The sequence below is a fragment of the Mycobacterium sp. 1274761.0 genome (assembly GCF_001668615.1).
Taxonomy (GTDB): domain Bacteria; phylum Actinomycetota; class Actinomycetes; order Mycobacteriales; family Mycobacteriaceae; genus Mycobacterium.
Genome location: NZ_LZMC01000019.1, coordinates 1 through 57671, shown reverse-complemented (window position 1 = coordinate 57671; position 57671 = coordinate 1). Strand labels below are relative to the sequence as shown.

General features: G+C 65.5%; 50 protein-coding genes and 1 pseudogene (1 of these 51 running past the window's edge). 27 read left to right on the top strand and 24 right to left on the bottom strand.

Going from position 1 to position 57671, the window contains the following annotated elements; translation table 11 throughout:
- The 5 genes in view from A5651_RS02475 to A5651_RS26355 are tightly spaced (at most 59 nt apart) and all read right to left on the bottom strand, a layout consistent with a single transcriptional unit that may run on beyond the window.
- On the bottom strand, window positions 1–1706 hold the 5' portion of the coding sequence (locus A5651_RS02475) for an FUSC family protein (protein WP_066975211.1). It extends 262 nt beyond the left edge of the window; the window shows 1706 of its 1968 coding nt (coding positions 1–1706); it begins with the start codon at window positions 1704–1706; its stop codon lies beyond the left edge, outside the window.
- Between the two features lie 59 nt (window positions 1707–1765).
- Window positions 1766–2095 carry a ScnB gene (locus A5651_RS02470; RefSeq protein ID WP_066975209.1) on the bottom strand — a complete coding sequence of 110 codons (330 nt, stop codon included), beginning with the start codon at window positions 2093–2095 and terminating at the stop codon, window positions 1766–1768.
- Window positions 2092–2787, bottom strand: a complete 696-nt coding sequence (gene scnC / locus A5651_RS02465) for a thiocyanate hydrolase subunit gamma (RefSeq protein ID WP_066975207.1) — start codon at window positions 2785–2787, stop codon at window positions 2092–2094. Before scnC ends, A5651_RS02470 begins: the two co-directional genes overlap by 4 nt.
- Window positions 2784–3098, bottom strand: coding sequence for an SH3-like domain-containing protein (locus A5651_RS26360; RefSeq protein ID WP_066975205.1), 315 nt, complete (start codon window positions 3096–3098; stop codon window positions 2784–2786). The genes scnC and A5651_RS26360 overlap by 4 nt, the downstream gene beginning before the upstream one ends.
- Complete coding sequence (locus A5651_RS26355; RefSeq protein WP_066975203.1) at window positions 3095–3520, bottom strand: SH3-like domain-containing protein; 426 nt, start codon at window positions 3518–3520, stop codon at window positions 3095–3097. Before A5651_RS26355 ends, A5651_RS26360 begins: the two co-directional genes overlap by 4 nt.
- Window positions 3521–3684: 164 nt before the next feature.
- On the opposite strand from A5651_RS26355, the gene A5651_RS02450 reads away from it, so the two are divergent.
- Genes A5651_RS02450 through A5651_RS02440 form a run of 3 tightly spaced genes read left to right on the top strand, consistent with a single transcriptional unit; the run spans window position 3685 to window position 5631 of the window.
- Complete coding sequence (locus A5651_RS02450) at window positions 3685–4407, top strand: EthD domain-containing protein (RefSeq protein ID WP_066975201.1); 723 nt, start codon at window positions 3685–3687, stop codon at window positions 4405–4407.
- Window positions 4404–4847, top strand: coding sequence for a TIGR03618 family F420-dependent PPOX class oxidoreductase (locus A5651_RS02445; RefSeq protein WP_066975199.1), 444 nt, complete (start codon window positions 4404–4406; stop codon window positions 4845–4847). The genes A5651_RS02450 and A5651_RS02445 overlap by 4 nt, the downstream gene beginning before the upstream one ends.
- Before the next feature lie 16 nt (window positions 4848–4863).
- Window positions 4864–5631: an enoyl-CoA hydratase/isomerase family protein gene (locus A5651_RS02440; protein WP_066975196.1), complete on the top strand. Its 768-nt coding sequence runs from the start codon at window positions 4864–4866 to the stop codon at window positions 5629–5631.
- A gap of 82 nt (window positions 5632–5713) precedes the next feature.
- Here A5651_RS02440 and A5651_RS02435 read toward each other — a convergent pair whose 3' ends face one another.
- Both A5651_RS02435 and A5651_RS02430 read right to left on the bottom strand, forming a co-directional pair.
- Window positions 5714–5908, bottom strand: a complete 195-nt coding sequence (locus tag A5651_RS02435; RefSeq protein WP_066975195.1) for a bacterioferritin-associated ferredoxin — start codon at window positions 5906–5908, stop codon at window positions 5714–5716.
- An 11-nt stretch (window positions 5909–5919) separates the two neighbouring features.
- A complete protein-coding gene (locus A5651_RS02430; RefSeq protein ID WP_066975193.1) occupies window positions 5920–6552 on the bottom strand; it encodes a fatty-acid--CoA ligase in 633 nt (210 codons plus the stop codon).
- A gap of 239 nt (window positions 6553–6791) precedes the next feature.
- Here A5651_RS02430 and bfr point away from each other — a divergent pair, with 239 nt between their 5' ends.
- From bfr to A5651_RS02415, 3 genes are read left to right on the top strand one after another with little or no spacing between them, the layout of a single operon-like run.
- Complete coding sequence (gene bfr / locus A5651_RS02425) at window positions 6792–7283, top strand: bacterioferritin (RefSeq protein WP_066975191.1); 492 nt, start codon at window positions 6792–6794, stop codon at window positions 7281–7283.
- Window positions 7284–7307: 24 nt separating this feature from the next.
- Entirely contained in the window at window positions 7308–7790 is a 483-nt protein-coding gene (locus A5651_RS02420) for a carboxymuconolactone decarboxylase family protein (RefSeq protein WP_066975190.1), read from the top strand.
- Between the two features lie 21 nt (window positions 7791–7811).
- Window positions 7812–9173, top strand: a complete 1362-nt coding sequence (locus A5651_RS02415; protein ID WP_066975187.1) for a glutamine synthetase family protein — start codon at window positions 7812–7814, stop codon at window positions 9171–9173.
- A gap of 40 nt (window positions 9174–9213) precedes the next feature.
- Here A5651_RS02415 and A5651_RS02410 read toward each other — a convergent pair whose 3' ends face one another.
- Together A5651_RS02410 and A5651_RS02405 are read right to left on the bottom strand one after the other, a co-directional pair.
- Window positions 9214–9657, bottom strand: a complete 444-nt coding sequence (locus A5651_RS02410) for a nuclear transport factor 2 family protein (protein WP_066975452.1) — start codon at window positions 9655–9657, stop codon at window positions 9214–9216.
- A gap of 76 nt (window positions 9658–9733) precedes the next feature.
- A complete protein-coding gene (locus tag A5651_RS02405) occupies window positions 9734–10669 on the bottom strand; it encodes an SDR family oxidoreductase (protein ID WP_066975185.1) in 936 nt (311 codons plus the stop codon).
- A gap of 67 nt (window positions 10670–10736) precedes the next feature.
- Here A5651_RS02405 and A5651_RS02400 point away from each other — a divergent pair, with 67 nt between their 5' ends.
- Window positions 10737–11669 (top strand): dienelactone hydrolase family protein, encoded by a 933-nt coding sequence (locus A5651_RS02400; RefSeq protein ID WP_066975449.1) that lies wholly within the window; start codon window positions 10737–10739, stop codon window positions 11667–11669.
- Window positions 11670–11676: 7 nt separating this feature from the next.
- On the opposite strand, the gene A5651_RS02395 is transcribed toward A5651_RS02400, so the two are convergent.
- The 3 genes from A5651_RS02395 to A5651_RS02385 form a co-directional block, all read right to left on the bottom strand.
- Window positions 11677–12051 (bottom strand): hypothetical protein, encoded by a 375-nt coding sequence (locus A5651_RS02395; protein ID WP_156662531.1) that lies wholly within the window; start codon window positions 12049–12051, stop codon window positions 11677–11679.
- 224 nt (window positions 12052–12275) lie between these two features.
- Window positions 12276–12713 carry a hypothetical protein gene (locus A5651_RS02390; protein ID WP_156662529.1) on the bottom strand — a complete coding sequence of 146 codons (438 nt, stop codon included), beginning with the start codon at window positions 12711–12713 and terminating at the stop codon, window positions 12276–12278.
- A 473-nt stretch (window positions 12714–13186) separates the two neighbouring features.
- Window positions 13187–13810 carry a hypothetical protein gene (locus tag A5651_RS02385; protein ID WP_082943546.1) on the bottom strand — a complete coding sequence of 208 codons (624 nt, stop codon included), beginning with the start codon at window positions 13808–13810 and terminating at the stop codon, window positions 13187–13189.
- Between the two features lie 420 nt (window positions 13811–14230).
- On the opposite strand from A5651_RS02385, the gene A5651_RS02380 reads away from it, so the two are divergent.
- The 5 genes from A5651_RS02380 to A5651_RS02360 all read left to right on the top strand — a co-directional run bounded on the left by A5651_RS02380 (window position 14231) and on the right by A5651_RS02360 (window position 18566).
- On the top strand, window positions 14231–14944 hold the full coding sequence (locus A5651_RS02380) for an MspA family porin (RefSeq protein ID WP_066975179.1): 714 nt from the start codon (window positions 14231–14233) through the stop codon (window positions 14942–14944).
- A gap of 340 nt (window positions 14945–15284) precedes the next feature.
- Window positions 15285–15965, top strand: a complete 681-nt coding sequence (locus tag A5651_RS02375) for an MspA family porin (protein WP_066975177.1) — start codon at window positions 15285–15287, stop codon at window positions 15963–15965.
- A gap of 6 nt (window positions 15966–15971) precedes the next feature.
- Window positions 15972–16619, top strand: coding sequence for a hypothetical protein (locus A5651_RS02370; protein WP_066975175.1), 648 nt, complete (start codon window positions 15972–15974; stop codon window positions 16617–16619).
- Between the two features lie 117 nt (window positions 16620–16736).
- Entirely contained in the window at window positions 16737–17843 is a 1107-nt protein-coding gene (locus A5651_RS02365; RefSeq protein ID WP_066975173.1) for a glycosyltransferase, read from the top strand.
- A gap of 69 nt (window positions 17844–17912) precedes the next feature.
- Entirely contained in the window at window positions 17913–18566 is a 654-nt protein-coding gene (locus tag A5651_RS02360) for an HAD family hydrolase (RefSeq protein ID WP_066975171.1), read from the top strand.
- Here A5651_RS02360 and A5651_RS02355 read toward each other — a convergent pair.
- On the bottom strand, window positions 18563–19843 hold the full coding sequence (locus A5651_RS02355) for a cytochrome P450 (protein ID WP_066975169.1): 1281 nt from the start codon (window positions 19841–19843) through the stop codon (window positions 18563–18565). The genes A5651_RS02360 and A5651_RS02355 overlap by 4 nt on opposite strands.
- A gap of 75 nt (window positions 19844–19918) precedes the next feature.
- On the opposite strand from A5651_RS02355, the gene A5651_RS02350 reads away from it, so the two are divergent.
- Window positions 19919–21844 carry an NAD(P)/FAD-dependent oxidoreductase gene (locus tag A5651_RS02350; protein WP_066975167.1) on the top strand — a complete coding sequence of 642 codons (1926 nt, stop codon included), beginning with the start codon at window positions 19919–19921 and terminating at the stop codon, window positions 21842–21844.
- A gap of 15 nt (window positions 21845–21859) precedes the next feature.
- Here A5651_RS02350 and A5651_RS02345 read toward each other — a convergent pair whose 3' ends face one another.
- Entirely contained in the window at window positions 21860–22363 is a 504-nt protein-coding gene (locus tag A5651_RS02345; RefSeq protein ID WP_066975165.1) for a nuclear transport factor 2 family protein, read from the bottom strand.
- Between the two features lie 106 nt (window positions 22364–22469).
- Here A5651_RS02345 and A5651_RS02340 point away from each other — a divergent pair, with 106 nt between their 5' ends.
- Window positions 22470–23432, top strand: a complete 963-nt coding sequence (locus A5651_RS02340) for an alpha/beta hydrolase (RefSeq protein ID WP_066975163.1) — start codon at window positions 22470–22472, stop codon at window positions 23430–23432.
- A 164-nt stretch (window positions 23433–23596) separates the two neighbouring features.
- Window positions 23597–24007, top strand: coding sequence for a hypothetical protein (locus tag A5651_RS02335; protein ID WP_066975161.1), 411 nt, complete (start codon window positions 23597–23599; stop codon window positions 24005–24007).
- Window positions 24008–24066: 59 nt separating this feature from the next.
- Here the strand turns inward: A5651_RS02335 and A5651_RS02330 are convergent, their stop codons facing one another.
- On the bottom strand, window positions 24067–24525 hold the full coding sequence (locus A5651_RS02330; protein ID WP_066975159.1) for an SRPBCC family protein: 459 nt from the start codon (window positions 24523–24525) through the stop codon (window positions 24067–24069).
- Window positions 24526–24634: 109 nt separating this feature from the next.
- Between A5651_RS02330 and A5651_RS02325 the strand changes: the two genes are divergently transcribed.
- Complete coding sequence (locus A5651_RS02325) at window positions 24635–25141, top strand: redoxin domain-containing protein (RefSeq protein WP_066975157.1); 507 nt, start codon at window positions 24635–24637, stop codon at window positions 25139–25141.
- Window positions 25142–25153: 12 nt separating this feature from the next.
- Window positions 25154–26068: a cytochrome c biogenesis CcdA family protein gene (locus tag A5651_RS02320; RefSeq protein ID WP_066975155.1), complete on the top strand. Its 915-nt coding sequence runs from the start codon at window positions 25154–25156 to the stop codon at window positions 26066–26068.
- Here the strand turns inward: A5651_RS02320 and A5651_RS02315 are convergent.
- Window positions 26016–26351, bottom strand: a complete 336-nt coding sequence (locus A5651_RS02315; protein WP_066975444.1) for a hypothetical protein — start codon at window positions 26349–26351, stop codon at window positions 26016–26018. The two genes, A5651_RS02320 and A5651_RS02315, sit on opposite strands and share 53 nt — an antisense overlap.
- Window positions 26352–26417: 66 nt before the next feature.
- Here A5651_RS02315 and A5651_RS26350 point away from each other — a divergent pair, with 66 nt between their 5' ends.
- The 3 genes from A5651_RS26350 (at window position 26418) to A5651_RS02305 (ending at window position 28161) form a co-directional block, all read left to right on the top strand.
- Window positions 26418–26861: an antibiotic biosynthesis monooxygenase family protein gene (locus A5651_RS26350; RefSeq protein ID WP_082943545.1), complete on the top strand. Its 444-nt coding sequence runs from the start codon at window positions 26418–26420 to the stop codon at window positions 26859–26861.
- Window positions 26858–27106, top strand: a complete 249-nt coding sequence (locus A5651_RS02310) for a hypothetical protein (protein ID WP_066975153.1) — start codon at window positions 26858–26860, stop codon at window positions 27104–27106. The genes A5651_RS26350 and A5651_RS02310 overlap by 4 nt, the downstream gene beginning before the upstream one ends.
- Before the next feature lie 104 nt (window positions 27107–27210).
- Window positions 27211–28161, top strand: coding sequence for an esterase family protein (locus A5651_RS02305; RefSeq protein ID WP_066975151.1), 951 nt, complete (start codon window positions 27211–27213; stop codon window positions 28159–28161).
- A 1-nt stretch (window position 28162) separates the two neighbouring features.
- Here the strand turns inward: A5651_RS02305 and A5651_RS02300 are convergent, their stop codons facing one another.
- On the bottom strand, window positions 28163–29080 hold the full coding sequence (locus tag A5651_RS02300) for a helix-turn-helix domain-containing GNAT family N-acetyltransferase (RefSeq protein ID WP_066975149.1): 918 nt from the start codon (window positions 29078–29080) through the stop codon (window positions 28163–28165).
- Window positions 29081–29232: 152 nt separating this feature from the next.
- Between A5651_RS02300 and A5651_RS02295 the strand changes: the two genes are divergently transcribed.
- Window positions 29233–30117, top strand: a complete 885-nt coding sequence (locus A5651_RS02295) for a cyclopropane mycolic acid synthase family methyltransferase (RefSeq protein WP_066975442.1) — start codon at window positions 29233–29235, stop codon at window positions 30115–30117.
- Between the two features lie 27 nt (window positions 30118–30144).
- Here the strand turns inward: A5651_RS02295 and A5651_RS02290 are convergent, their stop codons facing one another.
- Both A5651_RS02290 and A5651_RS02285 read right to left on the bottom strand, forming a co-directional pair.
- Window positions 30145–30381, bottom strand: coding sequence for a hypothetical protein (locus A5651_RS02290; RefSeq protein ID WP_066975147.1), 237 nt, complete (start codon window positions 30379–30381; stop codon window positions 30145–30147).
- Window positions 30378–31862, bottom strand: a complete 1485-nt coding sequence (locus tag A5651_RS02285; protein WP_066975440.1) for an MFS transporter — start codon at window positions 31860–31862, stop codon at window positions 30378–30380. Before A5651_RS02285 ends, A5651_RS02290 begins: the two co-directional genes overlap by 4 nt.
- An 83-nt stretch (window positions 31863–31945) precedes the next feature.
- On the opposite strand from A5651_RS02285, the gene A5651_RS02280 reads away from it, so the two are divergent.
- Window positions 31946–32503, top strand: coding sequence for a hypothetical protein (locus A5651_RS02280; protein ID WP_066975145.1), 558 nt, complete (start codon window positions 31946–31948; stop codon window positions 32501–32503).
- Between the two features lie 37 nt (window positions 32504–32540).
- Here A5651_RS02280 and A5651_RS02275 read toward each other — a convergent pair whose 3' ends face one another.
- From A5651_RS02275 to A5651_RS02255, 5 genes are all read right to left on the bottom strand, one after another.
- Window positions 32541–32918: a thiol-disulfide oxidoreductase DCC family protein gene (locus A5651_RS02275; protein WP_066975143.1), complete on the bottom strand. Its 378-nt coding sequence runs from the start codon at window positions 32916–32918 to the stop codon at window positions 32541–32543.
- A complete protein-coding gene (gene speB / locus A5651_RS02270) occupies window positions 32915–33973 on the bottom strand; it encodes an agmatinase (protein WP_066975141.1) in 1059 nt (352 codons plus the stop codon). The genes A5651_RS02275 and speB overlap by 4 nt, the downstream gene beginning before the upstream one ends.
- 45 nt (window positions 33974–34018) lie before the next feature.
- Complete coding sequence (locus A5651_RS02265) at window positions 34019–34486, bottom strand: SRPBCC family protein (RefSeq protein ID WP_066975139.1); 468 nt, start codon at window positions 34484–34486, stop codon at window positions 34019–34021.
- A complete protein-coding gene (locus A5651_RS02260; RefSeq protein WP_231988508.1) occupies window positions 34483–34821 on the bottom strand; it encodes a helix-turn-helix transcriptional regulator in 339 nt (112 codons plus the stop codon). Before A5651_RS02260 ends, A5651_RS02265 begins: the two co-directional genes overlap by 4 nt.
- 86 nt (window positions 34822–34907) lie before the next feature.
- On the bottom strand, window positions 34908–35486 hold the full coding sequence (locus A5651_RS02255; protein WP_066975135.1) for a DUF2867 domain-containing protein: 579 nt from the start codon (window positions 35484–35486) through the stop codon (window positions 34908–34910).
- A gap of 37 nt (window positions 35487–35523) precedes the next feature.
- Here A5651_RS02255 and A5651_RS02250 point away from each other — a divergent pair, with 37 nt between their 5' ends.
- The 5 genes and pseudogenes from A5651_RS02250 to A5651_RS02230 form a co-directional block, all read left to right on the top strand.
- Window positions 35524–36150 carry a TetR/AcrR family transcriptional regulator gene (locus A5651_RS02250; RefSeq protein WP_197496511.1) on the top strand — a complete coding sequence of 209 codons (627 nt, stop codon included), beginning with the start codon at window positions 35524–35526 and terminating at the stop codon, window positions 36148–36150.
- A 25-nt stretch (window positions 36151–36175) separates the two neighbouring features.
- Window positions 36176–37114 (top strand): threonine/serine dehydratase, encoded by a 939-nt coding sequence (locus A5651_RS02245; RefSeq protein WP_369803904.1) that lies wholly within the window; start codon window positions 36176–36178, stop codon window positions 37112–37114.
- Between the two features lie 201 nt (window positions 37115–37315).
- The gene (locus A5651_RS02240) at window positions 37316–38656 is read left to right on the top strand and encodes a hypothetical protein (RefSeq protein WP_066975129.1); all 1341 of its coding nucleotides are present in this window, start codon (window positions 37316–37318) and stop codon (window positions 38654–38656) included.
- Window positions 38657–39261: 605 nt separating this feature from the next.
- On the top strand, window positions 39262–39492 hold the full coding sequence (locus A5651_RS02235) for an MbtH family protein (protein ID WP_066975127.1): 231 nt from the start codon (window positions 39262–39264) through the stop codon (window positions 39490–39492).
- Between the two features lie 29 nt (window positions 39493–39521).
- A pseudogene (locus A5651_RS02230) lies at window positions 39522–57632 on the top strand (amino acid adenylation domain-containing protein); the annotation flags it as partial.
- Between the last annotated feature and the right edge of the window lie 39 nt (window positions 57633–57671).

The following is a 57671-nucleotide window of genomic DNA, read 5'->3' as shown; positions in this document are numbered from 1 at the left end:
TGCGGGGGAAGGCTCTGTTCCAGCGCCGAACACGAACTCGTGACGGCGTTCAGCGCGGCGCGGAACGACCGCAGCCACCGCCGCAGCTCCCGCGACTCCACCCTGGTCGCGCCGGCGGCGGCTTCGAAGGCGGCACGAGCCCGGAATGCGCGTTGCCACGCCGCGGCCAGCGCATCCGAGGGGTGGTCCAGGTCATGCACGAACGCTTTGATAACCGTTGCGGCGTAATCAATCTCGGTCTTCAGCAGTTCACCGGCGCGTTGCCGCAGCCGGATCAACGCGTCGTCGGGCACCAGCACGTGAAGCAGCACGGCTAAGGCGCCGCCGATGATAACCGCGAGCAACAGGTCGCTGAGCGACGGAGACGGCTCGGTGATGTCCAGCAGCAACACGATGGTCGCACCGAACGCCGCGGTGACCGCGATGTAGCCGAAGGCCGACACCGTGTAAGTGATGCCGAGGAAAACCACGGCGAGGATCGCCGCGACGAGGCCGCCGGGGTGCCACAACATCGTCAATGCAGAAGCGATCACGACGCCGCCGCAGATTCCCGCGATCCGGCCGACACAGCGGGTGTAGGTGTGCGCGGTCTCGGGCCGCATCACCAGCAGCACCGTCAACGGGATCCAGTAACCCGCAGGGACACCGGCGAAGCGGGCGATCGCCGTGCCGGACGCCGCGGCCCCGGCAAGGCGGACGGCGTGGCGGAATATCGGCGACGTCAGGTTGAGGTGTCCGACGGCGACGTCGAACCCCGCCTTGGCCGCAGCCGCCCAGTCGGAGACGTGACGACGACCGAAACGCAGGGCGTCGGCGCGGTGCAGCTGCCGCGACAGCCGCTGTGCCACAGGCGTATCCGCTGACTCTACCGTGGCGGCGGCAGCATCGACGCCTTTGAGCGCGTACTGCGCGTCTCTGCGCGCGGTCCGGCTCTGCGCGGCGATCGCCGCAAGCGTGTCCGCCGCCGCGATCAACAGGTCGCGAATCGACTCCTGACCGTCCGCCTTACCGCGCGACACCGTCAAGGTCTTGGCGATTTGTTCGGGCAGCGCGTGCCAGTCCCGGTAAGCGGGGGTGCGCCGGCCGGACTGTGCCTCGTTGCTGCTGAACGCTTCCTTGCAGTCCAGCAGTTGCGACGAGTCGACTTCGGCCGTCGGCTCGGCGGCCAGCCGCCGCGCGTCTGTACTCAGCGAGCGGTACACCTTGGTCAGCGCTTCGCGCTCGAGCCGCCAACGCTGCGGCGGCCACAGCGCGATGAGCGCGGCCTGGATCAGCCCGGCCGAGAAGGCGAACATCGCCGAGCCGACGGCGCCGAGGGCAGGCTGCGGCTGCTGGATCACCAACAGCAGGCCCGACGCGCCGGCCAGCAGCCCGGCGGGTGCACCGACCGCCCATTGCATTCCGGCGAAGAAACACCAGACCGCGATGACAATGACGAACACGACGCTGACGCCGGAGGACACCCCGCCCACCAGCACGGCGATGCCCAGCTCGACCGAGACGGCCAGCACGATCGGGATGCGTCCGAGCGGATTGTCCTGCAGCGCGATGGCCCCCGCGAGCGCTCCGGCGGCGGCTGCAGAGATCGCCGACCCGTGCGGCCCCCAGAACAGGGCCGCCGCTGTCACGACGAACACCCCGAGCAGGCTGCGGGCCACCGCGCCGTTGTCCGGCAGGTGCAGTCGTAACGCGTGGCCCTTGCTCACCTGAACATTCTCACCCCGGCGGGCTCGGATCGGGGCGAAGCCGGCTCGGCGATCTGTCGTTAAACCCGGTTGAACCGCTCCCGCACGGCTTTCATCCGTTCCCGCAGCTCTTCGGGCGTGAACGCGCCCCGCTGCATCAACTCGTGCGCGGTCACCACGGCCGACCGGGCGTGCACCGGGACGTGCCGATAGGTCGTCTCACCCAACTCGTCTTCGGCGTGCCGGCGCTCGAGGTTGTCCAAAGTGCCCCGCCACGACAGGCATTCGCATGTCGCCTGCATCGCCGACTCCCACGGGTCCGGCTTGCGCTCCAGCTCAGGAAGCGAGCCCTCGCGACGAACATCGGGGCCCAGGGTATCGAGCAGCACGTCATACGGCTCGCGGCTCATGCGCTGGCCCGTCCCGATGGCGGCCCGGAAGCCGTCCAGTCGACCTGCGGCAGCGCCACTCCGATCATGGTGTCGCGGGTGACGATCGCCGCCAGCTGCTCCTCCGTCCACCCCTCGGTGCCTTCGGGCCGCATCGGCATGACCATGAACCGCGACTTCTGGTTCGAGTCGTGCACCCGAACCTCGACATCCGGACCGAAGTGCAACCCGAACTCCGCCAACACTTCTCGCGGCCAGCGCACCAGCCGGCGACGGTAGTTCGGGGTGCGGTACCAGTCGGGTGACATGCCGAGCACCGGCCGGGGATAGCAGGAGCACAACGTGCACACGATCACGTTGTGCACGTTCGGCGTGTTCTCCAACACGTAGAAATAGGTGTAGTCACTCGGCGTTCCCACACCGGTGGGGTCGAGCCAATCGATGCCCACCTCTTTGCAGGCTTCGGTGCCGTCGGCGAGCAGTCGCGCCTTGAAGTCGGGATCGGTCCACGCCTTGGCCACCAGCTTCGAGCCGCCGCTGGGGCCGATCGACTCCGCCCATTCAGAGAAGCGCCGGTGATCCTCCTCGGAGAACAGCCCCTTCTCGATGGCAAGTTCGCGTACCGCCCGCTCAAGAATCTCGAACTCGCTCACCTGATCCGATGCCTGAATCGGATCATGGCCGCCGTGATCGTGATCGTGGTCGTGGCTCACTGCTCTTCCTCTCCGGCCGGTTCGAGCCAGTGTTCGGAGACCTCGGTCTCCAACGTGTCGATTTCGAAGCCGGTGTAGTTCGGCCACAGATCCTTCTGACGGAAGCGCACGACATAGAAGGGCTCGAGCCGCCCACCACGGTCCACGTCGTCGCGACCCCATGCTTCGTCTTCGGGGATGATCCACTCCGGCCGGTACTCGACGACGACGCCCGTCTTGCCGCGGGTGAAAGCCTGCGTGCGGGTGTGGAACAACGTGGTGCCGTCCTTCACCGTGACGCGGTCGCCGATCGCGTATTTGTATTCGGTCACGCCTTCTTCTCCAACCGCGCACGCACCTCGTCGATTTTGGCCGTCAATTCGTCTGGCCTGATGAGCCCCTTGTTGATGAGCACCTTGGCTGCGACCGTCGCCCATCGGGCGTAATAAGGCAAACCGAAATACAGTGTCGCGCCGAGGTCGTTCTCCGCACGTCGGCGTTCCTCCGAGTTCCATGCCCCGCGCCACCCGAGGCACTCGCACGTCACATAGGTGTTCATCTCCCATTCCTCTTCGACCTTCTCTTTGAAGGGCAATGGCAGGTCGATCTGGCCGCCGACGTCGTGCAGCACGTGACGAAGCGCGGCGTACAGCTCGTTGGAGATTTCGTAGGGAGAGTCCAGGGGTTCACGGAAAACCGGTGCTAGATCAGCAACCCGTCCCGACAGTTCGTCAAAGCCGCGTGGTGGGGACATCAATACCTCCAGAAATTGACGCGTGAAAACGCAACTGCCTGACCGAGTCTGATGCTGCGAGCGTGTAATGAATCTATCCGACGATCCGGCAATTACGGGTCAAGAACGCGGAATAGGTGGACGCGACAAGATGGGCTCCGCATGTTTTCGCTAGGTTCTCCATCGTGGAGAAAGTCATCCTCACGCTGAGGGGCGCCGACGCGGACGACGCCTGGTGCGCCAGGCTGCGCGCACACGTCGCCGCCGACCTTCTCGACATCGGTCTGCCGGGCCTGGCGATCAATGTCCGCGATGCCGAGGTACGTGATTCGTTGATGACGCTGACCACACTGGATCCGCCTGTGGTGGCCGTGGTCAGCGTGTGGACCCAGCAGTCATACGGCAAGCAGGTGCAGGCCGTCACCGAGCGGCTGACCAAGGAGTGCAAGACGGTCGCTGCATACCTCGTCACGGAATCGGTGCCGCTGCCGCCGCCGTCGACCGTGCCCGGTCAGCGCACCTCCGGGCTGGCCAATGTGGCCCTGTTGCGGCGTCCCGCGGACCTCGACGAAGCGACATGGCTGTCGCGCTGGCACATCGACCACACGCCGGTGGCGATCGAAACTCAAGCAACGTTCGGCTACACCCAGAACACAGTGGTGCGCGCGCTCAGCGACGGCGCGCCGGCCGTCGCGGCGATCGTCGAAGAGCTGTTTCCGGCCGAAGCCGTATCCGACCTACACGCGTTCTTCGGCGCCGCCGACGACGAGGATCTGCGGCACCGGATGGAGCGCATGCTCGCCAGCACCGCCGCGTTCGGCGCCAACGAGAACATCGACACGGTGCCGACCAGCCGCTACGTCTACCGCAGCCCGTTCTCCGATGGACGACAGAAGGTGAGCCGATGACCACACTCCACGAGGCGGTGGCGCTGGCCGCCGGCGAGAACGGCCTGACGGTGGTCTCGACGCTGCGGGCCGACCACACCATTCAAGCGTCGCTCGTCAACGCCGGCGTGCTGCCCCACCCCGAAAGCCGCAGTGCCGTACTGGCTTTTGTCACCTACGGCCGGGTGAAGCTCGGGAACCTGCGTGCCCGGCCGCAACTGGCGGCAACGTTCCGCAACGGGTGGCAGTGGGCGACCGTCGAAGGCGTCGCCGAACTCGCCGGACCCGACGACCCGCAGCCCTGGCTCACCGATCCCGATCGGCTTCGGCTGCTGCTGCGCGAGATTTTCACGGCCGCAGGCGGCACCCATGACGACTGGGATGCCTATGACCGCACGATGGCCGAGCAGCGTCGCACGGCGGTCCTCGTTGCACCCACTCGCGTATACAGCAACGCCTGAGCCGTACGCTTCTGCGGTGACACTCAAGATCGACGACGCCAACCGGGTACGGACGCTCACACTCGACCGGCCCGATGCGCTCAACGCCTTCAACGAGGCGCTCTACGAGGCGACGGCGATCGCGCTCCGCGAGGCGGCCGACGACGGTGACGTCGCCGTCGTCCTGTTGACAGCCACCGGGCGGGCGTTCAGCGCGGGCAATGATCTCAAGGAGATGCAGGCGCGCATCACCGATCCGTCGATGGCAAAACAGGGCAGCCATTTCAGCACGATGATCGACGCGTTGACCGAGTTCCCGAAGCCGCTGATCTGCGCCGTCAACGGGCTCGGAGTCGGCATCGGGGCAACGATCCTCGGCTATGCCGATCTGGTGTTCATGTCGTCGCAGGCGCGGTTGAAGTGCCCGTTCACCAGCCTCGGCGTGGCGCCGGAGGCGGGGTCGTCCTATCTGCTGCCGCAGTTGGTCGGACGGCAGAACGCGGCGTGGTTGTTGATGTCGTCGGAGTGGGTCGGCGCCGACGAGGCGCTTCGAATGGGCTTGGTTTGGAAGGTATGTGCCCCGGAGGACCTACTGCCCGAAGCGCGTCGGCACGCCGAAATCCTGGCTGCGCGACCGATTCCCAGCCTGATCGCGGTCAAGAAAACCATCGCCGAGCCCTATCGGCCGGGAATCGCCGCCGCCACCGAGCGGGAGAACGCCCACTTCGTCGAGTTGATGGGCGCCGCGGCCAACGCTGACGCCCTCGCCGCGTTCACCGGAAAGCGGGGAAGCGCACGTAGTTAGGTTGTGACTTTCGTTTGTGAATCCACCGACGCGTTTCGCGATTTTGCGTCGTCACATTCACAAACGGGGCGGCTCTGGCGGGCTAGCTCCGCGCTGCCGACGTCCTGCCGTTGTTGGCGAAGTGCGCTTCGATGATCGCCCGTACTGTGCGCCTACACCGTCCGCAGTCGGATCCGGCCCCGCACGCAGCCGCGACTTCCTTGGAGGTCGAGGCGCCCTTCTCGACGGCCTCGCTGACCACGTGGCTGGTGACTCCTTCGCACAGACAGACGAACATTTACCGGCCCATCAGTTCTTACTGCCGATGCTCATCAGGTGAGCGAACTTGCCCACGAAATGGGTCGGGTAGGCGCCGAGACCCGCGTGCGACATCCACTCAGCGGCAGTGTCGGGGTTGTCGATCCACTGCCGCGCGTTGATCTCGTTGTCGATCTCCTGCAGGATCATCACTTCCTGCCCGTCGTCGAGTGCCCGGTAAACCCAGATCTTGCGGACCCCGCCGCGCTTGAACCGGTCGAGGCCCTGGTGCACCTTCTCCATCAGCGCCGACACGTCATCGACGGTCGACATGACCCCGACGACGATCCGGCCGACGTGGTCTTCCGGCGACGGCTCGTACAGATCGATCTTCTCGACGACCTCGCCGCCGAAGATCGGCGGAATGTCGTCGGCGCCGGAGATGTCGAACCACTCGAATATCGCGGGGGAGCGCAAAACCTCTCGCAGCGATACCACGTGCCGGATGCCGATTGTCACCAATACCCGCTGGGGTTCCCATATCGACGTATAGAGAACAACATGATGCGCACCGACCGACGCCAAACCGTCCCGATGCTTTTTGAGCCACGTCCACATTCGGTCGATATCGTCGACGCGAAAATCGCACGCGAGAATCAGTGAGTGCAAGTTGTACTCACTCATCGTTTTCCTTCGTCGCGCTGCGCTGGTAAGCATGTTAGCGCAGTCTATCCTTAGTTAGGACAGGCAGTCCACCGGTCCCGCCTGATGATTATCCGCCGCGCCGAAGATCGTTGCCGGAAACCGAGAAACACGCGTGGCACGGTTGCTGTAGTTGTTACAGCCGCGCGCGGCGTGCACTAGATTGGTAGCCCTCACCACAGCCCACCGACCTGATGACGCGACCGGCGCTAGGAGCCAGCATGCAAGGGGACCCCGACGTTTTGAAATTGCTCAACGAGCAATTGACGAGCGAATTGACGGCAATCAATCAGTATTTCCTGCACGCTAAAATGCAGGAAAATTGGGGATTCACCGAATTGGCCTCGCACACCCGCGCTGAATCGTTCGATGAAATGCGGCACGCGGAGGCAATTACCGATCGGATATTGCTCCTCGACGGCCTGCCGAATTACCAACGCCTTTTCTCGTTGCGGGTGGGGCAGACGGTGCGTGAGCAGTTCGAGGCCGACCTCGCCATCGAGTACGAGGTGATGGAGAGGCTGAAGCCCGGCATCATCCTGTGCCGCGAGAAGCAGGACGCGACGACGGCCAACCTGTTCGAGAAGATCCTCGCCGACGAGGAGAACCACATCGACTACCTCGAGACCCAGCTGGAGCTGATGAGCAAGCTCGGCGAGGAGCTCTACCTCGCGCAGTGTGTCTCGAGGCCGCCGGGCAGCACCGCAGAATAGCGGCCACCGCGTACGATTCCGGCTATGAGCCGGATCGGAGACTTCCCTGACGACGACGCCGCGGCATGGGCGGTGAAATCGCCCGGCATCGGTGCCGGGTTGGTCGCGTTCACCAATGCGGTTTACAAGAAGAACCGGCTGCCGATGCGGGTGCGCGAGTTGGCCCGCATGGTCATCGCGCTCAACAACGAATGCGTGGTGTGTCAGAACACCCGCGACGGCGAGGGCGTTGCTGCCGGAGTCGACGAGGATCTGTACGACCACGCCGCGCAATGGCGCACGTGGCCCGGGTACAGCGAGCAGGAGAGGATCGCCGCCGAGTTCGCGGAGCGTTTCGCCAGCGACCACACCGCCCTTCGCGACGACGAGGACTTCTGGGCGCGGGCCGGCGAGCAGTTCAGCGACGAGCTGATGGCCGACCTGGCGCTGTCCTGTGCGATGTGGTTGGGCATGGGCCGGATGCTGCGCACGCTGGACATCGGCCAAAGCTGCAAGATCACGCTGTAGCCTCAACCGCCACAGCGCAGAATGGCTGTCATGGCAGCCAAACCCCTCGCCGCAGCGGCCATCGCCCAACTGGAGTCCGACGGCGTCGCGACGCTCATCGGCACGATCGTCAACCCGGCGGGTCTGACCCACGCCAAAACAATTCCGCTACGCAAGATGGGCGCGTTCGCCGATCCCGGACTGGGTGCGAGCCCGGTGTGGCACGTCTTCACCATCGACCAGATCGGTATCGCGTTCAGGGATGCCCTCGGTGTGGTCGGTGATCAGCGCATCAGGATCGACCTGGGCGCGTTGCGCATTCTCGGCGACGGATTGGCTTGGGCGCCAGGGGCTTTCTTCGATCAAGACGGCGAACCGGACCCGTATTGCTGCCGGGGTGCGCTGTCGCGCGTCGAGAACAGGCTCGCCGAGGCGGGCATCGACGCGCTCGTCGGCCACGAGCTGGAATTCCTTCTCGTCGGGCCGGACGGCGGTCGCCTGCCCGCGCACATGTGGGCGCAGTACGGACTTGCGGGGGTGCTCGAGTACGAGGGTTTCGTCCGTGACGTGACCAATGCTGCAACGGGCTCGGGTGTCTCCATCGAGCAGTTCCATCCGGAGTACGGGCAGAACCAGTTCGAGATATCGCTGACACCTCAGCCACCCACCGCGGCCGCAGATCAGCTGTTGTTGATGCGGATGATCATCGGCAGGGTCGCCAGGCGGTACGACCTGCGGGTCACCCTGTCGCCGGTGCCGTTCGCCGGGAGCGTGGGAACAGGTGCACACCAACACTTCTCACTGAAGAAGGGTGACACCCCGTTGTTCTCGGGCGGTACCGGTGCGCAGGGGATGACGCCGGAGGGGGAGTCCGCGGTGGCCGGCGTCGTGGCGGGCCTGCCCGAAGCGGAGGGCATCTTGTGCGGATCCATCGTCTCGGGTCTGCGGATGCAGCCAGGACACTGGGCCGGCGCCTTCGTGTGCTGGGGCACCGAAAACCGCGAAGCCGCAGTGCGTTTCCTCATCGGCGGCAACAGCAACCCGCTCGGCGCGAACGTCGAGGTGAAGGTCGTCGACCCGTCAGCGAACCCGTACCTCGCGACGGCGACCATCCTTGGGCTTGCGCGTGACGGCATCGAGCGGAACTTGACGCTGCCACCGGAAACAGCGGTCGACCCCGCGACGCTGACCGACGAGCAGCGCGGAAACATCGGCGTGACGCTGCTGCCGACCAGCCAGGCCGAGGCCCTTGACCTGCTCGACGGTTCGGCATTGGTTCGGGGCATCCTGGGCGATGCGGTTGTCGACGCGACGCTCGCGGTGCGCCGCTATGAGCAGGAGACCTACGGGCACCTCGGCGAGGAGGAGCTCGCCATCAAGTTCCGCCTGGCCTGGAGTGTTTGAGAGTCTGTGAGCGTTTCTGAGAGCGTCTGGTTCAGGCGACTCACACCAGACCGGTAGCGTCGTACACCCACGACATATCCGCATTCGCGAAGTCCTCAAGCCATGTGGGCGGGGCGTGGTTGGCCAGTGCGCCCATGTCCCAGTAGTCCTTCCAGAGCGTGATCTTGCCGTTCTCGACGCGATGCACGGTGACGAACTTCAGCGTCGCTGATTCGCCTGTGGGCCAATGCCATTGCTCGTGATGCTCATACATCACGTCGGCGCCGTTGTCGATCATCAGGCCGGTGAAGTTCTCGTAGGACGCCAACGGCTCGAGCCCGATCTTGAGCCGTTTGACGATGTCGTCGGGCCCGCGCGCCGCCGCAGTTGGACCGACGGGCATATCCAGGTAGATGCAGTCGTCGGCAAGAAACGTCTTCACCGCATCCCAGTCACGATCAGACAGTGCCTTCCACATGCCGAGCACGATTTTCTCGACGGACACTTCCCGTCTCCAGTCCTTCGTCACGAGGCCATGAAACAGACCAGAGGCTGGCAAGTCAACACATTGCGAAATGTGTCTACTGCACGGCAGAAGCCCAGCCATCGGGCTGCCTGCCGTCGATGTCGGTGACGCCATACTCGCGGGCCAACTCGGCGGACGTCACCGATTGCTGGTTCCACCGAGCGCGGTTCTCGTCGGCGGCGACGGCGGCGATACCCCTTCCGACAAACCGTGGCGACTCCGATTCGGCGAAGCCTGGTGGGGCCGACGGCAGTGCACCGCTGCGGGGACCGAGGGCGGTGCGCCAATTCGCCTCGGTCACACCCCAGTTGTCGAGCATCATCTCTGAGCGCAGCCACCCAGGGGTCACGGCCACCGCCGTCGCGCCGTACGGAGCCAACTCGTGACCATGTGCGAAGGCAAGCCGGTTTACCGCCGTCTTGGCGAGGTCGTAGAAGACTGACAGCCGAAAGTTCTCGTCGTTGTATCGGCGGGTCCCGTCGGTGACCTCGATCAGCAGTCCGCCGGGCCGCTCGATGAGCAGCGGGTGCAGACTGTGCGACGTGATCAGGTGCGTCTCGACACCGAGACGCAGGATGCGCAGCCCATCCGCAAGATCGTGCTCCCAGATCGGCCGGTTCCACGTGGGTGGCGAACCCTTGAGGATCTCCGCCCCCCAGATGTCGTTGACCAAGATGTCGATCCGCCCGTAGTCGCCGCGGAGCCGGTGGGCCAGCGCCCGCACCTCGTCGACTGCGAGATGATCGACCTGTATGGCAACCCCTGTGCCGCCGAGTTCGTCGACGAGCGCGGCGGTTTCCTCGATGGTCTCGGGTCGGTCGTAATCCGACTTCTCGTTCCCCGAGGTCGAACTGCGGCCAGTGCACACCACGGTGGCTCCCGCCTCTCCGAGCGCTGCCGCGATGCCGCGACCGGCGCCTCGCGTTGCGCCGGCAACCACTGCCACCCGGTCGCGCAGGACCTTACCGCCACGTGTGGTATCGCCGCCCATATCTGAGTATCGCGCGGAAACAATGGGCTCTACCCGGCTTCAGCATTCAGGCGGCATACTCGCCAACGTGACCCCCTTGCAGCGCTACATCGCCGAAGAAATCGCCACCGACCACGTCGACGGACTGCTGACCCGGCGCGAGGCGCTACGCCGGTTGGCGCTCCTCGGAGTCGGTACTGCAGCCGCCTCGGCACTGATCGCTGCCTGCGGCGAGAACAAGAAGACCACCGCCGAAGCGCCCGCCACATCGACGGGCGCCGTGACAGTCAGCGGGCCGGCGCCCGCGAGCGCACCACCGCCGGGATCCGGCACGGCACTGCCCACCGGGCCGACCACCTGGCCGGGGCCGAAGGGGGAGCTCGCCGCGGCGTGGGCGGAGGCGCCGAATGCCCGCGGCGGCGTGCTGGTGATCCACGAGAACAAGGGCCTCAACGACTGGGTCCGTTCGGTAGCCGGCCGGTTCGCCGGAATCGGCTACTCGGCGTTGGCCGTCGATCTTCTTTCGCCGCAAGGCGGTACCGCGAAATTCACCGATCCGGCCGAGGCGACGGCGGCGCTGGGCAAGATCCCGAACGAGGAGTTCGTCGCCAACCTCAGGTCTGCGGTCGGTGAGTTACAGCGCCGTGTGCCCGGCAAGAAGATCGCCGCCGTCGGCTTCTGCATGGGTGGAGGGCTGGTGTGGCGTCTTCTCGCCGCGGGAGTCCCGGACCTGGCGGCCGCGGTGCCGTTCTACGGCCCGGCGCCCGACAACCCGGACTTCTCCGGATCTAAAAACGTTGCGGTGCTCGGGTTTTACGGCGCGCTCGATGAACGCGTGAACAAGACCGAACCTGCCGTCCGGGCCGCTCTGGAGAAGGGCGGGTTGACGCATGAGCTGGTCACCGAGCCCGACGCCAACCACGCGTTCTTCAACGACACCGGCGAGCGCTACAACGCGTCCGCGGCCGCCGACGCGTGGCGCCGGGTGCAGGACTGGTTCGGCAAGTACCTCGCGGCGTGAAGCGCTGCTACTGAGAGGGCGGCGCCGGACGCACATGCCACGGTTTGCAGCCGACGGTGGTGAATTGGTGGTCGGCGAGAGTGACGGTCACGTCTCGGGGGCCCGATTCGTCGCCGGTGGCGATGTGCTTCAGGTTTCCGAAGACAGTGGGTGACCCATTCTGCTCGCCGAGATTGCCTGTCGCCCAGTGACAGCTGGGAACCGGAATCGGGTTTCCATTGTCGTCGTACTGTCTGATTTGGCGGGCCGGGCCCTCGGTGTGCCAGATGCCTGCGGCGATGTCGCGGCCCACTCGATACGTGCCATCACGATCGATCGATTGGGCAGGCGGTGGTGGCGGCGGTAGCGGAGCAGTGGCCAATGGCGTAGTGAGGCCAGCCACGGGTGCTGAGGGCAGGTCGCAGCCTGCCACAGCAAAAGCCGCGAGAAGAATCCAGACCCTCACGTCGCGACATCTTACAATCGCTGAAAAGCGCTGGGAGAAGCCAAGGAAAGTGCGTTGGAGATACGCACACCTGAGCTCACAGGCTCAGATGCGCGCATCGCCACTTTCAGCGGTTTCCTGGCTCCGGTTATGCAGAAGCCGACGTCAGGTTCGGGGTGAGTTCAGGAGCACCCGGACGGATTGAGGCACAGGCCCTTGATGAAAGTGCCGTTGGCACCGGGAACGAAGTAGTTGAAAATTCCGTAATTGCCCTTGGGCTGACCGATGATGACTTGGCCGAACCCGTTGCCGAAAAGGCTTGGCGTGGTTGCGTTTGTGGTCGCGGCGTTCGTCGTCAAAACGCTCTTTGCCGTTTCGCCGGACTTCTCTGCTGTGCTCGCGGCAGTGTTCGACGAGGTGTCTTTGGCGGGAGCCTTGTCTGCCGGCGCGCTTTGGCCGGGCTTCTTGTCCGAGTCGTGCTTGTGCCATCCCGGAAGCGCTTGCGCCGGGCCTGCACCGAAGCCGACACTCAAAATCGCAGCGGTTGTCGCAGCAACTCCGGCCAGACCGGCGACCTTTGCCGGGCCGAGGCCGCCCTGTCCGACGCGGTGCTTGCCCACATAAGCCATCAGAAATCCCCCTTTGCTAAATCTGTCGAGTGACGTTGAGCTGATCCATCGCTATTACCGTAAACGCCATCACCGAAAAATCGCGAAGCATCACATGAACGCGAAGTATCGAGATCGCGACCAATACGTGACGCTAAGCCATCACCGGCGGCAGCGGAGGTCGCGGTCATTCCTGCGCGACAATCAGTCCTGCGCGATGCGCTTGGCAATATTCAAATTTCAGATGATCCAATGTGTTTGGATCGGGCGCTCTGATGGGGCGGTCGGAATCGGCGAAGGTTGCACCGTTTTGACCGACGTCACATGCTGGCTCAAGATCTTCGCCAGCGTGGCAGTCGTGCACTGTTCACGTCAGGGATTGAGGTCGGGTCAGGCGGCATCGGAACTCGAGTGTGTGCGCCACTCTAGTTTGCCCTGAAACGCCAGGAACCGGTCGCAGTTGGTTTCCGACCACGTCTATTCAATCAACTCTGGGGCATTTGAGATGTCGCGCATGCCATTTGGGCGTCGTGCGCGCTCTGATTCAGAGTTGTTGCCGTCGAGTTCAGGCTGTCACCACCACCACGGACTCCCATGATGAGGACCATCTTCGCCGCGTTCACCGACCACGTCTGCATCGGTGCCGTCACCGCGGGGGATGCTCCCGGTATGGTCGATGCCGCGAGCGACGCGGCAGCGGCTTGCCGTAGCGCAGTTCTGCCCGCGACGTTCGCATTACTGACGGTCGAGCTGTTGTAGTCGACGTAATTGCCGCTGCCGGCGCTGTAGTCGGCGAAATCTTCGTAGTTGATAGCGGCATAATTCACAGCCTTGTTGAACAAGTCGCACGCGTCTCTGGTGGGGTCGCCAGACGACTGCGGCTGTGCGGTCGACGGGTCTTGACCCTGCGGTGTGCCGGTGGGCCCGAGCGGCCCGTTGGAAATAGTTCCGGCCTCGCCGGCCGCCGGCGGCGCATCGGCGGGTCCTGCCTCCTGTGATACCGCGGCCGGAGCCGGGAGAGGCGGTTGAGGCTGATCGACGCCTGCGGGATCGGCGGATGCCACGGGGACGACGGTCAAGCTGACGCCTAGAGCCATCAATGTCGTCATTGCCTGACCGCAAACGCGAAATACCATCGTCGTTCCTTCCAGATCTCGTTGGTTCACGGCGATCAGCTCGGTGTCGGTTCAAACCGTGTGGTCAGTGTGCACGACGATTGGTGGCATCGTGTATCACCTGGCCGTACGCCATGCACGGCTCTGTCGAAGGCAACCGTCATCGATCGTGGATGTGCAACCTTTACTGTTGGTGAACGGATGAGAAACAGCCGGTGCCGCAGAGCAATCCATTACATGTCTGCCGTGACGGGACCCGCAGATGCCCCCTTCGCCACAGGACGCGGGATGCCGGGTAGATGGGAACAGGGCGCCGAGCGTTAGCACGGTGTTTACCGTCTGGACACTCGCCCCCTTGAAGATTCCTCAAGACAACCCCGCGGGGATTCGGACGATGAGAGGCGCCAACTCGACATGATTAATCGTTTTGCCATGCTGGCCGCAGCTTGCATGCTGGTCCCAGTCGGGACAGCCCCTCTGGCGCTGGCGGACGAGCCGGCGCCGCCGGTCGTGCCGGCTGGCAACGCCGGCGCGCCACCGCCGGGCGGCCCGGGCGGTCCGGGACCGGCCGGCCCCGTGCCCTCCGCGCCCGCCGGGGTCCTGAAGACACCTGACGGCTACACCTTGACTGTCCAAGGACAAAACGAATCGATGGAGCCTGTCGCTGCGCTGACTGGCGCGCCCACATCACGGGAATACCTGGTAGACGGCACTTTTACCGGATCGGTGACGGGATCCGGCGGTCCCAAGCTCGCGGGCGGAAACCTCGAGGCCGGCTATCAGATCGGTTGCGGTATCGCCCAAGATGACATCGAGAACATCATTTCGGCCGGTATCACGCCAAGCGTCGGTATACCGCTCGTCAGCGGCACGATCCTGCCCATCACCATTCAGCCGGCGCTGTCCTACCAAATGAAGATCGTCCTGAAGCCTGGCACGGTCAACATCGTTCCTGTCGACAAGAAGACGTTCAAAGGTACGAGTCCGAAGATCAACGTCACCGGTTTGCGCGTCAAGTTCGACCAGTGCGCGGGTTCGTCGTTCATTCGGTCCTTTGCGACTCTGACCAGCTCGACCGATGACACCGACGACGTCGTCACCTATGTCGGCGTCACAAAGATGGTGTGATGCACACATTCGCCGTCCTGCTTTAGGTTGACGGTGGACATCTGCTCCTGCCCGCATGCCCTCACCAACGGTGGGGGCATGCGGCTTTCTGCGGCAAAGCGGCAGCGACAACCAAATCGGACTCGTGTGATCTTCACGGCACGACGTACGGAAAGTTTGCTTGTGTGGTATCCGCACAGCGCGAAAGCACGACGCGGAGATTTACCCAAGATCGCTTAGTGGTCGGTAATCGGGCGTGAATTGTTGGTGCTCCGTTAACCGTTTGGACATCCGCCCCCTTGAAGATTCCTCAAGACACATCCCCGCGGGGATTCACACGATCGAGAGGCGCCCACACGACATGTTGAATCGTTTTGCAACAGTGGCTGCTGTTTGCATGCTGGTCCCGGTCGGCCCAGCTGCGGTCGCCTTGGCGGACGATCCGCCTCCGGCAGTCCCCGCCGCGGACGCCGTCGGCCCCCCGCCCGACAACGGCGTTGTCCCATCCGGTCCTCCGGGAGTCGCGCATGCCTCCGAAGGACGGACGATAACCGTGCTTGCCAAGGATGAGACGCAACTGCCGATCGCCCCGTTGACTACCTCGCTCGCATCGCGTGACTGGTTGGTGGGCGCCACCTTCACCGGCTCGGGAATGGGATCTGCGAAAGGCGGATCGCTCGAAGTCGGCTACCAAATCGGCTGTGCTATCGAGATGGACAAGATCAAACTCAACGGCAGCATCGGCATCGGCACGAGCGCCTTCGGCCTCAACACCGCAGGTGTACTGGGCGGCCCCACGTCGCTCACGGTGCCAATTCAGGGTCAAATCGAGGTCGAGCCCAGGCCCGGCACGGTCACCAATGTCGTCGTGGACAAGAAGACGTACAAGGGCAACTCGGTCCGGGTGACGGTCAAGGACATTCACATCAAAATCGACAACTGCGTCGGTGCGTCGTCGCTGCGCTCGTACGCGATTCTGACGAGCTCTAACGGTGACACTGACGACGTCGTCGCCTACTACGGCGTCACAAAGGTGTTCTGAGTCAGCATGACTCGCGATCACCTCATCGTCGGTATCGCAGCGGGCTTCCTGGCCGTCGGTGCGGCGGTCGCCTCCGCGGCGACCGCCGCCGCGGAGGATCCACCGCCGCCCGCAGACCCCGCGCCACCCGCGGCGCCACCGACTGGTCTGATCCCACCCGCGGGGACCCTGCAGAATTTCCTCCCGGCCGGCGGCATGGCTCCAGGGTCGGGCTACGACTTCTTGTTGGGGCAGGCACCGATGCCAACGGCACAAGGCGGCCAACCGACCCCGGCGATGGTCGGCGCTGACGGACAGCCAGTCGGGCCCACGCCCCAGCAGACGATTCTGGACACGCAGGCCATCGACGCTCTCAAACCCACCAACTTCACGTTGGACAGGCAGGGACAGCAGTCCATGTACAGCCACACGCCTGCCCCTGCTGACGCGCCGCCTCCCAACTTCTTCGACAACACCAGGGGCGCGCACGGCATCTGGAACTACGGCATGGGCAGGCTCACCACCGACCAGCTCGGTCAGCCGCTGCCGGGTACGGCACCGCCGCCCGGAACGAACATTCCGATGGGCGTGGTGAACCTCGACGACCCGTCAGCTCCGCCGCCGCCACAACCGCCGTTCCCGTTCACCGCGGCCACCCCGCCACCGGCCGGCTGAGCTACGCCGCGCGGATTGACCACGCCAGCAGTGACCGCAGCGTTGTTCACGGACCGTTAAGGCACCAGTCGTGGGAGCGTCGCTGATGGCACAGACGTGCCGGTTCTCATTCGAGGCATGCGCGTAGTTCAGGTCGCCAACTTCTACGGCCCCCGTTCAGGCGGCCTGCGCACGGCCGTCGACCGCCTCGGGGCGGAATATAGCGCCGCCGGCCACGAGGTGTTTCTCATCGTGCCGGGCCAGCATCGCGAATGGGTCGGCCTCCACTCCGGCGTCATGCGGATATCGCTGCCCGCCAGGCTGATTCCGTTGACCGGCGGATATCGCGCGGTGTTGCCGCGACCGGTGACACACCTGCTCGAACACCTGGCCCCGGACGCCATCGAGGTGTCCGACCGGCTCACCCTGCGCTCGCTCGGACGGTGGGGCAGGCGACACGACGTCGCCACCGTGATGATCTCGCACGAGCGGCTTGATCGCCTTGTCGGACAGATCCTTCCGCGCCGTGTGGCCCGCAGCATCGCCGACTTCGCAAACCGGAGAACCGCCGCGGACTACGACGCGGTGGTGTGCACCACGGCGTTCGCCCGAGCCGAGTTCGACCGCATCCATGCACCGAACGTGCTCACCGTGCCACTCGGCGTCGACCTCGAGCAGTTCCACCCGCGCCGCCACTCTCGAGCGGTGCGGCAACGGTGGGCCCGCCACGAACAGACCCTGCTGGTCCACTGCGGACGCCTTTCAGTGGAAAAGCACGCCCACCGCAGCATCGACACCGTTGCGGCGCTGCGCGATTCAGGGGTCGACGCCCGCCTGGTCGTCGTCGGGGAGGGGCCGTTGCGGGCGCGGTTGGAGCGTCAGGCCGCCCGGCTGCCGGTGCACTTCACCGGCTACGTCGGCTGTCGCGACACGGTGGCGACCATCCTGGCGTCCGCCGATGTGGCGCTGGCCCCCGGCCCGCACGAAACATTCGGCCTCGCCGCGTTAGAAGCTCTTGCCTGCGGCACACCCGCGGTCGTGTCGCGGACCTCGGCGCTGGCCGAGATCCTCACCACCGACAGCGGCGCGACGGCCGACAACGATCCGCACGCGATCGCCCGCGCGGTGTCGTCGGTCATCGAGAAGCCGGAGCCGCTGCGGCGCAGCAACGCCCGGCGCCGCGCCGAGCAGTTCACCTGGGCCAGGGCAGCGGCGGGCATGCTCGGAGCGTTCGGCGCGCGGTAGGCGCCGGCCCGGTGGCGTTTAACCGACGTCTGTCGTGGGCATGCGGAAGCGGTGTCTGATGCTCCCGCGATGCTGTTCGACATCGACGGCACCCTGGTCGATTCCAACTATCTGCACGTCCACGCCTGGACACGAGCGTTCGCCGAGGAAGGAATCCCTGTGGAGGCCTGGCGGATTCACCGCTGTATCGGCATGGATGGCACCCAGCTCTTGCAGTCGCTGTCGGGGGATGCCGACGAGGACGCCCAGAAGCGGGTCAAGGATCGGCATCTGCGTTATCTGAAGGAGTCCGCCCCCTTGCTGCGACGTCTTCCCGGCGCACGCGAACTTCTGGAACAGATTCGGTCGCGCGGACTTCAGGTGGTGCTGGCTAGTTCGTCAAGTGAGGAGGAGCTTGCGCTGTCGCTACCCGTCCTTGACTGCGACGATCTGGTGGCGGCCACCACGTCGTCGAAGGACGTCGATGTCGCCAAGCCCGAGCCGACCATCATCGAGGTGGCACTCGACCGTGCCGGCGTGGACGCCGACCGTGCGGTGTATGTGGGTGACGCCGTATGGGACATCGTCGCCTGTGGCCGCGCCGGGGTGCGCGCCATCGGGCTTCTCAGCGGTGGCGTATCCGCGGCCGAACTCGAAAAGGCCGGTGCCGAAGCGGTTTTCGAGAATCCCGGGGACCTGGCCGACCACCTGGACGACACCTCCGTCGCGGCGTTGACCGCCTAGGGGGGTGTCCAGGCGACGGGTAGCCGTTTGATGCCGTGGATGAAGGCCGACTGCAGCCGGTCGGGTTCCTCGGTCGCTGTGAGGTCGGGCAGCCTGCGGTGCAGTTCTGAGAATGCGACGGTGATCTCCCGCCGCGCCAGGTTCGCGCCGAGACAGAAGTGGGCCCCGCCGCCGCCGAACCCGACGTGCGGGTTCGGATGGCGACGCACGTCGAAGCGCCACGGATCGGCGAACTTCGATTCATCGCGGTTGGCTGACCCGTACCACAGCGTGACCTTGTCGCCGGCCGCCATCGTCACACCGCCCAACTCGACGTCGCGGGTGGTGGTGCGGCGCATGTAGGCCACCGGCGAGGCCCACCGCACAATTTCCTCGACCGCTGTCGGCGCCACCTCGTCGTAATTGCTCCACCACTCGTCGCGCTGCTCCGGGTAGCGGCTGAGCGCCAGCACCCCGTGGCTGATGGCGTTGCGGGTGGTCTCGTTGCCGGCGACAACCAGCAGGATGAAAAACGAGGCCACCTCGGCGGAGGTGAGCCGTTCACCGTCGAGTTCGGCCTGCACCAGGCTGGTGGTCAGATCGTCGCCGGGTGATGATCGCCGGTCCTCGGCCAGCGCCGTGGCATACGCCCCGATGTCGACGGCCACCTCGAAGAACTCTTTGAAGTCGGTTGCGATGTCGGGATCGCCGAAGCCAAGGATGACGTTGGTCCAATGGAAGACCCGCTCGTGGTCCTCCTCAGGGATGCCCATCATGTCGCAGATGATCTGCAGCGGCAGGGGACCGGCGAGGTCGGCGACGATCTCGCCTTTCCCGTCGGGATGAGCGTCGATCATCTCTGAAATCAGCCGCCGGGCCCGGTCCCGCACCGAATCCTCGATGAGCGCGAGCACGCGGGGGGTGAACGCACTGCGGACGATGTTGCGCAGCCGGGTGTGGCGCGGGTCGTCCATCGCGATCATCGAGCCGAAGTACTCGGCCAGCTCGGGGTTCTGGTCGCCGATCGTGATGCCGGCGGCCGAGCTGAAGATTTCCGGGTGCCTGCTGGCGTAGAAGACGTCGTCGTGGCGGGTTACGGCCCAGTGACCGGCGCTGGGCGTGAAATTGCCGCCGACGAACGACTCGTGGTAGGTCGCCGGTGCCTCGCGCCGCAGCGTCGCGAACGTGCCGTCGCGGATATCGTCGTCCAGGCCCCAGAAATCCCAGGAGCTGAGGTCGATGTCGGCCAGCGGCACATCGGGAGGGGGAGTCCCGTTCAGCCTGGTCGCGATGCCCACACGGGAAGTCTACGACCGCCGGTCGTCTCGACAATCGCCTGCGCACACGAAGACGGCCGTGGTAGCACTTTCCTCGTGCGCAACCCACATGCCGGCCAACCGTTTACGACCACCGACGAGCAGATCGCCGAGGCGCTGCTCGACGTCAGCATCCCGACCCTGATGCTGTCTCTGGTGCACATGTCCGGTGACGCCGAGTTGATCCGCGGCGACCTGCGTCCCGCCGGAATCTTCCTCAACGAGGTGCAGGGGTTCATGTCCGAGGAGGACAAGGCCGCCGTACGCAAGATCGCGCTGGAGGTCATCGCCGACTACCGCGACCGCGGCTGCCCCGACCCGGAACCCGTCAGCCCCGAACTATTGCACGAGATGATGCAGTGGCTGGTGTGTGAGCCCGTCCCCGAGGAATACGTGCCGATGCTGCTCGAGGAGATGGAGCTCGACGGCCGAGACGCCAGGGCCCGGCCGCCGCTGGCGACGGCGGCGCGAAACGAGTTCCCCGTCGTCGTCATCGGCTGCGGCGAGTCCGGCCTGCTGGCCGGAATTCGCCTGAAGGAGAGCGGGATCCCGTTCACCATCATCGAGAAGAACGCCGGCGTCGGTGGTACCTGGTACCAGAACACGTACCCCGGTGCGCGGGTCGACGTGCCGAATCACTTCTACTGCTACAGCTTCGAACCCACCGATCAGTGGACGCACTTCTTCGCCGAACAACCCGAACTCCAGGCCTATTTCGAACGCGTGATGGACAAGCACGGCATCCGCCCGCACGTGCGGTGGGAAACCGAGGTGACGGAGGTGCTGTGGGATGACGAGACCGCCACGTGGACGGTGCGGGCCCGCGACCGTAACGGGACGACGACCGAGTTGTCGGCGCGGGCGGTGATCACCGCTGTGGGCCAACTCGACCGGGCCCACATCCCGACCATCGAGGGCCAGCAGGACTTCGCTGGGCCGTCGTTCCATTCCAGCGCGTGGGACCACTCGGTGGACCTCCGCGGCAAGCGTGTCGCGATGATCGGCGCGGGGGCCAGCGGCTTCCAGATCGCGCCCACCATCGCACCGGACGTCGAAGCGCTCACCGTGTTCCAGCGCACCGCGCAGTGGATGTTCCCGAACTTGGGTTACCACGACGAAGTGGGCCCCGGCGTGCAATGGGCGTTGCGGCACTTGCCGTTCTACGGCCGCTGGTACCGCTTCCTGTTGTTCTGGCCGTGGTGTGACAAGGGGTTCGACGTGGCCCGCGTCGACCCGGACTACCCAGATCAGCAGAGAGCCGTCAACGAGGTCAGCGACGCCGCGCGGATCATGTTCACCGAGTGGATCACCAGCAAGGTCGGCGACGACCCCGACTTGCGCGCCAAGGTGGTGCCCGACTATCCGCCGACCGGCAAGCGCACGTTGCAGGACAACGGGAGTTGGCTGCAGACGCTGACCCGTGACAACGTGGAACTGGTTCGGACCGGCATCGACCACATCGAGTCCGACGCGATCGTCACCCGCGACGGGACCCGGTATCCGGCCGACGTCATCGTGTATGCCACCGGATTCGAGCACACAAAGCTGTTGTGGCCCATGACCATTCGCGGCCGCAACGCAGAATTGCTCGCCGAGCGCTGGGGCGAGCGGCCGTCGGCGTATCTGGGTATCACGATTCCGGGCTACCCGAACTTTTTCTGCATGAACGGCCCTGGCACCTGGCTGGCCAGCGGCGGCAGCCTGATTTTTCACTCCGAGTGCCAGATGCGTTACATCACACAGTGTTTGGAAATGCTGATCCGCGGCGGGCACACCACCATGGAGCCGACAGCCGAGAAGACCGAGGACTGGCATGAACGCAGTCAGGCCGAGATGCGCACGCTGGTGTGGTCACAGCCGTCGATCAAGCACTCCTATTTCAAGAACTCGCACGGCGAGGTGCACACGCTGAGCCCGTGGCGTCTCGTCGACTACTGGGGCTGGACCCGCACGCCGGACCCCGCCGACTTCGTCTTCGGCTGAACCGTTTCGCGAAGATCAGTCCAGTTGCCAGCCCATGTTGTTGGCGAAGGTGCGGCCGTCGTCAGACAGCGTGCCGAGCTCGTGGCTTCGCTTGACGTACTCCTGCACCATCACCATGAAGTTCATCGGGTTGTAAGCGTCCTCTTCATAACTCCATTTGCCGTCGCCCGCGTATTTGAGAACGGTTATGACGGGCGACTCATAGATGCTGCCGTCGCCGGGGTCTCTCATCCGGTTCGGGATCCTGGCGATGACCCAGCCCAGTTCCTCGTCAATCGCATACCACTCGCAGGGAAAGAACGGCATCTCGCTGCCGGGGAACATGTTCATCGTCGAGGAGATCCACTCGCGGATCTCCTCTCGCCCGCTGCGATTGCCCATCCCGTGCTCGATATAACAGGCGTCCTCGGTGAATTGGTCGGCATAGCGCGCCCAGTCCCATGACTCGGCAATCTCGACGACGGCCTTCTCGTAGTCGTGAAAGGCTTTCTCGAGCTCCGCGCGTGACCATTGACCCATCGCCCGACTCCTTCGGCTCGCAGCGCAAACGCCGAACTCGTTCTACCAAATCGCGTTCGTCACGTGGGGTGAATTCGATTGCGGCGCCGCCCGATACTGTCACTGCATGGCGTTGCGTCTCGACCCTGCGGTCTACACCGAGCTGACGGCGGTGCTGCAAGCTCTCGGAAAGACGGAAGTTTCGCCGGTCGGCGATGTCGAGGGCCGGCGTAGGAGCGGCCATCGGATGCTGGATCTCGTCGCGGCCAAGACATCCCTGCCCGGCGGGGTGGCCACCCAAACGTTCTCGGTACCCGCGGGTGACGGCACGGCGCGACCTGCGACGTGGTACCGACGCACAACAGCGGATCAACCCGGAAGCGCCGCGCTGTACATCCACGGCGGCGGGATGATCTTCGGTCTCGAACACGTCGGCGGGATAACCGATCTCGTCGTGCGCGATTATGTCGCGGCGTCCGGCGTGCCGATGCTTGTCATCGATTACCGCATCGCACCCGAGCACCCGCACCCCACCCCGGCCGAGGACTGCTATGCGGCGCTGACGTGGCTGGCCGAGCAGGCTGCCGCCTTGGGCGTCGATCCCACCCGGCTGGCAGTGATGGGCGACAGCGCCGGCGGCGGGTTGGCCGCCGCGATCTGTCTGATGGCGCGCGACCGCGGCGGGCCAGCGGTCGCGCAGCAACTGCTGATCTATCCGATGCTCGACGACCGTCCGGCGGTGCCCGACCCGCTGTTGCTGCCGTTTCTCACCTGGACCTACGACGACAATCTGACCGCCTGGGGCGCACTGCTGGGCGATCAGGCCGGCTGCGAGGGCGTCTCGCCGTACGCCGCGCCGGCCCGCGCCTCCGACCTCGAAGGGTTGCCCGACACCTATATCGACGTCGGCGACCTCGACCTCTTCCGTGATGAGGACATCGCCTACGCCCGCCGGCTCGCAGATGCGGGGGTGCCCACCGAGCTGCATGTCCATCCGGGCTGCCCGCACATCTTCGAGACGGTGGCGCGTGGGGCTGATGTGTCCCGACGCGCCTTGGTCGACCGCATCCGCCGGCTTCGCGCGTTGTAGGCGTCGGTGAAAGTAACGATCAGTTAGTTCTCCTCGATAACGAGATTGGGGTCAGGGCTTGCGCTCGACGCGCGTCCTGCAAGCACGGGAATGAACAGTGTCGCTCCGGCGTCGATGAGGTGGGAACGATTCGGCGCCAGCGTCACCCCAGCGAGGAGTTGAGGATGAAACTCACCAAGTCACTGGTCAACGCGATGGTGGTGGCAGCGCTCGGTTTCGGGGCCGCCGGGCTGGGAACGGGCGTGGCAACCGCCAAACCAGGACACGATTTCGACCAGCCGTGCTTCCCGTTCTGTGAGAACCGCGGCTGGAACGACTTCGAGCACGCCGGCCGCGGCGACTGGGACAAGGGCCCCTGGTGGGCCAACAACCGGCACGACTGGTGGGACGACCGCAAGGGTTCGCCGCCATGGGGCTGGGGTCCGCCGCCGGCCTATCACTGGCCAGGTGGTCCACCGCGGCCGTTCAACTACTGGGGCTACGACGTCACGCCGGAATGGAATATCGGGTTCCACCAGTGGGGCATCTGGCTGTTCGGTCTGTGGATCCCGATCATCGGGATCGGCGTGACCTGATCAGTCGAATGCGATGCGACGACTGCCGCCCTGCGCCACGCAGGGCGGCCGGTTGCCGGCTACGTGGATGACTCGACAGCGGCCTTGATCCGTTCCAGCGTCTTGCGCATATCGCGCTTGTTGCGACGGGTGCGAAGCTGGCCACCGAGCACCGCGAACAGCTTGGTGAAGAGGCTGTCGTTCATCCGGAACGACTCGGTGACGTCGGTGCCGTTTTGGGTGGGCGTGAACAGGTAGTGCCAGTTGTTGACGGGCCGCTCGCCGACGAGGACCTCGAAGCCGAATTCCCGGCCCGGTTCACATGCGGTGACCCGGCACGTTGTCCAGTAGACGGGACCGATCTCGTTGCGCCGCACGTGTCCACGAAACCGTGCTCCCAACGCGGGACCGGTCACACCGTCCAGCCATTCGGCCTCGATGACCTCCGGCGAGAACTTCCCGGTGTTGCGGACATCGGCAACGATGTTCCAGATCTCGTCCGCCGGTGCTGCCATGGGAACCGTCACCGATGCCTGCATGTCGTCCTCCTGTATGGGATCGGGCTGAACCGCAGACCGAACGCATCCGTACTACCTAGTGTCAAACCATACGTATGTCCGGCGCAGACCGGGCCCAGGGAGGAGCGTCATGATCTGTCGTTTACCCCGTGTGATCAGATCGCTGGCCATCGCCGTGGCTGCGGCGACAGTCGCCCTTGCGCTGAGCGGCCCACCGGCGGCGCTGGCCGACGACCGTCTCGATTTCACCGGCACCACGTTGAGCGGGGCGTCGTTCAACGGGTCGTCGTTGCAGGGCAAGCCTGCCGTGTTGTGGTTCTGGACGCCGTGGTGCCCGTTCTGCAACGCCGAGGCCCCCTCGGTGAGCAGCGCGGCCGCCGCCAATCCGAAGGTGACGTTCGTCGGGGTGGCCGCACACTCGGACGTCGCGGCCATGCAGGGGTTCGTGTCGAAGTACAACCTCAATTTCACCAACCTCAACGACGCCGACGGCGCCATTTGGGCGCGCTACAACGTGCCGTGGCAGCCGGCATACGTGTTCTACCGCGCGGACGGCACGTCGACATTCGTGAACAACCCGACGTCGGCGATGCCCCAGCAGGAACTGCAGGAGCGGGTCTCGGCGCTGTCCACCTAGTCCGCCCGCCGAGTGCACCGGGATCTGATCGGGCTTGCCTTCGCGGCTGGGCTGGTGGCCGCGCTGAACCCGTGTGGTTTTGCGATGCTCCCGGCGTATCTCGCGCTGGTGGTGCGGGGGAGCGCCGCGGGCGCCCGTGACAACGCGGCAGTTGCCGTCGGTCGCGCCGTCGCGGCAACCGTCGCAATGTCTTTCGGGTTTCTGGCCGTGTTCGGCGCGTTCGGATTACTGACGGTGTCGCTGGCGTCGACCGTGCAGCGGTACACGCCGTATGCGACGGTGGTCGTCGGTGTCGCGCTCGTCGTGCTCGGCATCGCGTTGCTGGCAGGCCGCGAATTCTCGATTCTGCTGCCGAACCGGCTGTCCCGCAACACTTCCCGCGCCCCGACCCGCAGGCTCGGATCGATGTTCGGGTATGGGGTGGGCTATGCGATCGCTTCGCTGTCGTGCACCGTAGGCCCATTCCTCGCGGTGACGGGTGCAGCGGTGGGCGGGACCACCGCGCTCTCGAGGTTGTGGGTCTATCTCGCGTACACGGCGGGCTTCGCGCTGGTCGTGGGAGCGCTGGCCGTGGCCGTCGCGTTGGCCGGGTCAGCGCTCATCGAGCGGATGCGGCGAATCATGCCGTACGCCAACCGAATCGGCGGCGTGGTCCTGATCCTGGTCGGCCTGTATGTCGCCTATTACGGCTACTACGAAGTCCGGCTGTTCCATCTGGGCGGCAGCGCCGACGATCCCGTCGTGGCAGCCGCCGGTCGGCTGCAGGGCGCGATCGCGGGATGGGTCCACCACCACGGGGCCTGGCCGTGGATCGGGTTACTCGTCGTGGCCCTAGTGGTTACCGCAATCTGGGCGTGGCGCAGGCGGAGGGCCGCTACAGCGAGACAGTCCCGCGGAGATCTGGCCACGGCGGGCGGCGAACCATAGCCAGCGTCGCGAAGGTGACTGTGACCAGCCCGATCAACTCGCCCATCAGCGCTACCCGGGTGGCGTCGACCGCAGGGACCCACGACGCCTCGCCGTCCTTGATGACGAATACGCCGACCGGTCTGGCGCTCAGCCGAAACTGCGCGTCGTCGGCCCCCGGCCTGGAACGTCCGCGCACTTTGGCGACCGGCACCACCGTCGCGCCATCCGCGGTGTCGAAGGGTTGACCGTAAACCTGTGCGCCGGGGTCGGCGACCGATTCGAGCGTGTCTCCCAGTTTCATTGCTGTCCTTTCCGCTGCCGCGATAGCGATGAGTATCTCGGCCACGTCCGGCCTCACAGTGGAGTAGTGGGGTTTGGACCGGGTGTCGTCGCGGGACACCTCATTGTCGAACCGCGGGCGCGCGATGACTACCTGGCGGGTCGCGCAGTGGTCGTCGAGCAGGGCAGAACGGCGCCCGGCTGCTTGGATTTCGCCATCTCGGCCCAGTTGCTCGATCCGGCGCGCATCAACATTTTCGAGCGGTGGGACTCCCAGCGCGCCGTCGAGGCTTTTCGCGGAAACGGTCGGCACAGCGGACAGCTCGACGTGATCGCCTCAGCATCGGCTTCCGAATACGACGTGTCGGGCGGGCGGGATTTGACGCAGGCGCCAGCAACATCTGCTCGCGGTCAACCACCAGTTCGCGAATTCGCCACGCCTCGACAGCAACAGCGTCCTAGACTCGAAAACGCCGGCGCCGAAGTAAACGCCATCGGGCGCCCAGGTCTAGACGACGGGAGACCGCGATGACCGTCTCGTTCTCAGATCGCGCGTTCGACACCCGCGAGCCGAACCAGCCCGCCACGGTGAGCGTTCTTCTCAGAGAGCTCGGCATGGCTCACGCCTGCGTCGAGAAGCAGAGGGTTGCCCTAGGCACGTGGCTGATGATTCACGAGGCGCAACGCCCGTTGCGGATCAGCCTGCTGAAGAACGGCTACGGGCTCCTGCTGAAGCAAGTCGACGCCAAGCGCGCCAAAGCCGGCGCCCTGGCCTGACTCACTAGCCGTCGCCCCCCTCCCGTGGAGGGGCTGTAACTGGCGGTTGCCGACGCACGATAGTCCCTCTGTCGGGGGCTGGACGCACGACAGGAAGCAACGCCATGAAATTCCTCCGCCGATTTTCCTCCGCCGCATGCGCGGCAACCTTGCTCGCGGGCCTGGTCGCCGCCTTCGGTGGCTCCCCGACAGCGACCGCGGCACCCGAGATGCTTGCAGTTCCGTCGGCCGCGATGGGACGCGACATCCAGGTTCAGTTCCAGGGCGGCGGCCCGCACGCGGTGTATCTGCTCGACGGGCTACGCGCGCGGGACGACCGCAACGGCTGGGACATCGAAACCGGCGCGTTCGGCTGGTTCGACGGATCCGGAGTCTCGGTGGTGATGCCCGTAGGCGGGATGTCGAGCTTCTACACCGACTGGTACCGGCCCGCGGTCGGCAACGGCACCACGCAGACCTACAAGTGGGAGACGTTCCTGACATCGGAACTTCCAGGGTGGTTGGCGGCCAACAAGGGCGTCAGCGCGTCCGGTAACGCGGTGGTCGGAGTGTCGATGTCCGGGGGAGCGGCCCTGGTGCTCGCCGCATACCATCCGAACCAATTCGTCTATGCCGGATCGCTTTCCGGATTCTTGAACACCTCAGACCGGCTATGGCCGGTGCTCATCGGCGTAGCGATGGCCGATGCCGGCGGCTTCAACGCTCTTGACATGTGGGGCCCGTACGGCGGTCCGGCGTGGCAGCGCAACGACCCGATGCTGCAGATCGGGCGACTGGTCGCCAACGGCACCCGCATCTGGGTCTACAGCGGCAACGGCAACCCGACGGATCTCGACGCCGGGCTGGGCAACGCGGCGATCCCCGCTCAGTTCCTCGAAGGGCTGACGATCAACACCAACAAGGCCTTTCAAGCCCGCTACGAACGCGCCGGCGGCCGCAATGGCGTGTTCAACTTCCCGCCGAACGGCACCCACAGCTGGGGCTACTGGGGCGGTCAGCTACAGGCCATGAAGCCCGACATTCAGCGGGTGCTCGGGGCCGCGCCTGCCGCCTGATCTACAGGTCGCGCGACCAGTACTCGCCGACCAGATCGGCGCCGAAGCTGTTGTGTGGTTCACGTCGATCGAGCCGGAAACCGGCCCGCTCATAGATCCGCCGGGCCGCGGTCAGGACATCGTTGGTCCACAACACGATTCGCCCATAGCCGGAGCGCCGGGCGAACCGCAGGCATTCGTCGACGAGGCGGGTCCCCACGCCTGCGCCTCGCGCCTGCGGTTCGACCAGCAGCAGACGCAGCTGGGCGGTGCCGGGCTCGTCGGCGGCCGTGCAGAAGACACAGCCGACCCGCTCGCCGTCGAGTTCGGCGATCCAGGCGGCCTGCGGCGGAGTGTCGCGGCGGTCTGCGAAGTCGGCGACGACGCGGGCGACCAGGGCCTCGAATTTCACGTCCCAGCCGTACTCGGCGGCGTAGCGGGCGCCGTGGCGTTCGACGACCCAACCGAGGTCGCCGGGTTCGGGTGCGCGCAGCACTAGACCCGACGGCGCGTGCTTGTCGTCGAGCATCCGGCGAATGCGGCCCATCGCCGTCACCAGCTGACTGCGTTGGTCGGTGTCGAGGGGAGCGACCAGCTGGTCGATGGCGTCGGCCTGCAGCGTGTCCAGCGTCGCGAACGCCGCGTTGCCTGCCTCGGTAAGCGACACCAACCTGCGGCGCGCGTCGTCCTGCGACGGCCGCCGCTCGACGAGGCCGTCGGCGATGAAGCGGGACAGAATCCGGCTCAGGTACCCGGCGTCGACGTCGAGGACGCGACGCAGGTCCGCCACCGCCGTCTGCCCGCTCTGCGCCAGTTCGAACAGGACGCGGGCCTCGGTCAGGCCGAAGTCCGAGCCGGCCAGCTTCGGTTGCAGGAGGCCGAGCACGCGTGTGTAGAACCGGTTGAAACCCCGCACTTCAGTGACGGTCGACAAGGCCATAGTTGACAGCGTCAACAAATTACTTGACTTTGTCAATTATGCCGACGAGGGTATTTCCGGCCGGACCCGTTATCCTCGACGCAGCCACCGTCGGCCGAGCGCCCGTGCCGACCGTGCCTGGAGAAATCACCAAATCGCCGAAAGGCAGCACCTTGCCAGAAACACCGACGGACACTCCCAACCTGCAGCCGCACTTCGACGACGTCCAGGCGCACTACGACCTGTCCGACGACTTCTTCCGGCTCTTCCTCGATCCGACCCAGACCTACAGCTGCGCCTACTTCGAGCGCGACGACATGACGCTCGAGGAAGCCCAGATCGCCAAGATCGACCTGTCCTTGGGCAAGCTCGGGCTGCAGCCCGGGATGACGCTCCTCGACGTCGGCTGCGGCTGGGGCGCGACGATCAAGCGTGCGATCGAGAAGTACGACGTGAACGTCGTCGGACTGACGCTGAGCCGCAACCAGCAGGCCCACGTGCAGAAGGTGCTCGACGGCTTGGACAGCCCCCGCAACAAGCGGGTGCTGCTGCAGGGCTGGGAGCAGTTCGCCGAGCCGGTGGACCGCATCGTGTCGATCGGCGCCTTCGAGCATTTCGGCCGCGACCGCTACGACGACTTCTTCAAGATGGCCTACGACGCGCTGCCGGCCGACGGGCTGATGATGCTGCACACCATCGTCAAGCCCAGCGACGAGGAGTTCAAAGAGCGCGGGCTGCCGATCACGATGACCAAGCTGCGGTTCTTCAAGTTCATCATGGACGAGATTTTCCCCGGTGGTGATCTGCCCCAGGTGAACGTCGTCGAGGATCACGCCGCCAAGGCGGGCTTCGGCGTGAAGCTGGTCCAGCCGCTGCGGCTGCACTACGCGCGCACGCTCGACCACTGGTCAGCTGCGCTCGAATCGCGGAAGGACGAAGCGATCGCGATCCAGTCGCAGGAGGTCTACGACCGGTACATGAAGTACCTGACCGGTTGCGCGGACCTCTTCCGCGAGGGCTACACCGACGTCTGCCAGTTCACCCTGACCAAAGGCTAGATCCGCTCGGTAACCCGAGCCGCCGAATCAGCGGCCGAACCTGCGCCACAACCGCAGCGGCAGAAGCCCGATCAACGGCGCCCGCTTGCCCAGATCGTTTGCATCGCGACGGTTGAAAGCCGCGGCGTAACGCCGCGCATCCTCGGGGCTGTCGTAATCCTTGGCGCCCGCGTCTTCTCCGCAGCGGTCGCATTCCCACCGCATCGTGCGCCCGTCGACGCGGAAGGCCGGCCGGTGCCCAAAGATTCTGCACGCCACCGTCATTGACCGGCCCGCTCGGGTTGCTGTTGCTCGACGGGGTCCACTGTGGTCAGCGGTAAGGCAAGGTCTTCAAGCCGCTGTCCCTCGGCCTTCACTCCCCAGATCAGTTCAACGACGCCAGCCAGTGCCATCACCGCCGCACCGATCAGGAAGGAGAGCATGCACGTGGTGCGGACCCCGGATTCGATAAGCTGCCCGAACAGCAGCGGTCCGGTGATGCCGCCGGCTGCCGTGCCGACCGCGTAGAAGAACGCGATCGCCAGCGCGCGCGTCTCCATCGGGAAGATCTCGCTGACGGTGAGATAGGCCGCGCTCGCACCGGCGGACGCCAGGAAGAAGCAGACACCCAGTACCACCATGAACAACCAGAGGCCACCGGCTTCGCTCACGAACACCGCCGAAAGCACCACAGCTACGGCCGCGGATCCGAGGTAGGACAGGGAAATCATGGCCTTGCGGCCCACGGTGTCGAAGAACCGGCCCAGCACGATCGGGCCGAGGAAGTTGCTCGCCGCCCACAGCGCGTAGAAGATCGGCACCGTGCCGGACGCAACGGCGTAGAACCCGCTCAACAGCGTGCCCAGGTTGAAGGTGACGCCGTTGTACAAGAACGCCTGCCCGATGAACAACGCCAGACCCAATATGGCCCGCCTCGGGTAGCGGCTGAAGGCGACCTTGGCGATCTCCCGGAACGGAATGTTCTTGCGCTGCCGGATCGTCAGGCGACGCCCCTCCGGCTCCGGAAGCACCTGGGCTGTCTCGCCTTCGACCTCCTGCTCGATCTGCGTGACGATGCGTTCGGCTTCCTCTTCGCGCCCATGGATGAACAGCCACCGCGGGCTTTCCGGAACGTGGCGTCGGACAACGAGAACGACGAGCCCGAACACCGCGCCGATGCCGAATGCGAACCGCCAACCCATGTCCATCGCGAAGAGCGACGTGTTCAGCAGAAGCAGCGCGCCGGCGGCTCCCACGGCGGCGCCGAGCCAGTACGACCCGTTGATGATGAGGTCGACCCGGCCACGCACCCGCGCCGGGATCAATTCGTCGATCGCCGAGTTGATAGCGGCGTACTCACCGCCGATTCCGGCGCCCGTGAAGAACCGGGCGAGGAAGAAGTACCACGGCGCGAACGCGAAAGCCGTTGCAACAGTGGCCGCCAAGTACACCATGAGCGTGAGCATGAACAACTTCTTGCGGCCGAACCGGTCGGTCAGCTGACCGAAGAACAGAGCGCCCAGGCAGGCGCCTGCGACGTATATGGCGGCGGCGACGCCGATTTCGCTCGCGGTGAGTTCGATGCCGCTGCCCGCTTCGGTCAGCCGAGACGCCACATTGCCGACCATCGTCACCTCGAGCCCGTCGAGGATCCAAACGCCGCCGAGGCCGACGACAACGCGCCAGTGAAACCGCGACCACGGCAACCGGTCCAGTCGGGCAGGAATGTGGGTTTCGATCGTGCCCGTCTGAACCTTGCCGCCCATGCCGCCTCCTCGCGAGCGCACCACCACGCTGGCGGGGGAGTACCCAGGCCCTCGGTCGTTTAGACCGGCGTAGATTTCGCCCTATGGAGGGCGCAGACGGTGGATGGCTGCGGTCCTCGGCTGCCAGGGCGTTGATTCTCGCGGCGCTGTGCCTGTCGCTGGTTCTGGGCGTCGTGTTCGTCGTCGTCGGGGCGGGGGACAGTCCCGGTATCGGCGCGCCCGCCTCACCGATGACCGATGAGGAGGCGACTGGCCAGGTGATGGATTCGGCACGGCAGGTCGTCGACGTTGCCGCACTGAAACGCGTCAACGGCACGTCGGTGTTCTTGTCCTGTACGAGCCTGCACGACCCGCCGTACCAGGCCGCGGTCTATCTCAACTTCGCGCTGCCCGAGAAGAATCCCGCCGCCTACATCCGCGAGGTGGGTAACGCGATGCTGGCTCACGGCTGGCAAAAGGCACCGGCGATGGGTGAGCACTTCGGTGCGAAGCTGATCAAAGATGGTGTCACCGCGACGTTTCACGAGAACCTGGACGACTCGCGGTTCGGAACCATGCGCCTCTATGGGGAATGCCGCAACACCAGCGATCACCGCAACGACAACCCGGCCTTCACCGACATCACCGATCAGATCACCTGAGGTGCAGGCTTACTGGAGAGTGCGCGCTCACCGCGCGTTAACAGGCTGACGGATGCGATTCGCAGTACGGCGTCGTGCCGGGAAAGCGGTAACGGTGGTCGGCCACCCAGCGGTAGACGGCGTTCTGGATAGCCCTGAGGCCGGGAACCCGGTAGACAAGCAACGGAATTCGGGTCCCGAGGGCCGCCGACAGCGCCGCGTTCGCGGCCTCGGCCCCGCCGTACACGTGGCCGGAGGAGTCCAGCCACCAAATCTGTGTCATCACCTGTTCCCGCGAGATGCCCAGCCGTTCCGCCAGCCCGGGCTGCTGTAGGGTTTCGGTCGTCACCTCACCCGTGCGATTGAACTTCAGCAGCAGATCTCTTGAGCGCGTGCACATCCCGCATGCGCCGTCGAAGAACAACACGCCTTTCATCTGTTGGCTCCTTTCCCATAGGCGGGCGGTCCTGGCGGCGGCGGGTCTGGCGAGGCATCGCGGCGCCGCGCCGCCATGCCGGCGAGCGCCTCGAAGACGACGCGGTGCGCGGCGTTCACGGTGAGCTCGGCGTGGTCGTAGGCGGGCGCGACCTCGACCACGTCGACGCCAACGACGTCGTGCTCATAGCAGAGCTGACGCACCATTCGAAGCAGGTCAGCGCTGGTGACACCGCCCGGCTCGGGCGTCCCGGTGCCGGGGGCGTGTGCGGGGTCGAGCACGTCGATATCAACCGACACGTATAGCTTCTCGGCCTTGGCCAGCGCTTCGTCGACCGCGTCGCGCATGACATCTTTGAAGCCGCGTTCCCAGATCTCCTGCATGGTGTGCCACGTCATGCCCTGCTCGAGCATCCACTCGAAGGTTTCCTGCGGCGGCCAGTAACCGCGCAGGCCAACCTGGACGAAGTGGGTACCGGGCACCGCACCCGACTCGATCAGCCTGCGCATCGGGGTGCCGTGACTGGCCAGATTGCCGTCGATGATGTCGGCGGTGTCGGCGTGCGCATCGAAGTGCACGATCCCGATGTTGCCGTATCCGTGCACATCGGCGACGGCCGTGGCGGCGGGCCAGCTGATCGAATGGTCGCCACCCAGTATGACCGGCACGATGCCGCGCGAGGCCACCGCGTGCACGCGCTCGCGAATGTTCTTGTGCGACAGCTCGGTCAGTCCGTGGGGGCAAAAGGCGTCACCGAAGTCGATTACCTCCAGCCAGTCGAAGATCTCCAGGCCGTAATCCATGTGATAGGTGCCCGGTTCGTAGGCCGTCGCCCTGATTGCCCGTGGTCCGAACCGGGCGCCGGGCCGGTTGGTCGTCGCCACGTCGAACGGTGCACCGACGATCGCGACGTCGGGCCGCCAGGATTCGAGTTGTTCAACCTCGGTCAGGAAGGGGCGGTGGCCGAACGACGCCAGACCCGAATACGACAGGTCGAGCTGCTCGGCCAGGCCCGGCGGCAGATCCCGCTGCGGCTCGCCGTCGCAATCGCCCATATGCGCGACAGTACCGTCCGGCGCGCGATTGGGGCGATACCGCGGCTACCCGGCGGCGAACTCCGCGAAGCGCTTGAGCCCCGAGCCCCAGCCCTCCGCTGCGCCGACTGCGTCTGCCATGCCCTGACCGCCCTCACCGAGCCGCCAGAAATCCTTGTGCACCACAGTGACTCGTGTTCCGTCGCCGTCCGGAGCGAACGACACCGATACCCGCGACGCCTTGTCGACGTCGGTCTCCAACTGCCAGGTGCCGGTGATCATCCACGCAAAGGTGAAGCCGGCAGGGGGATCCCATTCGGTGACCTGACCCCAGACCGACTCGCTGCCGTCTTCGCAGCTGTCGTAAATCCGTCCGCCCACTCGTGGTTCCACGGTCATCGCCACAACCGGAGATGTCGCGAGATGGTGCTCCTCGGGCCACCATTCGACCATGCGGTTGGTGAAGAGGTCGAACGCCCGCTCCGGTGTGGTGGCAACGGTGACCTCGCGGCGGACATCGGTGATCGTGGTCATTTTTCGTCTCCTGCATCGTTGGGCTGGGTATAGGCGCCTTCGCGTTCGACAAACGAGGCGAAGGAGGACAGCGCATCGCGCCACATGACATCGAGCCACTGCCGTAGCACCTCGAAGCCATCAGTGGACACGGTGTAGACGCGACGGGTGCCCTCGGCGTGGCACGTCACGACGCCGGCGTCTTTGAGGATCTTCAGGTGCTGCGAGACTGCCGGCCGGCTGATCGGCAGCCGGTCGGCGATCTCCTGAACCGACGACGGCTTGCGGCGCACCAGGTCCAGCACGTCCCGCCGAGTCGAATCGGCGAGCGAGTCCAGGACCATTCCGTAAGTCACCACTTACCGTTGATATCAGCTTACGGAGCGGCCGTCAAGGGTCTCTCGTCTGCGATGCGAACGCGTCGAGGTCGTGGCCGCCCCGGCTACCGATAGGCTGTCCGCGAGAGCCATTGCCGGCCAATCCGTTTCAGCATTTGCGGGTACACGATCCCGTAGCGAAACGGCGTGATGAACGCCATGTAGGCGTGCCCGAGCATCCCGTTGGGCTTCACCAAGATCGCCATCTGGCCTCGGTAGCCGCCATCGTCGTCCGGTACCCAGCCGAGGTGGATGACGCCGTGCACGGTTTCGTTGATGAGTTCGGCGGCCCACTCGTCCTCGAGTTGGTAGAGGGGAGTGAAGCCCATCGGCGGCCTCACCATCGAGGGGCAGGCGCGCAGATCATCGGGCAACCTCCGGCGCAGGCTCGGTCTCGTGGGATTCTCAGCGGGCCGATCCCACCCCAAGACCGTGCCGAGGGCCTGCCGGATCGCGAATAGTGTTGAAACTAGTGAGAATCGTCGCCGCTGCGCGTCGAACGACTCCATCACCGACAGCAGCCGAGGGAAGTCGTCCCGGCCACCGGGTGTCGGCAAGGCCCATACGTCCTCCAGCCGGAAATCCCGGGTGAGCTCGTGGATGCGCCACGGCCGTGAAATGTGCGCGCCGCTGGGAAGTTTCATCGCACGCCTCCTCCAGTACCGACGCTAACATACATACATGCACGTATCTATGCGCGAATCTCAGAGCCGGCCGCGGACGCAGGCCGAACGTCGCGCGCGTACCCGGGCCGCACTACTGGAAGCCGGAGCGAAGGGCTTTTCGCGCTACGGCTACGGCAACCTCGTGCTCGAGAAGGTTGCGGCCGATGCCGGATACACCCGCGGAGCGCTGTATCACCTGTTCAGGGGCAAAGAAGAGCTCGCGGTCGCCGTCGTGGACTGGGTCGCCGAGCGCTGGGAGCGGGAAGTGTGGGAGCCCGCGCAGCGCATGACGACACCCGTCGACGTCCTCGTCGAGCTTGGACGCGGTCACATCGTGTTCTGCCGCCGCGACATCGCCCGGGTCATGATGTCGTTGCGGGTGGAGTTCGACGGCCTCGAGCACCCCGTCGGCGCCAAGGTCGCCGCCATCGGTAAAGACCTCGCGGCCAGATTCGGCGCCGTCATCGCCGCCGGCAGACGGGACGGCTCCATACCGCCGGGTCCGCCCGCGAAGACGCTGGGGGCAGCGGTCACCGCCGCCGTCGAGGGGCTCGCCATTCATCTGGCGGGCGCCCCACATGACGAGATGATGGCGGGACGCTTGGTGTGCGGGCTGTTGGGCGTCAACGCCGACCGGCCGTGACGAGCACACTGAACCCGTGCAGCTGATCGACTATGCCGACATTCAAGCGGCGGCCGAACGCATTGCGGGCGACGTCATCCGAACCCCGCTCATTCCGGCGCTGTGGGCCGACGCCGAGCGGCCGTTGTGGATCAAGCCGGAGAACCTGCAGCCGGTCGGGGCATTCAAGATCCGCGGCGCGTTCAACGCGATCGGAGCGCTGACCGATGCCGAACGGACCCGCGGCGTGGTGACCTACTCCAGCGGCAACCACGCGCAGGCGGTCGCCTATGCGGCGGCGGCGCACGGCATCGAAGCCCACATCGTCATGCCGCGCGAGACGCCGCAGGTGAAGATCACGGCCACCCGTGACCAGGGTGCCCACGTCGTCCTGTGCGGCCCGGGGGAGCGTGAGGAGGTGGCAGCCGAGGTGTTGAAACACACGCACGGCGTGCTGATACCGCCGTTCGACCATCCCGACGTCATCGCGGGGCAGGGCACCATCGGCCTGGAGATCGCCGACGACCTTCCCGAGGTGGCCAATGTGCTGGTACCGGTCAGCGGCGGCGGTCTGGCGTCCGGGGTCGGTACCGCGATTCGAGCGAGGTGCCCGCAGGCAAAGGTCTTCGGCGTCGAACCCGAGCTGGCGGCCGACACCGCAGAAGGCCTCCGACGGGGCAGGCGGGTGGACTGGCCGATCGAGGACCGCAACCGCACCATCGCCGACGGCTTGCGGTCGCAGCCGTCGGCGCTGACGTTCGCGCACCTTCAAAAGGTTCTTGACGACGTGATCACGGTGTCGGAGAACGAGATTCGCGCCGCGGTTCGAGAGTTCGCGCTGTCCGCCCGCCTCGTCAGCGAGCCCAGCGGCGCGGTGGCGTTGGCCGCATATCGACACGGCACGACGCCGCCCGGCCCGACCGTGGTCGTGTTGTCCGGCGGCAACGTCGATCCTTCGGCGCTGGCCGCCATCGTGAGCGGCTGAGCTCCCCGCAACTTTTCTAGGTTTGCTAATTCCTTATTCGTCCGCATCCTCAATGGGCTACCCGGAAGGGCCGATTTGCTCGGCATCGCATATGCGCCGAGGACGAAGGTCCGGCGGAGTTCTCGTCTCGAAATCCATGTAGTCTCAGCCCGTCAAGTGATCATGACCACGCCCATATAGAGGCGTCCCGAGGGGGTGCGGATGGACGCGGTGCTCGGACTGTCGATGACTCCGACCACCGTTGGACTCGTCCTCGTTGAAGGCCAGGACGCCGACGGCGCCACCATGGACAAGGACGAATTCGCGGTGCACGACCGCGGCCTGGTCAGCGCCGTGAACACCTCCGAGAAAGCCGCGGCGGCCGTCATGCGCACCGAGGCGATCGCGGCGGCGCGCGGCCACCGCCTTCACTCCATCGGTGTCACGTGGAGCGAGGACGCCGATACCGAGGCGTCGCTTCTGCTGGAGTCGCTGTCGGAATCGGGATTCGACAACATAGTGGCGGTCCGCCTTCCCGAAGCCACCGAAGCCCTGGCGCGCGGCATCGCGAGAGTCATCGGCTACGAGATCACCGCGGTCTGTGTCATCGAACCCGATGAGGTCGTCGTGCTCGTGGTCGACATGGCCGACGGAGCGGTGCAGACCGCGGTCAACCACACCGTCAACACCGACGAGGACCTCGCCCGTTGGTTGAGCGCGATCTTCGCCCAGGCCGAGTGGCAACCCGAGGCGCTGGTTCTGGTCGGCTCGGCCAGTGACTTGGAGGCGATCACGCCGCACCTCGAAGACGTGCTTGCCGTCCCGGTGTTCGTGCCGGCGGAAGCTCAGCTGGCCCTTGCCCGGGGCGCGGCGATCGCGTCGACCCACGGGCCCGACTACTTCTTCGACCGGGAGGGCACCCATTCCGGCCGCATGCCGACCGGTCCCCAGCAGTCCGTGCTTCCTCGTTTCGGCGCCGCCGGAGTCATGCTCGGCGTCGGTGTGGTGACCTTCGTGGTGTCGGGGTCATTGGCGATCGGGTTGCAGCTGACGTCGGGCTCCAGCGCGAAACCGGCCGAAAAGCCGCCTGCGGCAAGCACATCGGAAGCGTCCACTGCGGAGAAGGCCGTCCAGCAAGAGCCGGCCGCTCCGCCGTCGGTCGAGGCCGCACTTCCCGCGCCGCCGCCGCCCGCGGAGCCCTCGCCGCCGCCGGTGTACGGAGTCGAACCGGTCCCGATCGCCGATCCCGTGCAGCCCGAGGCGCCTGCGCCCGACGCGCTGACACCAGTCGACGGTTCGGTGCCCGAAGGTGCGATCGCCGCCAACGGGGGTGTGCCCCTGCCGCCGGGGATCACCGACCCGGCCCCCGGCCTGGTCCCGGCCCCTGTCACGCCCGTACCCGAGCAGAAGCCCGGAATTCTACGGCGGCTCAAAGAGAAGATCGCAGGCATCGGGGAGCCAGACGTACCCGCGCAGGCGCCCGTCGAGGTGGCGCCGCCACCGCAGGATGCACCACTGGTGCCGCCGGCGGCGGAGGCGCCTCCGGCGCCACCGGCTGGGTAAGTGCCCATACAGTTCCGGCGGGCTCTTTCTCCGATCGCCTTTCACCTGCCCATAGCCTGCGGCGGAGTACTATTCGCTGAACTTCGCCTCATGGGCACTTGAGAACTCAGCGCTGTTCACGGCGCAGTGCTGTCTACACCCAGTCTGTAGACGAGCAACAAGCTCCAGATGGCGTCTGCCACCACGACATCCATCCGCTGACCGTCGTCCTAACAGCATCGGCTTGCATGCAGGTTGCAGACCGGGGAGTGCGAACGATGCATTAAACTGGGAGTGGATGTCACAGAGCCGTCCACCCACCACAACTGGGTCCTTCACAAGTCGGTCAGCCAATACCCCCGGCCCGTCAAGGCATCGTCGGCATTGGGCATGGTTTTCAGAATCCGACTCGTGCACCACGCTGCTGGACTCAACCTCTTGCGGTCGCCCTACACGAACAGGGAGGTTGCGGTCCCCCAACATCGCACGCCGGACCATTTGCTGGCTTGCTACCGACAGCGGCTGCAGGGCACGCCAGAAAACTTTGCCGAAACCCTGATTTACCGAGAGCGCCTTCAGTAAGGTTTGGACGGTTCACCTCATTTCAACGAAAGCTCAGGAGGATTGTGAGCGTCAATCCGTTCGACGACGAAAACGGCACTTTTTTCGTGTTGGTCAACGAAGAGGAGCAACATAGCCTGTGGCCGACTTTCAGTGACGTTCCAGCTGGCTGGCGGGTGGTTTTCGGCGAAGCGGATCGCGCCGCATGCCTGGACTACATCGAACAAAACTGGCCCGACATTAGGCCGAGGAGTCTCCGCGAGAGGCTGGCCGAGGTGCGGGGTCCGGCTAGCTAGACCGTTCGGCCAGGGGAGCTAGAGAGTCGATGGGATCTATTCAGGGGGAATTTTTGTTTGCGCGCCGACAGCAGACGGGATCTGATGATGGGGCATTGCCGGTAACACGCGGCCAGCTGGACATATGGCTCGCACAAGAAACGGGTGTCCATACGGATTGGCACGTCGGCCTATACGTGAGAATCGATGGTCCGGTAGAACGTGACGCACTTGAATGGGCGATCCGCCGGGTGGCGCGGGAGGCCGAACCAAGCAGGGCCACCTTCTTCGAGGTGGAAGGCCAGGTCTTCCAACGCGTGGTCGACTATCCGGATGTCGAGCTGCCGTTCCACGACCTGACCGGCTCGAGCGATCCCGTTCACGAAGCCCACCAGATGGCGTTGTCGATTCAACACACGCCAATGCCTTTCACCGGCCCGCTCTTCAGATTTGCGTTGTTTCAGACGCGGCTCGATGAATTTTATTTGTTCGCCTCTTGCCACCACATCGTCGCAGACGGCTCCAGCCTTGTGCTGGTCGGTCACCGCGTTGCCTCCGTCTACTCTGCAATTATTTCTGGCGCTCCGATCCCCGCTCCAGTCTTCGGCTCGTTGCAGGACTTGGTTGACTGCGAGTCAGAGTACGAAGCTTCCAGCGAGTATCTCGAAGATCAGGCTTATTGGACCAAGAACATTCCATCGGAAAGCGGAAATTCTTATCGGTTGCCACATGCAACAAACGACCGCGATCCGAAGCCGCTTTCCGCGCTCGCTCGATTGGACCCGGCGCTGCTCCGCCGCGTCGACGAAGTAGCTGACCTTTGGAGTTTGCCTAGATCCTCGGTCATCACAGCGGCGTGCGCGGTCCTCGTTTCCGGTTGGTGCGCCGAGGGGTCGGAAGTGGTGCTCGACTTCCCGGTCAACAGGCGAGTCCGTCCGGAGTTGAAGACGCTTCCCGGGATGGTTGCCGGGGTCGTGCCGCTGGTGCTGAGCGTTTCGCCGGAATCCACGGTCGCAGATTTCTGTGAGTATGTCGACCTTCGAATCCGAGAAGCGTTGCAGCATCAAAGGTTTCCGGTTCGTGCCTTGGAGCGCGGAACCCGCCGTGGTGGTCCCCTGCACTCCGCCGACAGGGTGACAGTCAATTTCCTCCCGTCGATCTTCCGTCTGGCCTTCGGTGGTGTGGCGGCATCTGCGTCATTCACCAATCCCGGCGCTGCGGGTGACGGCTTCGGGTTGATCTTCCTCAGTGAGGGTGACGATCTCTCCCTCGGTGTGTCGGGCGGTGGGCAGCCATTCTCAAGTTTCGACGTCTCCGATCTAGCGGGCCGCTTGGAGCACGTGTTGACGGCGATGACCGCAAATCCGAAGCGGCGGCTCTCATCGATCGATCTGCTCGCCGTGGGCGAGCTAGCCGAGCTCGACGTATGGGGTAATCAGGCGATTTTGACTCAGCCGGCATGGCCGTCTGTGTCGATTCCGGTCATGTTCGCCCGGCAGGTGGCACGCGCCCCACAGGCGGTGGCAATCACGTGCGGGAGCCGTACCTGGACCTATCGCGAACTGGATGAGGCGTCCAACCGGTTGGCGCATCTGCTGATCGCTCAGGGTGCGGGCCCGGGCCGGTGTGTAGCGCTGATGTTTTCGCGGTCGGCCGAGGCCATCCTGGCGATTTTGGCGGTGTTGAAGAGTGGCGCGGCCTATCTGCCGATCGATCCCGCGCACCCATTGGCCCGGGTCGAGTTCATGGTTGCCGATGCCGCGCCGATGGTCGCAATCACCACCTCAGAGCTTGCCGAGCGGCTGGGCGGGTGCGACCTGCCGGTGATCGATATCGCAGACCCCCGCATCTCCAGCTACCCCTGCATGGACTTGCCGGCGCCGGCTCCGGACAACCTCGCCTACATCATCTACACCTCCGGCACGACCGGAACCCCAAAAGGGGTGGCCATTACCCATTACAACGTCACCCAGTTGATCGCGTCGCTGGATCCTGCTCTGGGAGCGCCCGGGCAGGTGTGGTCGCAATGGCATTCCTACGCCTTCGACATCTCGGGCTGGGAGATCTTCAGTGCCCTTCTGCACGGCGGGCGGCTGGTAGTGGTGTCCGAATTGGTGGCTAGCTCACCGGCAGACTTCCATGCCCTGCTGGTGGCCGAGGAGGTCAGTGTCCTGTGCCAGACCCCTTCGGCTTTGGGGATGTTGTCACCCGAGAACTTGGATTCGGTGACCGTGATGGTGGGCGGAGAGGCCTGCCCGACCGACGTCGTGGATCGGTGGGCGCCCGGCCGGGTGATGATCAACGAATACGGCCCCACCGAAGCGACGATGTGGGTGGCCTTGAGTGCGCCGCTGACCGCGGGCTCGGACGTGCCGATCAGCCCGCCACTGCCACGCGCGGCCTTTTTCGTACTGAACAAATGGCTGCATCCGGTGCCTGCCGGGGTGGTCGGTGAGTTGTATCTGGCCGGTCCTCAGCTTGCCTACGGATACGTACGCCGGGCCGGGTTGACCGCATCGCGGTTCGTGGCGTGCCCCTTTGGTGGATTCGGGGCGCGGATGTATCGCACCGGGGATCTGGTGTACTGGGGCGCCGACGGGCAGTTGCGGTACTTGGGCCGAACCGATGAGCAGATCAAGATCCGCGGGTATCGCATCGAGTTGGGCGAAATACAGACGGCACTGGCCGGCCTGAGCGGGGTAAACCAGGCAGTCGTCATCGCTCGGGAGGACCACCCTGGCGACAAGCGTCTGGTGGCCTATGTCACCGGAACAGCGGACCCCGCCGAATTGCGTGCCGCATTGGCCGACCGGCTGCCGATCTACATGGTTCCATCCGCCGTAGTGGCGATCGACGCGCTGCCGCTGACGGTAAACGGCAAACTCGACAAGCGTGCCCTGCCGGCGCCGGAATACCAGGCTGCCGATCACTACCGCGCCCCGGCGACTGTCACCGAGGAGATCCTGGTCGGCATCTACCGTCAGGTGCTCAACGTCGACCGCATTGGGATCGACGACTCGTTCTTCGACCTGGGCGGGGACTCGCTTTCTGCGATGCGCTTGGTTGCCGCTGTCAATACGAACCTGGATGCCGGCCTCGGCGTGCGCACGTTGTTCGAATCGCCCACGGTGGCCGAGTTGGCTCCCCGAATCGGAGGGGATGCGAAGCGACGCACGGCGTTGGTGGCTCGTGAGCGCCCGGGGATTGTTCCGTTGTCGTTCGCCCAGAACCGGTTGTGGTTCCTCAACCAGTTCGAGGGTGGGGCTGCGACATACAACATCCCGACCGCTTTTCGGATCAAGGGGGCGCTGGATGTCGAAGCGCTGGGCGCTGCCCTCGACGATGTCATCGCCCGTCACGAAGCGCTGCGCACCATATTTCCCGACATCGACGGCGTGCCGTTCCAGGAGGTGTTGCCGGCCCGGGCGGGGATGTGGCAGCGCGGCCCCGCGGTGGTGTCGTTGCGAGAGCAGGACGTGCCTGGTGAGTTGGTGACGTTGGCGGGGCGTCGGTTCGATCTATCGGCCGAGATCCCGATTCTCGCCCAGATCTACTCGGTAGGTCATGAGCAGTATGTGGTGGGAATTGTGGTGCACCACATCGCTTTTGACGGGTGGTCACTCGCTCCGATGGTCCATGACGTGGGCGAGGCCTATCGCGCGCGCCAGAAGGGCGACGCCCCGCAGTGGGCGCCGTTGGCGGTGCAGTACGTCGATTACACGCTGTGGCAACAAGATTGGTTGGGTGCCGAGTCTGATCCCGACAGCGTGATCGCTGGTCAGATGCGGTACTGGCAACAGGAATTGGAAGACCTGCCGGAGGTGGTCTCGCTGCCACCGGATCGGCCGCGCCCACCGGTGGCCAGTTACCGCGGTGACGAAGTGGAACTCCGCATCGAGCCGCAGCTCTGGGCGGGCGTCAAGCAGCTGGCCGCCGCGCACAACGCTACGGCGTCGATGGTGTTGCAGGCGGTCATGACGACGGTGTTGCACCGGGCTGGCGCCGGGGAAGACGTGGTGGTGGGGACGCCGATCGCCGGGCGGTCGGATCAGGCGCTTGATGATCTGGTCGGCTTCTTCGTCAATACTTGGGTGTTGCGGGTGGGCATCAAATCTGCGCACCGGTTCTGCGATGTTCTCGCCGAGGTACGTAAGAAAGCGCTGGATGCGTACAGCAACCAGGACGTTCCGTTCGAGCTGCTGGTCGAACAGCTGAACCCGACACGTTCGACATCGCACAATCCGCTGTTCCAGGTGCTGATGGTCTTCCAGAACAACCTGCGTCCCGAGGTGTTGGCTTTGGACGACGTCAGCATCGAGCAGATGGCGGTCGCCACCCGAACGGCGAGGTTCGACCTCGATATCGAGTTGAGCGAGGTCCCCACCGACGATCCGGCCGCGCCGATGGCCGCCGGCATGGTGCTGTACGCAACCGATTTGTATGACCGGGCCACCATCGAGCATTTGGTCAGCTGGTTCGGTCGAATGATCGAGGCCGTCGTCGCCGATGCGTCGGTGGTAGTGGGAGACGTGTCGTTACTGGATCGCGGTGAGCGTGATCTTGTGCTGTCGGAATGGTCCGGAACCGGAGTGACGGCGCCAGTGGGGCTGGCACCGCAGTTGTTGGCTGCGGCGGTGGCCGCCGATCCGGACGCAGTGGCGGTGGTCGATGGCGCACGGGAACTGTCATATCGCGAGCTTGACCAGTGGTCGACGCGATTGGCACGGGTGCTGATCGAGATCGGAGTGGGTCCGGAGCGTGCGGTGGGCGTGGCGATGGAACGCTGCGCAGAGCTGGTGGTGGCCTGGTGGGCGCTGATGAAGGCCGGCGGCGTGTACGTGCCTATCGACCTCGCGTATCCGGCCGAGCGGATCACCACTGTGTTGGACGCGGTGTCTGCGGCGTGCGTATTGACCGTCAGTGACGAAACCGTAGCCGGAACCGAGGGACGCCCGGTGCTTCGAGTCGACGGACTGGACCTGTCGCAGCGGTCCGCGGATCCGATCACCGACGCCGACCGATTGGCGCCGCTGAAGGTGCACAACACCGCCCACGTGATCTTCACCTCGGGATCCACCGGTACCCCGAAAGGGGTGGCGGTCAGCCATGCGGGTCTGCTCGGAGTAGCCGCGCTCCACGAGGTGTACGGGATGGGCGCGGATACGCGCTTGCTGATGGTGGCTGCGCCGACCTTTGACGTGTCGATCGGCGAGGTCTTGTTGGCGGTGGGGTCGCGGGCGGCATTGGTAGTGGTCCCGCCGGACGCGTATGCCGGGGAGGCGTTGACAAGGCTGCTGGAAGACCAGCGGGTCAACGCGGCGGCACTGACGCCGACGGTGTTGTCGACGCTCGATCGGAGCCGGCTCGATGGAGTGCGTACGCTGATCACCACCGGGGAGGCCTGCCCGACGGAACTGGCGGCCGCTTGGGCGACGGGTCGGCGGATGTTCAACGCCTACGGCCCCACCGAAACCACGATCTGGGCCACCTCCAGTGCCCCGCTGTCGCCGGGGCAGCCGGTAGGCATCGGTGCCCCGATCGCCGGTGTGTACGCGCTCGTGCTCGACGCGCGGCTGAAGCCGGCGCCGGTCGGGGTAGTGGGCGAACTGTATCTGGGCGGCCCCGCCTTGGCGCACGGTTATCTGGGGCGGCCGGAGTTGACCGCGGATCGGTTCGTCGCCGACCCCTACGGCCAACCGGGGACCCGGATGTACCGAACCGGAGACCTGGTGCGTTGGACGCGCCGCGGAACGGTCGATTACCTGGGTCGCGCCGACACACAGGTCAAATTGCGTGGACAGCGCATTGAATTGGGCGAAATCGAAAACTCACTTCTCGCCTGTTCGCAGGTGACTCAGGCAGTGGCGAACGTACATCGCGGCAATACCGGCGCCCATCTCGTCGCATACGTCACGCTCGATCGCAGCAGCGCAGGCGAGAACGACGCCACGATCGTCGACCAATGGCAAAACGTCTACGACGAGTTGTACGACGCCGAGGTCGAGGTGCAGGACTTCGGCAGGGACTTCCGGGGCTGGAACAGTAGCCTGACCGACGACCCGATTCCGCTTGAGGAGATGCTGGAGTGGCAGTCGGCCACCGTCCACCGGATCATGGCCCTGTCGCCGCGACGAGTTTTGGAGATCGGTGCCGGTTCGGGGCTGGTGCTGTCCCAGATCGCCCCGCTGTGTGATGAGTATTGGGCCACGGACTTCTCGGCGCCCACGATCCACACACTGCGGGCGGCGGTGGCTGCCCAGTCGTGGGGCGATCGGGTGCAACTGCGGGTGCAGCGGGCCGACGTGACCGACGGGTTGCCAGAGGGCCATTTCGATGTCGTGGTGCTCAACTCGGTCGTTCAATACTTCCCGAGTGCGGGGTATCTGGCCGATGTGCTGGCGGCTGCGATGCGAATGCTGGCACCGGGCGGATCACTGTTCATCGGCGACGTACGTAACCACGCCCTGCAGAGCGCGTTTCAAACCGCAATCGCGCTGTCGCGTACGAACTCCAGCGACACCAGCGAAATTCGGGAGCGTGTCCAGCGTGCCCTCGTGAGCGAAGTCGAATTACTGCTGGCGCCAGAGTTTTTCACCACCTGGACGGCCGATCAACCGTCAGCGGCCGGACTCGAGATCCACGTCAAAAGGGGTTGGGCCGACAACGAATTGACCCGGTATCGCTACGACGTCATCGTCCACAAAACGCCTACTGCGGTACGTTCGGTGGCTACCGCACCGACCTGGACGTGGGATCGGTCCGCAGGCCTGCGTGGACTGCAAGACCAACTGGCCTCACAGCAACCTCCCGTCGTCCGCATTGCCGAGATCCCCCGAGCCGGGCTCATCACCGACGTCCACATCGAACAGGCCCTGGCTACCGGACAATCGGTCGAGGAAGCACTCGCCCAAGCGATTTCGGCAACCCCAGAAGCCGCGACCCCCGAACAGTTGCACCACCTTGGTGAAGCCGCCGGATATCACGTCGCAGTCACCTGGGGTGCCCTACCTGGCACCCTGGATGCCGTCTTCATCGACGCCGCGCACCAGTCTTCGCCGCTGACCGACCTGCACCTGCCCCCCACCGGGGCGCGTCAACGCATCACCTACGCCAACGATCCGGACAGCAACACCAAACTCAGCGCGGTGCGCCAGCAGCTGACCGCGCGGTTGCCCGAATACATGGTTCCGTCGCAAATTGTTGTGCTCGAGGAGTTCCCGCTGACCTCCTCGGGCAAGATCGACCGGAAGGCGCTGCCGGAACCAGTGTTCGCCGCGACGCACTTCCGGGCGCCGGAGACCGAGACAGAAGAGATTCTGGCCGGTATCTATGCCCAGGTGTTGGGGTTGGATCGGGTCGGGGTCGATGACTCGTTCTTTGATCTAGGTGGGGATTCGCTGTTGGCGATGCGGGTGATCGCCGCGGTTAATACCAGCCTGGATGCCGGTCTTTCGGTGCGCGCATTGTTCGAGACCCCTTCGGTGGCTCAGTTGGCGCCTCGTATCGGTGAGGGTGGGGGTGGGCTGGAGCCGTTGGTACCAGTGCAGCGTCCTGCGGTGGTGCCCTTGTCGTTTGCGCAGAACCGGTTGTGGTTCATCGATCAGTTGCAGGGGCCGTCGGCGATCTACAACATGGCGGTGGCGTTGCGCCTGGCTGGGCGCCTGGATACCGAGGCGTTGGGCGTCGCGTTGGCCGATTTGGTGGGCCGTCATGAGAGCTTGCGCACGTTGTTTGTGGCGCCCGAGGGCATTCCTCAGCAGTTGGTGATACCGGCCGAGGAAGTCGAGTTCGGTTGGGGCGTAATCGATGCCGCCGGCTGGCCGCAAGGCCGGCTTGATGAGGCCATCGAGTCCGCGGTGCGGCAACCGTTTGACTTGGCGACCGAGATCCCGTTGCGGGCGCGGCTTTTCCGCGTTGCCGAGGATGAGCATGTGTTGGTGGCGGTGGTGCACCATATCGCTGCCGACGGCTGGTCGATCAGGCCGTTGGTGACTGAGCTGGCGGTGGCGTATGGCGCCCGGTGTGCAGGGCAGGCTCCGGGCTGGGATCCGTTGCCGGTGCAGTATGTCGATTACACGCTGTGGCAGCGCGCGCAGCTGGGGGACATCGACGATCCCGATAGTCGAATCGCACGGCAGTTGGGTTATTGGGAGCAGGCGTTGGCGGGGCTGCCCGAGCGATTGGAGTTGCCGACCGATCGGCCCTATCCGGCGGTGGCTGATTATCGCGGCGCGACAGTGGCCGTGCAGTGGCCGGCGGAGTTGCAGCAGCAGGTGGCTGCGGTGGCCCGTGAGCACGACGCGACCAGTTTCATGGTGGTCCAGGCCGCGCTGGCGGTGCTGTTGTCCAAGATCAGCGCCAGCACGGATGTGGCCGTGGGGTTCGCGATCGCCGGGCGCGGCGATCCGGCGCTCGAAGCCCTCGTGGGTTTCTTCGTCAACACCCTGGTGTTGCGGGTTGATCTCGCCGATGATCCCACTTTCGCCGAGCTGGTTACTCAGGTGCGCGGGCACAGCCTGGCTGCCTATGAGCACCAGGATGTGCCCTTCGAGATGTTGGTGGATCGGCTCAACCCGGCCCGCTCACTGACGCATTCACCGCTGGTGCAGGTGTTGTTGGCCTGGCAGAACTTCGCCGGGCAGGAAAGCGATCTCACCGGTTTGCGTTTGGGCGATGCTCAGGTCACGCCGCGGACGGTCGACACGCGCACCGCCCGTGTGGACCTGACATTTACTCTCGGCGAGCACTGGAGCGATGACGGTGACCCAGCCGGCATTCGAGGTGAGGTGGAGTTCCGCACCGATGTGTTCGACGCGGCCTCCATCGAGGTGTTGATCGAGCGGTTGCAGCGGGTGTTGGTGGCGATGACCGCCGAGCCGACACGGCGGCTGTCTTGGGTGGATTTGCTCGATGCGGTGGAACATGCCCGCCTGGATGGGTGGGGTAACCGAGCGACATTGACCCAGCCGGTACCCGTGTCGGGGTCGATTCCCGTGTTGTTCGCCGAGCAGGTAGCGCGCACACCCGAGGCGGTCGCGGTGACCTTCGAGGGCCGCTCAGTGACTTACCGCGAGCTTGATGAGGCCGCTAATCGGTTGGCACACCTGCTGGCCAGCCGAGGTGTGGGCCCGGGTGAGCGTGTGGCGCTGCTGTTGTCCCGTTCCGCCGAGGCGATCATGACGATCGTGGCGGTGCTCAAGACCGGGGCGGCTTATCTGCCGATCGACCCGATGCACCCAGCGGCCCGGATCCGGTTCATGCTCGATGATGCCGCGCCGATGGCCGCCATCACCACGGTGGACCTGCGGTCGCGGTTGGACGGGCATGACCTGCTGGTCATTGATATCGATGACCCCGCCATCGACGCCGAACCCAGCACCGCACTGCCGGGACCGGCCCCAGATGATGTCGCCTACCTCATCTACACCTCGGGCACCACAGGTGTGCCCAAGGGGGTGGCGATTACCCACTACAACGTCACCCAGCTCCTGGAATCGGTGTCTGCGGATCTGCCGACGCCGGCTGTGTGGTCGCAGTGGCATTCCTATGCGTTCGATGTCTCGGTGTGGGAGATCTGGGGCGCGCTGCTGGGTGGTGGGCGGTTGGTGGTGGTGCCCGATGCGGTGGTGCGCTCACCCGAGGACTTCCACGCCTTGCTCGTCACCGAACAGGTCAGCGTGTTGAGCCAGACCCCATCGGCGTTCTATGCGCTGCAAACCGCCGATGCGTTGGCGCCCGAGCGGGAACAGCAGCTCAAGCTCGAGGCTGTGGTGTTCGCTGGGGAAGCGCTGGAACCCCAGCGTCTCGGGGCGTGGCTGGGCAATCACCCGGGATTACCGCGGCTGGTCAACATGTATGGCACGACCGAGACGACGGTGCATGCGTCGTTTCGGGAGATCGTCGACGGTGATGTCGACAGCAATGCCAGTCCGATCGGGGTGCCGTTGAACCATCTCGCCTTCTTCGTGCTGGATCGGTGGTTGCGTCCGGTGCCGGCGGGTGTGGTCGGGGAGTTGTATGTGGCCGGTGCCGGGCTGGGGAGCGGGTATTGGCGGCGTGCTTCTTTGACGGCGTCGCGGTTTGTGGCGTGTCCGTCCGGGGGTTCGGGGGCGCGGATGTATCGCACCGGGGATCTGGTGTCGTGGGGTGCCGATGGGCAGCTGACCTATCTGGGGCGTGCTGATGAGCAGGTCAAGATCCGCGGGTATCGAATCGAGCTCGGTGAGGTCCAGGCGGCGCTGAACGCCTTGGAGGGGGTCGAGCAGGCGGTAGTGATCGCCCGTGAGGACCGCCCCGGCGATAAACGCCTGGTCGGCTACATCACCGGCACCGCCGACCCGATCGAAGTCCGCGCCCAGCTCAGTGAACGGTTGCCCGGCTACATGGTGCCCGTGGCCGTGGTGGTGCTGGCCAGCTTGCCGTTGACGGTCAACGGCAAACTCGACAAACGCGCTCTGCCGGCACCGGAATACACCGATGCCGGTGGTGATTATCGCGCGCCGACCACCCCCACCGAGGAGATCCTGGCCGGCATCTTCGCCCAGGTGCTGGGGCTGGAGCGGGTCGGGGTCGACGACTCGTTCTTCGACCTGGGTGGGGATTCGCTGTCGGCGATTCGGGTGATCGCCGCAGTCAACGCCGGCCTGGATGCCGGCCTTTCGGTGCGTGCGTTGTTCGAGGCGCCCACAGCGGCCCAGTTGGCGCCCCGTATCGGTGAGGAAGCGGCTCGGCTGGAACCGTTGGTGGCAGTGCAGCGGCCTGCGGTGGTGCCGTTGTCATTTGCACAGAACCGGTTGTGGGTGATCGACCAGTTGGAGGGACCGTCCCCGGTCTACAACATTTCGACGGCGTTGCGACTGAGCGGGCGCCTGGATGTCGAGGCGTTGCGTGCGGCCCTGACTGATGTGCTGGCCAGGCATGAGGTCTTGCGCACGCTGATCGAAGCGGCCGAGGGGATGCCCCGGCAGGTCGTAGTCCCGGTCGAGCGGGCCGACTTCGGCTGGCAGATCATTGACGCGACCGGCTGGTCGGAGAGTCAACTTTCGGAGGCCATCGACGAAGCGGTGCGTGAGCCGTTCCAGTTGGCCACCCAGATTCCGTTGCGGGCGCGGCTTTTCCGTGTTGCTGACGACGAGCACGTGCTGGTGGCAGTGGTGCACCACATCGCCGCCGATGGTTGGTCGATCACCCCGCTCGTGCGTGATATGGCGGTGGCCTACGCCGGCCGTCAGGCGGGGCGGGCCCCGGAGTGGACGCCGTTGCCGGTGCAGTATGTCGATTACTCGTTGTGGCAGCGCGCGCAGCTGGGCGAGCTTTCCGATCCCGACAGTCGCATCGCTGCGCAGCTGACTTACTGGGAGCAGGCGCTGTCCGGAATGCCCGACCGGCTGGTGTTGCCCACTGATCGGCCGTATCCGCCGGTGGCCGACTACCGCGGCGCCCGGATGACCGTGGACTGGCCGGCCGAGGTGCAGCAGCGCGTCGCCCGGATGGCTCGCGAGGGCAATGCGACCAGCTTCATGGTGATGCAGACCGCCTTGGCTGTGCTGTTGTCCAAGCTCAGCGCCAGTGACGATGTGGCAGTGGCGTTTCCGATCGCCGGACGTCGCGACCCTGCGCTCGACGAGCTGGTGGGATTCTTCGTCAACGCCTTGGTGCTGCGGGTCGACCTGACCGGTGATCCCAGTGTCGGCGAACTGTTGGCGCAGGTGCGCGGCCGCAGCCTGGCCGCCTACGAACACCAGGACATGCCGTTTGAGGTGCTGGTGGAGCGGCTCAACCCCGCTCGAAGCTTGACCCACCATCCCTTGGTTCAAGTGACGTTGGCCTGGCAGAACTGGCAGTACGGCGAACCTTCCGAGATGAGTTTGGGTGACGTGCAGGTCACCCCGATGCCGGTCGACACCCGCACCGCCAGAATGGATTTGACGTTCTTCCTGGCCGAACGCTGGACTGAGGATAGGGAGTTCGCCGGGATCTCCGGCGCGGTTGAGTATCGCACCGACGTGTTCGATGCGGCCAGCATCGAGACTCTGATCGAACGGTTCGAGCGCGTGTTGCGGGCCATGACCGACGACCCCGCGCGCCCGGTGTCGTCGGTGGATCTGGTCGATGAGGTTGAGCACGTCGCCCTGACAGAGTGGGGTAACCGGTGGGCGTTGGAGCAGCCGGCGACCGAAGTATCGATTCCCGCGGCATTCGCCACGCACGTGTCGCGCACGCCGCAGGCGCCGGCGCTGACGTTCGCTGGCCGCTCGATGACCTATCAGGAACTGGACGAGGCCTCAAACCGGTTGGCCCACCGGCTCATAGCCGACGGGGTGGGCGCAGGCCAGCAGGTTGCGCTGCTGCTGCCGCGCTCGGCTGCAGCGGTCGTGGCGATGTTGGCGGTGCTCAAATCCGGCGCCGCCTACCTGCCGATCGACCCGGCCCTGCCCGTGGCTCGGGCCGACTTCATGATCGGTGATGCCGCGCCGATGGCCGCAATCACCACCGCAGAGCTGTCCCAGCGGCTACATGACCGCGATCTGCTGGTCATCGATGTCGAAGACCCCCGCAATCGGGACTATCCCGCCACGGCGCTGCCGACGCCGGCGCCCGATGACATTGCGTATCTGATTTACACCTCGGGCACCACCGGTGTCCCCAAGGGAGTGGCCGTCACCCATCGCAATGTGACCCAACTTTTCGACTCACTGCATGCGCAACTGCCGCCGGCCGGTGTGTGGTCGCAGTGGCACTCGTTGGCCTTCGACGCCTCGGTCCAGGAGACCTTCGGCGCACTCCTCGGTGGTGGACGCCTGGTGGTGGTGCCTGAGGACGTCGCTCGCTCGCCTGAAGACTTGCACGCTTTGTTGGTGGCCGAAGAAGTCACCGTGTTGAGCCAGACCGCTTCTGCCGTAGGGACATTGTCGGCTGAGGGGTTGGACTCGGTGGCTGCCCTGCTGGTGGGCGCCGAGCCTTGTCCTCCCGAGGTGGTGGATCGGTGGGCGCCCGGGCGAGTGATGATAATCGTCTACGGCCCGACCGAGACGACGGTTGATGTGGCGATCAGTGCGCCGCTGATCGCAGGCGCCAGTGTGGTACCCATCGGCGCGCCGGTATCGGGAGCAGCCTTCTTCGTCTTGGACCGGCATCTGCGGCCGGTGCCGGCCGGGGTTGCGGGCGAGCTGTATGTCGCCGGTCGGGGTGTGAGCGTAGGTTATTGGCGCCGTTCGGGTTTGACGTCATCGCGCTTTGTCGCGTGTCCGTTCGCCGGCGCCGGGGCGCGGATGTACCGCACCGGGGATCTGGTGCGGTGGGGCACCGACGGGCAGCTGCGGTATGTCGGCCGTGCCGACGACCAAGTCAAGATCCGTGGCTACCGCATCGAACTCGGAGAGGTGCAGGCGGCGCTTGCTGGTTGCGAAGGAGTCGAGCACGCGGCGGTGATCGCCCGCGAGGACCGTCCCGGCGATAGGCGCCTGGTGGGTTACGTGACGGGGAGCGCGGACCCGGCCGCGGTGCGCGAGACGCTGGCCGAGCGGCTCCCGGCCTACATGGTGCCCGCGGCGGTGGTCGTGTTGGAGACGTTGCCGTTGACAATCAACGGCAAGCTCGACAAGCGAGCCCTACCGGCACCGGAGTATCAGGATGTTGACCGGTATCGCGCCCCGGAAAGTGCGATCGAGGAAATTCTGGCCGGGATCTACGCCCAGGTGCTGGGGCTCGAACGCGTCGGGGTTGATGAATCGTTCTTCGAACTGGGCGGGGACAGCATCTTGTCTCTTCAGGTTGCGTCGCGAGCGCGAGCGGCCGGGCTGACCTGCCGACCACCCGACATCTTCGTGGAGCAGACGGTCGCTCGGCTGGCCCGCGTGGTACAGGTGACCGACGGTGCCGAGCAGCAAGTCGACGACGGCGTCGGGGTGGCGCCGGCGATCCCGATCATGCGACGGCTGAGCGGTGTGGACGGCCCGGTCGAGCAGTACAACCAGACCGTCGTGTTGCAGGCCCCGGCAGGGGTGAGCCAGGCCGACGTGGTGGTGGTGTTGCAGGCATTGCTGGATCGCCATGCCATGTTGCGCTGCCGCGTCGAAGACGACGGCGCGGGCGGATGGTCGCTGCAGGTCCCCAAAGCCGGGACGGTGGATGCGAACGATTGCCTGCACTCGGTGACGGCCTTCTCCGACGAGGCAGTTTTAGAGGCGCGGTCGCGGCTGAACCCGGCCGCTGGGGCCATGCTCAGTGCGCTTTGGGCGACCGCTACCGGCCAGCTGGCATTGATCGTTCACCACCTGGCCGTCGACGGGGTGTCGTGGCGAATCCTGTTGGAGGACTTGAACATTGCGTGGGCGCAGCATCACAGCGGGCAGCCGATAGCCCTGGCCGCGGGTGGAACGTCGTTCATCCGGTGGGCCTCGCTGCTGGCCGAGCACGCCCACGACCCGCAGGTCGTGGCCCAAGCCGAGATGTGGCAGCAGGTGGCGTCAGTGCCGGCGGTGTTGCCCGCGGTCCAACCCGCCGTGGATACGTTCGTCACTGCCGGGCAGTTGGCCGTGCAGCTCGATGTCGAGACCACCCGGATGTTGTTGGGTGAGGTACCCGCGGCGTTTAACGCCGGGGTGCAAGACATTTTGTTGATCGCCTTCGGACTGGCATGGTCACACTTCCTGGGTATTACGGGTGGCGCGCCAATCGGCATCGATGTTGAAGGCCACGGACGCCATGACGAGCTGGCCGGTGATGTTGATTTGACCCGCACGGTGGGCTGGTTCACGACGTTGTATCCGGTGGCCGTGCGTGTGGCCGAATTGGACTGGGGTCAGGTGACCGCCGGTCAGGCCGGGGTTGGGGAGCTGGTCAAGGACGTCAAAGAGCAACTTCGCGCGCTGCCGAATCCGTTGACCTATGGGCTATTGCGGTATATGAACGCCGACGTGGACCTGGCAGGCTCGGATCCGCAGATCGGGTTCAACTACTTGGGCCGACTGGGCGCGGGCGCCAACGAGCTCTCCGATGACGTGTGGCGGATGAGCCCCGAGGGCATGGCGGCCACCGCCGTCAGCGCCGCGATGGCTATCCCATTGGCGCACACCGTAGAACTCAACGCCGGCACCGCCGACACCGACACCGGTCCCCAGCTGCAGGCGCATTGGAGATGGGCGACGTCGGCAATGGATCAGGCGCAGGTGGACCGCTTGAGCCGGTTGTGGTTTGAGGCCTTGACCGGTATCTGCGCTCATGTGCGCGCCGGTGGCGGCGGGCTGACCCCTTCGGACATCAGCCTCGCCCGGCTGAGCCAGCAGCAGCTCGACGAGCTGTGCGGACGATACGAGATCGCCGACGTGTTGCCTCTGACTCCGCTGCAGCACGGTCTGCTCTTTCACGCCAGCACCGCTCAGGGCAGCGACGATGTATATGCGGTGCAGCTGGATGTTGCCATCGCCGGCGCTCTGGACCAGCAGCGGTTGCGCGACGCGGTGCACACCGTCATCGGTCGGCATCCGAATCTGGCGGCCCGATTCTGGGCCCACTTCGATGAGCCGGTGCAGGTCATCCTGGCCGATCCGGTGGTGCCTTGGCGGTACATCGAGTTGGACGCTGACTGTGTCGACGCCGATGAGCGGGTCCAGAACTTGTGCGCCGAAGAACGCGCGGCCGTGCGTGAGCTGGCCGACCAGCCCGCCTTCCGGGTGGCGTTGATCCGCACCACAGCAAATCGGTACCGGTTCGTCCTCACCAATCACCACATCGTGATGGATGGCTGGTCGCTACCCATCCTGCTGCAAGAAATAATTGCCGGCTATTACGGTCAGCGGCTACCCGCAGCCACGCCGTACCGCAGCTTTGTCAGCTGGCTAGCCGCTCAGGATCACACTGCGGCCCAACTGGTCTGGGGCGAGGTGCTGGCCGGCTTCGACACGCCGACCCTGGTAGGCCTGCCAGGGCGGGCGGGGCCAGGCCGGCGAGCAGTGGCATCGCATCGGGTGTCCGAGCAGACGACCCGCGCTCTGACCGAGCTGGCCCGCACGCATCACACCACGGTCAACACGGTATTGCAGGGCGCCTTCGCGCAGCTGTTGTGCACGCTGACCGGCCAGCAGGATGTAATCTTCGGCACCGCGGTCTCAGGGCGACCCGCCGACCTCGCCGGCGCGGAGTCGATGGTGGGGCTGATGATCAACACCGTGCCGGTGCGCGCGACGCTCACCGCGGCGACCACCACGACCGATCTGCTCGAGCAACTGCAGAGCGCCCACAACCGCACCCACGATCACCAGCACCTGGCGCTTTCCGAGATCCATCGCGTCACCGGCCACGACCAGCTGTTCGACACTCTATTCGTTTACGAAAATTACCCGGTCGACACCGCCGCCTTATCCGGCGACCACGAGGTGACCATCACCGAGATCACCGCCCGCGAGTACAACCACTACCCGCTGACGGTGGCGGCCGCACCCGGCACCGAACTGGGCCTGCGGCTGGAATACGACACCGACGTGTTTGATGCGGTTGGTGTTGGGGTGTTGGTGGAGCGGTTGGGTCGGGTGTTGGTGGCGATGACTGCTGATCCGGGTCGGTTGGTGTCGTCGATTGATGTGCTCGATGAGGGTGAGCATGCCCGGTTGGATGAGGTGGGTAATCGGGCGGCGTTGACCGCTGGGGCTGCTGATGTGGTTGCCGCGGTGTCGATTCCGGTGTTGTTTGCGGTTCAGGTGGCGCGGGCGCCCGAGGCGGTGGCGATCAGCGATGGAGCTCGGTCGTGGACGTATCGCGAGGTGGATGAGGCGTCAAATCGGTTGGCGCACTGGCTGATCGAGCATGGAGTGGGTGCCGGGCAGCGAGTGGCGTTGCTGTTGCCGCGCTCTGCCGAGGCGGTCGTGGCGATGATGGGGGTGCTCAAGACCGGGGCGGCCTATCTACCTCTTGACCCCGCCCACCCTGATGCGCGGCTCGGGTTCGTGCTCGCCGATGCCGCCCCGATGGTTGCAGTCACCACGGCCGATCTACGGTCGCGAGTGGCTGGGCGCGAGTTGGTCATCATCGATATCGACGATCCCGCTATTGGTGCTCAGCCCGCCACGGCGGTGCCGGCATCCGCGGCGCCAGAGGATGTCGCGTATCTGATCTACACCTCGGGCACCACGGGCACGCCCAAGGGGGTGGCGGTCGCTCACCGCAATGTGACCCAGCTGTTGGAGACGTTGGAGGCCGAGGTGCCTGCGGCGGGAGTGTGGTCGCAGTGTCATTCTCTGGCGTTCGACTTCTCGGTCTGGGAGATCTTCGGGGCGCTGCTGGGCGGGGGCCGGCTGGTGATGGTGCCCGATGCGGTGGTGCGCTCCCCCGAAGAGCTACACGCGGTACTGGTCGGCGAGCAGGTCAGTGTGCTCAGCCAGACCCCCTCGGCGTTTTATGCCCTCCAGGCCGTGGATGGGCTGGCCCCCCAGCGTGGTGATCAGCTCAAACTGGAGACGGTGGTGTTCGGCGGGGAGGCGCTGGAGCCCCAGCGGCTGCGGGGCTGGCTGGGACTGCATCCCGGTCTGCCGCGGCTGGTCAATATGTATGGCATCACCGAGACCACGGTGCATGCCTCGGTGCGGGAGATCACCGGCGCTGATGTCGAGAATGCGGTCAGCCCGATCGGGGTGCCGCTGGCTCATCTGGGCTTTTTCGTCCTCGACAGCTGGTTGCGTCCGGTGCCCGCTGGGGTGGTCGGCGAGCTGTATGTGGCCGGGGCCGGACTGGCCTACGGCTACATCGGCCGCTGCGGGTTGACCTCGACGCGGTTTGTCGCCTGCCCATTCGCCGGCCCGGGAGCCCGGATGTATCGCACCGGCGACCTGGTCTCCTGGGGCGCTGACGGACAGCTGCGCTATATCGGCCGCGCCGACGAGCAAGTCAAGATCCGCGGTTACCGCATCGAACTAGGCGAGGTCCAAGCCGCGCTGAACGCCCTGACCGGCGTCGAGCAGGCCGCGGTGATCGCCCGCGAGGACCGCCCCGGCGATAAACGCCTGGTCGGCTACATCACCGGCACCGCCGACCCCGCCGAGGTGCGCACCCAACTGGCCGACCGACTGCCCGCCTACATGGTGCCAGTCGCCGTGGTCGCCCTGCAGACACTGCCACTGACCGTCAACGGCAAACTCGACACCCGCGCCCTGCCCGCCCCCGAATACCACGACTCCAGTTTGAGCTGATCACCACGCTGGGGGGCC

Excerpts from the sequence above, each read along its gene's own strand:
- A5651_RS02430 (WP_066975193.1), bottom strand. The coding sequence starts at position 6,552 with ATGAGTGAGTACAACTTGCACTCACTGATTCTCGCGTGCGATTTTCGC.
- A5651_RS02365 (WP_066975173.1), top strand. The coding sequence starts at position 16,737 with ATGCGCGTAGTTCAGGTCGCCAACTTCTACGGCCCCCGTTCAGGCGGC.
- A5651_RS02290 (WP_066975147.1), bottom strand. The coding sequence starts at position 30,381 with ATGACGGTGGCGTGCAGAATCTTTGGGCACCGGCCGGCCTTCCGCGTC.
- A5651_RS02340 (WP_066975163.1), top strand. The coding sequence starts at position 22,470 with ATGGCGTTGCGTCTCGACCCTGCGGTCTACACCGAGCTGACGGCGGTG.
- A5651_RS26355 (WP_066975203.1), bottom strand. The coding sequence starts at position 3,520 with ATGTCCCCACCACGCGGCTTTGACGAACTGTCGGGACGGGTTGCTGAT.
- A5651_RS02360 (WP_066975171.1), top strand. The coding sequence starts at position 17,913 with ATGCTGTTCGACATCGACGGCACCCTGGTCGATTCCAACTATCTGCAC.
- A5651_RS02420 (WP_066975190.1), top strand. The coding sequence starts at position 7,308 with ATGAGCCGGATCGGAGACTTCCCTGACGACGACGCCGCGGCATGGGCG.
- A5651_RS02315 (WP_066975444.1), bottom strand. The coding sequence starts at position 26,351 with ATGAAACTGGGAGACACGCTCGAATCGGTCGCCGACCCCGGCGCACAG.
- A5651_RS02375 (WP_066975177.1), top strand. The coding sequence starts at position 15,285 with ATGTTGAATCGTTTTGCAACAGTGGCTGCTGTTTGCATGCTGGTCCCG.
- A5651_RS02345 (WP_066975165.1), bottom strand. The coding sequence starts at position 22,363 with ATGGGTCAATGGTCACGCGCGGAGCTCGAGAAAGCCTTTCACGACTAC.
- A5651_RS02330 (WP_066975159.1), bottom strand. The coding sequence starts at position 24,525 with ATGCAGGCATCGGTGACGGTTCCCATGGCAGCACCGGCGGACGAGATC.
- A5651_RS02240 (WP_066975129.1), top strand. The coding sequence starts at position 37,316 with ATGGACGCGGTGCTCGGACTGTCGATGACTCCGACCACCGTTGGACTC.
- A5651_RS02280 (WP_066975145.1), top strand. The coding sequence starts at position 31,946 with ATGGAGGGCGCAGACGGTGGATGGCTGCGGTCCTCGGCTGCCAGGGCG.
- speB (WP_066975141.1), bottom strand. The coding sequence starts at position 33,973 with ATGGGCGATTGCGACGGCGAGCCGCAGCGGGATCTGCCGCCGGGCCTG.
- A5651_RS02415 (WP_066975187.1), top strand. The coding sequence starts at position 7,812 with ATGGCTGTCATGGCAGCCAAACCCCTCGCCGCAGCGGCCATCGCCCAA.
- A5651_RS02250 (WP_197496511.1), top strand. The coding sequence starts at position 35,524 with ATGCACGTATCTATGCGCGAATCTCAGAGCCGGCCGCGGACGCAGGCC.
- A5651_RS02445 (WP_066975199.1), top strand. The coding sequence starts at position 4,404 with ATGACCACACTCCACGAGGCGGTGGCGCTGGCCGCCGGCGAGAACGGC.
- A5651_RS02385 (WP_082943546.1), bottom strand. The coding sequence starts at position 13,810 with ATGACGACATTGATGGCTCTAGGCGTCAGCTTGACCGTCGTCCCCGTG.
- A5651_RS02300 (WP_066975149.1), bottom strand. The coding sequence starts at position 29,080 with ATGGCCTTGTCGACCGTCACTGAAGTGCGGGGTTTCAACCGGTTCTAC.
- A5651_RS02305 (WP_066975151.1), top strand. The coding sequence starts at position 27,211 with ATGAAATTCCTCCGCCGATTTTCCTCCGCCGCATGCGCGGCAACCTTG.
- A5651_RS02255 (WP_066975135.1), bottom strand. The coding sequence starts at position 35,486 with ATGAAACTTCCCAGCGGCGCGCACATTTCACGGCCGTGGCGCATCCAC.
- A5651_RS02285 (WP_066975440.1), bottom strand. The coding sequence starts at position 31,862 with ATGGGCGGCAAGGTTCAGACGGGCACGATCGAAACCCACATTCCTGCC.
- A5651_RS02275 (WP_066975143.1), bottom strand. The coding sequence starts at position 32,918 with ATGAAAGGCGTGTTGTTCTTCGACGGCGCATGCGGGATGTGCACGCGC.
- bfr (WP_066975191.1), top strand. The coding sequence starts at position 6,792 with ATGCAAGGGGACCCCGACGTTTTGAAATTGCTCAACGAGCAATTGACG.
- A5651_RS02370 (WP_066975175.1), top strand. The coding sequence starts at position 15,972 with ATGACTCGCGATCACCTCATCGTCGGTATCGCAGCGGGCTTCCTGGCC.
- A5651_RS02380 (WP_066975179.1), top strand. The coding sequence starts at position 14,231 with ATGATTAATCGTTTTGCCATGCTGGCCGCAGCTTGCATGCTGGTCCCA.
- A5651_RS02405 (WP_066975185.1), bottom strand. The coding sequence starts at position 10,669 with ATGGGCGGCGATACCACACGTGGCGGTAAGGTCCTGCGCGACCGGGTG.
- A5651_RS02265 (WP_066975139.1), bottom strand. The coding sequence starts at position 34,486 with ATGACCACGATCACCGATGTCCGCCGCGAGGTCACCGTTGCCACCACA.
- A5651_RS02470 (WP_066975209.1), bottom strand. The coding sequence starts at position 2,095 with ATGAGCCGCGAGCCGTATGACGTGCTGCTCGATACCCTGGGCCCCGAT.
- A5651_RS02335 (WP_066975161.1), top strand. The coding sequence starts at position 23,597 with ATGAAACTCACCAAGTCACTGGTCAACGCGATGGTGGTGGCAGCGCTC.
- A5651_RS02310 (WP_066975153.1), top strand. The coding sequence starts at position 26,858 with ATGACCGTCTCGTTCTCAGATCGCGCGTTCGACACCCGCGAGCCGAAC.
- A5651_RS02435 (WP_066975195.1), bottom strand. The coding sequence starts at position 5,908 with ATGTTCGTCTGTCTGTGCGAAGGAGTCACCAGCCACGTGGTCAGCGAG.
- A5651_RS02325 (WP_066975157.1), top strand. The coding sequence starts at position 24,635 with ATGATCTGTCGTTTACCCCGTGTGATCAGATCGCTGGCCATCGCCGTG.